Source organism: Streptomyces sp. NPDC000880, assembly GCF_053599675.1.
On the sequence record NZ_JBSFMS010000040.1, the window covers coordinates 1 to 54612 of the forward strand.

The 54612-nt window shown below is 69.6% G+C and carries 48 protein-coding genes and 6 pseudogenes; 29 read left to right on the forward strand and 25 right to left on the reverse strand.

Annotated elements, in window-relative coordinates; all coding sequences use genetic code 11:
- Nucleotides 1-91 precede the first annotated feature (91 nt).
- A complete protein-coding gene (locus ACWDO5_RS15765; protein ID WP_450530843.1) occupies nucleotides 92-610 on the reverse strand; it encodes a hypothetical protein in 519 nt (172 codons plus the stop codon).
- Between the two features lie 273 nt (nucleotides 611-883).
- Between ACWDO5_RS15765 and pip the strand changes: the two genes are divergently transcribed.
- The 4 genes from pip to ACWDO5_RS15785 all read left to right on the forward strand — a co-directional run bounded on the left by pip (nucleotide 884) and on the right by ACWDO5_RS15785 (nucleotide 6235).
- Nucleotides 884-1849 (forward strand): prolyl aminopeptidase, encoded by a 966-nt coding sequence (pip, locus tag ACWDO5_RS15770; protein WP_450530844.1) that lies wholly within the window; start codon nucleotides 884-886, stop codon nucleotides 1847-1849.
- 202 nt (nucleotides 1850-2051) lie between these two features.
- Nucleotides 2052-3047 carry an SCO0930 family lipoprotein gene (locus ACWDO5_RS15775; RefSeq protein ID WP_450530845.1) on the forward strand — a complete coding sequence of 332 codons (996 nt, stop codon included), beginning with the start codon at nucleotides 2052-2054 and terminating at the stop codon, nucleotides 3045-3047.
- A 210-nt stretch (nucleotides 3048-3257) separates the two neighbouring features.
- Nucleotides 3258-4070: an SAM-dependent methyltransferase gene (locus ACWDO5_RS15780; protein ID WP_450530846.1), complete on the forward strand. Its 813-nt coding sequence runs from the start codon at nucleotides 3258-3260 to the stop codon at nucleotides 4068-4070.
- The gene (locus ACWDO5_RS15785; RefSeq protein ID WP_450530847.1) at nucleotides 4070-6235 is read left to right on the forward strand and encodes a putative bifunctional diguanylate cyclase/phosphodiesterase; all 2166 of its coding nucleotides are present in this window, start codon (nucleotides 4070-4072) and stop codon (nucleotides 6233-6235) included. Before ACWDO5_RS15780 ends, ACWDO5_RS15785 begins: the two co-directional genes overlap by 1 nt.
- Before the next feature lie 41 nt (nucleotides 6236-6276).
- Here ACWDO5_RS15785 and ACWDO5_RS15790 read toward each other — a convergent pair whose 3' ends face one another.
- A complete protein-coding gene (locus ACWDO5_RS15790; RefSeq protein ID WP_450530848.1) occupies nucleotides 6277-7188 on the reverse strand; it encodes a LysR family transcriptional regulator in 912 nt (303 codons plus the stop codon).
- Nucleotides 7189-7271: 83 nt separating this feature from the next.
- On the opposite strand from ACWDO5_RS15790, the gene ACWDO5_RS15795 reads away from it, so the two are divergent.
- The 3 genes from ACWDO5_RS15795 to ACWDO5_RS15805 are packed head-to-tail and all read left to right on the forward strand — an operon-like array spanning nucleotide 7272 to nucleotide 10679.
- Nucleotides 7272-7976 carry a succinate dehydrogenase gene (locus ACWDO5_RS15795; protein ID WP_450530849.1) on the forward strand — a complete coding sequence of 235 codons (705 nt, stop codon included), beginning with the start codon at nucleotides 7272-7274 and terminating at the stop codon, nucleotides 7974-7976.
- 1 nt (nucleotide 7977) lies between these two features.
- Entirely contained in the window at nucleotides 7978-9936 is a 1959-nt protein-coding gene (locus ACWDO5_RS15800) for a fumarate reductase/succinate dehydrogenase flavoprotein subunit (protein WP_450530850.1), read from the forward strand.
- Nucleotides 9933-10679, forward strand: coding sequence for a succinate dehydrogenase/fumarate reductase iron-sulfur subunit (locus ACWDO5_RS15805; RefSeq protein ID WP_450530851.1), 747 nt, complete (start codon nucleotides 9933-9935; stop codon nucleotides 10677-10679). The genes ACWDO5_RS15800 and ACWDO5_RS15805 overlap by 4 nt, the downstream gene beginning before the upstream one ends.
- Nucleotides 10680-10789: 110 nt before the next feature.
- Here ACWDO5_RS15805 and ACWDO5_RS15810 read toward each other — a convergent pair.
- Nucleotides 10790-10954 (reverse strand): annotated as a pseudogene (locus ACWDO5_RS15810) (LLM class flavin-dependent oxidoreductase); the annotation flags it as partial.
- Between the two features lie 123 nt (nucleotides 10955-11077).
- Here ACWDO5_RS15810 and ACWDO5_RS15815 point away from each other — a divergent pair.
- Nucleotides 11078-11569 carry a phosphatase domain-containing protein gene (locus ACWDO5_RS15815; RefSeq protein ID WP_450530852.1) on the forward strand — a complete coding sequence of 164 codons (492 nt, stop codon included), beginning with the start codon at nucleotides 11078-11080 and terminating at the stop codon, nucleotides 11567-11569.
- 59 nt (nucleotides 11570-11628) lie between these two features.
- Here the strand turns inward: ACWDO5_RS15815 and ACWDO5_RS15820 are convergent, their stop codons facing one another.
- From ACWDO5_RS15820 to ACWDO5_RS15840, 5 genes and pseudogenes are all read right to left on the reverse strand, one after another.
- The gene (locus ACWDO5_RS15820) at nucleotides 11629-11844 is read right to left on the reverse strand and encodes a dodecin (protein ID WP_450530853.1); all 216 of its coding nucleotides are present in this window, start codon (nucleotides 11842-11844) and stop codon (nucleotides 11629-11631) included.
- A gap of 25 nt (nucleotides 11845-11869) precedes the next feature.
- Nucleotides 11870-12086 (reverse strand): annotated as a pseudogene (locus ACWDO5_RS15825) (GntR family transcriptional regulator); the annotation flags it as partial.
- A gap of 64 nt (nucleotides 12087-12150) precedes the next feature.
- Complete coding sequence (locus tag ACWDO5_RS15830; RefSeq protein ID WP_450530854.1) at nucleotides 12151-13134, reverse strand: aldo/keto reductase; 984 nt, start codon at nucleotides 13132-13134, stop codon at nucleotides 12151-12153.
- Nucleotides 13131-13964: an amidohydrolase family protein gene (locus ACWDO5_RS15835; RefSeq protein ID WP_450530855.1), complete on the reverse strand. Its 834-nt coding sequence runs from the start codon at nucleotides 13962-13964 to the stop codon at nucleotides 13131-13133. The genes ACWDO5_RS15830 and ACWDO5_RS15835 overlap by 4 nt, the downstream gene beginning before the upstream one ends.
- A gap of 126 nt (nucleotides 13965-14090) precedes the next feature.
- Nucleotides 14091-14414: an L-rhamnose mutarotase gene (locus ACWDO5_RS15840; protein WP_450530856.1), complete on the reverse strand. Its 324-nt coding sequence runs from the start codon at nucleotides 14412-14414 to the stop codon at nucleotides 14091-14093.
- Nucleotides 14415-14923: 509 nt separating this feature from the next.
- Here ACWDO5_RS15840 and ACWDO5_RS15845 point away from each other — a divergent pair.
- From ACWDO5_RS15845 to ACWDO5_RS15875, 7 genes are all read left to right on the forward strand, one after another.
- The gene (locus ACWDO5_RS15845; protein WP_450530857.1) at nucleotides 14924-15772 is read left to right on the forward strand and encodes a FadR/GntR family transcriptional regulator; all 849 of its coding nucleotides are present in this window, start codon (nucleotides 14924-14926) and stop codon (nucleotides 15770-15772) included.
- A 111-nt stretch (nucleotides 15773-15883) separates the two neighbouring features.
- Nucleotides 15884-19177: a discoidin domain-containing protein gene (locus ACWDO5_RS15850; protein WP_450530858.1), complete on the forward strand. Its 3294-nt coding sequence runs from the start codon at nucleotides 15884-15886 to the stop codon at nucleotides 19175-19177.
- A 49-nt stretch (nucleotides 19178-19226) separates the two neighbouring features.
- Nucleotides 19227-20324 (forward strand): enolase C-terminal domain-like protein, encoded by a 1098-nt coding sequence (locus tag ACWDO5_RS15855; RefSeq protein WP_450530859.1) that lies wholly within the window; start codon nucleotides 19227-19229, stop codon nucleotides 20322-20324.
- A gap of 94 nt (nucleotides 20325-20418) precedes the next feature.
- Nucleotides 20419-21804, forward strand: coding sequence for an ABC transporter substrate-binding protein (locus tag ACWDO5_RS15860; protein WP_450530860.1), 1386 nt, complete (start codon nucleotides 20419-20421; stop codon nucleotides 21802-21804).
- The gene (locus ACWDO5_RS15865; protein WP_450530861.1) at nucleotides 21801-22733 is read left to right on the forward strand and encodes a carbohydrate ABC transporter permease; all 933 of its coding nucleotides are present in this window, start codon (nucleotides 21801-21803) and stop codon (nucleotides 22731-22733) included. Before ACWDO5_RS15860 ends, ACWDO5_RS15865 begins: the two co-directional genes overlap by 4 nt.
- Nucleotides 22730-23644, forward strand: coding sequence for a carbohydrate ABC transporter permease (locus ACWDO5_RS15870; RefSeq protein WP_450530862.1), 915 nt, complete (start codon nucleotides 22730-22732; stop codon nucleotides 23642-23644). The genes ACWDO5_RS15865 and ACWDO5_RS15870 overlap by 4 nt, the downstream gene beginning before the upstream one ends.
- A 112-nt stretch (nucleotides 23645-23756) precedes the next feature.
- Complete coding sequence (locus tag ACWDO5_RS15875; RefSeq protein WP_450530863.1) at nucleotides 23757-24680, forward strand: alpha/beta hydrolase fold domain-containing protein; 924 nt, start codon at nucleotides 23757-23759, stop codon at nucleotides 24678-24680.
- A gap of 121 nt (nucleotides 24681-24801) precedes the next feature.
- On the opposite strand, the gene ACWDO5_RS15880 is transcribed toward ACWDO5_RS15875, so the two are convergent.
- The 3 genes from ACWDO5_RS15880 to ACWDO5_RS15890 all read right to left on the reverse strand — a co-directional run bounded on the left by ACWDO5_RS15880 (nucleotide 24802) and on the right by ACWDO5_RS15890 (nucleotide 28474).
- Nucleotides 24802-25533, reverse strand: a complete 732-nt coding sequence (locus tag ACWDO5_RS15880) for a serine hydrolase (RefSeq protein WP_450530864.1) — start codon at nucleotides 25531-25533, stop codon at nucleotides 24802-24804.
- Between the two features lie 822 nt (nucleotides 25534-26355).
- A complete protein-coding gene (locus tag ACWDO5_RS15885) occupies nucleotides 26356-26481 on the reverse strand; it encodes a hypothetical protein (RefSeq protein WP_450530865.1) in 126 nt (41 codons plus the stop codon).
- 130 nt (nucleotides 26482-26611) lie between these two features.
- Nucleotides 26612-28474, reverse strand: coding sequence for a calcium-binding protein (locus tag ACWDO5_RS15890; RefSeq protein ID WP_450530866.1), 1863 nt, complete (start codon nucleotides 28472-28474; stop codon nucleotides 26612-26614).
- 276 nt (nucleotides 28475-28750) lie between these two features.
- Here ACWDO5_RS15890 and ACWDO5_RS15895 point away from each other — a divergent pair.
- Nucleotides 28751-29426 (forward strand): annotated as a pseudogene (locus ACWDO5_RS15895) (IS256 family transposase); the annotation flags it as partial.
- Nucleotides 29427-29570: 144 nt separating this feature from the next.
- On the opposite strand, the pseudogene ACWDO5_RS15900 reads toward ACWDO5_RS15895, so the two are convergent.
- Both ACWDO5_RS15900 and ACWDO5_RS15905 read right to left on the reverse strand, forming a co-directional pair.
- A pseudogene (locus tag ACWDO5_RS15900) lies at nucleotides 29571-30092 on the reverse strand (carboxylesterase family protein); the annotation flags it as partial.
- Nucleotides 30053-31291 (reverse strand): TetR/AcrR family transcriptional regulator, encoded by a 1239-nt coding sequence (locus ACWDO5_RS15905; protein WP_450530867.1) that lies wholly within the window; start codon nucleotides 31289-31291, stop codon nucleotides 30053-30055. The pseudogene ACWDO5_RS15900 and the gene ACWDO5_RS15905, both read right to left, overlap by 40 nt.
- A gap of 119 nt (nucleotides 31292-31410) precedes the next feature.
- Between ACWDO5_RS15905 and clpX the strand changes: the two genes are divergently transcribed.
- A complete protein-coding gene (gene clpX / locus ACWDO5_RS15910) occupies nucleotides 31411-32706 on the forward strand; it encodes an ATP-dependent Clp protease ATP-binding subunit ClpX (RefSeq protein ID WP_450530868.1) in 1296 nt (431 codons plus the stop codon).
- Between the two features lie 27 nt (nucleotides 32707-32733).
- Here clpX and hemC read toward each other — a convergent pair whose 3' ends face one another.
- Nucleotides 32734-33669 carry a hydroxymethylbilane synthase gene (hemC, locus tag ACWDO5_RS15915; RefSeq protein ID WP_450530869.1) on the reverse strand — a complete coding sequence of 312 codons (936 nt, stop codon included), beginning with the start codon at nucleotides 33667-33669 and terminating at the stop codon, nucleotides 32734-32736.
- 349 nt (nucleotides 33670-34018) lie between these two features.
- Here hemC and ACWDO5_RS15920 point away from each other — a divergent pair, with 349 nt between their 5' ends.
- The 4 genes from ACWDO5_RS15920 (at nucleotide 34019) to ACWDO5_RS15935 (ending at nucleotide 37880) form a co-directional block, all read left to right on the forward strand.
- Entirely contained in the window at nucleotides 34019-35020 is a 1002-nt protein-coding gene (locus ACWDO5_RS15920) for an acetamidase/formamidase family protein (RefSeq protein WP_450530870.1), read from the forward strand.
- A 109-nt stretch (nucleotides 35021-35129) separates the two neighbouring features.
- A complete protein-coding gene (locus ACWDO5_RS15925) occupies nucleotides 35130-35891 on the forward strand; it encodes an SDR family NAD(P)-dependent oxidoreductase (protein WP_450530871.1) in 762 nt (253 codons plus the stop codon).
- A gap of 289 nt (nucleotides 35892-36180) precedes the next feature.
- Nucleotides 36181-37014, forward strand: coding sequence for a GNAT family N-acetyltransferase (locus tag ACWDO5_RS15930; RefSeq protein ID WP_450530872.1), 834 nt, complete (start codon nucleotides 36181-36183; stop codon nucleotides 37012-37014).
- A complete protein-coding gene (locus ACWDO5_RS15935) occupies nucleotides 37011-37880 on the forward strand; it encodes a lysophospholipid acyltransferase family protein (RefSeq protein WP_450530873.1) in 870 nt (289 codons plus the stop codon). The genes ACWDO5_RS15930 and ACWDO5_RS15935 overlap by 4 nt, the downstream gene beginning before the upstream one ends.
- On the opposite strand, the gene egtD is transcribed toward ACWDO5_RS15935, so the two are convergent.
- The 4 genes from egtD to egtA are packed head-to-tail and all read right to left on the reverse strand — an operon-like array spanning nucleotide 37775 to nucleotide 42129.
- Nucleotides 37775-38737, reverse strand: coding sequence for an L-histidine N(alpha)-methyltransferase (gene egtD, locus ACWDO5_RS15940; RefSeq protein ID WP_450530874.1), 963 nt, complete (start codon nucleotides 38735-38737; stop codon nucleotides 37775-37777). The genes ACWDO5_RS15935 and egtD overlap by 106 nt on opposite strands.
- Nucleotides 38734-39489: an ergothioneine biosynthesis protein EgtC gene (egtC, locus tag ACWDO5_RS15945; RefSeq protein WP_450530875.1), complete on the reverse strand. Its 756-nt coding sequence runs from the start codon at nucleotides 39487-39489 to the stop codon at nucleotides 38734-38736. Before egtC ends, egtD begins: the two co-directional genes overlap by 4 nt.
- 58 nt (nucleotides 39490-39547) lie before the next feature.
- The gene (gene egtB, locus ACWDO5_RS15950) at nucleotides 39548-40858 is read right to left on the reverse strand and encodes an ergothioneine biosynthesis protein EgtB (RefSeq protein ID WP_450530876.1); all 1311 of its coding nucleotides are present in this window, start codon (nucleotides 40856-40858) and stop codon (nucleotides 39548-39550) included.
- Nucleotides 40855-42129, reverse strand: coding sequence for an ergothioneine biosynthesis glutamate--cysteine ligase EgtA (gene egtA / locus ACWDO5_RS15955; protein ID WP_450530877.1), 1275 nt, complete (start codon nucleotides 42127-42129; stop codon nucleotides 40855-40857). The genes egtB and egtA overlap by 4 nt, the downstream gene beginning before the upstream one ends.
- Nucleotides 42130-42266: 137 nt before the next feature.
- Between egtA and ACWDO5_RS15960 the strand changes: the two genes are divergently transcribed.
- Complete coding sequence (locus ACWDO5_RS15960) at nucleotides 42267-43118, forward strand: TIGR02452 family protein (RefSeq protein ID WP_450530878.1); 852 nt, start codon at nucleotides 42267-42269, stop codon at nucleotides 43116-43118.
- Here the strand turns inward: ACWDO5_RS15960 and ACWDO5_RS15965 are convergent.
- Nucleotides 43103-43576 (reverse strand): type II toxin-antitoxin system PemK/MazF family toxin, encoded by a 474-nt coding sequence (locus ACWDO5_RS15965; protein ID WP_450530889.1) that lies wholly within the window; start codon nucleotides 43574-43576, stop codon nucleotides 43103-43105. The two genes, ACWDO5_RS15960 and ACWDO5_RS15965, sit on opposite strands and share 16 nt — an antisense overlap.
- A gap of 217 nt (nucleotides 43577-43793) precedes the next feature.
- Between ACWDO5_RS15965 and ACWDO5_RS15970 the strand changes: the two are divergent.
- The 3 genes and pseudogenes from ACWDO5_RS15970 to ACWDO5_RS15980 all read left to right on the forward strand — a co-directional run.
- Nucleotides 43794-44255 (forward strand): annotated as a pseudogene (locus ACWDO5_RS15970) (substrate-binding domain-containing protein); the annotation flags it as partial.
- 112 nt (nucleotides 44256-44367) lie between these two features.
- Nucleotides 44368-44637: a hypothetical protein gene (locus tag ACWDO5_RS15975; protein ID WP_450530879.1), complete on the forward strand. Its 270-nt coding sequence runs from the start codon at nucleotides 44368-44370 to the stop codon at nucleotides 44635-44637.
- A gap of 186 nt (nucleotides 44638-44823) precedes the next feature.
- Complete coding sequence (locus tag ACWDO5_RS15980; protein ID WP_450530880.1) at nucleotides 44824-46008, forward strand: thiolase family protein; 1185 nt, start codon at nucleotides 44824-44826, stop codon at nucleotides 46006-46008.
- A gap of 97 nt (nucleotides 46009-46105) precedes the next feature.
- Here ACWDO5_RS15980 and trxA read toward each other — a convergent pair whose 3' ends face one another.
- Nucleotides 46106-46498 (reverse strand): thioredoxin, encoded by a 393-nt coding sequence (gene trxA / locus ACWDO5_RS15985; RefSeq protein ID WP_450530881.1) that lies wholly within the window; start codon nucleotides 46496-46498, stop codon nucleotides 46106-46108.
- A 118-nt stretch (nucleotides 46499-46616) separates the two neighbouring features.
- Here trxA and ACWDO5_RS15990 point away from each other — a divergent pair, with 118 nt between their 5' ends.
- Nucleotides 46617-48047 carry a dihydrolipoyl dehydrogenase family protein gene (locus tag ACWDO5_RS15990; RefSeq protein ID WP_450530882.1) on the forward strand — a complete coding sequence of 477 codons (1431 nt, stop codon included), beginning with the start codon at nucleotides 46617-46619 and terminating at the stop codon, nucleotides 48045-48047.
- A 263-nt stretch (nucleotides 48048-48310) separates the two neighbouring features.
- Here ACWDO5_RS15990 and ACWDO5_RS15995 read toward each other — a convergent pair whose 3' ends face one another.
- The 5 genes from ACWDO5_RS15995 to ACWDO5_RS16015 all read right to left on the reverse strand — a co-directional run bounded on the left by ACWDO5_RS15995 (nucleotide 48311) and on the right by ACWDO5_RS16015 (nucleotide 51538).
- Nucleotides 48311-49111 carry a VOC family protein gene (locus tag ACWDO5_RS15995; RefSeq protein WP_450530883.1) on the reverse strand — a complete coding sequence of 267 codons (801 nt, stop codon included), beginning with the start codon at nucleotides 49109-49111 and terminating at the stop codon, nucleotides 48311-48313.
- 117 nt (nucleotides 49112-49228) lie between these two features.
- Nucleotides 49229-50371, reverse strand: a complete 1143-nt coding sequence (locus ACWDO5_RS16000; RefSeq protein ID WP_450530884.1) for a baeRF2 domain-containing protein — start codon at nucleotides 50369-50371, stop codon at nucleotides 49229-49231.
- 148 nt (nucleotides 50372-50519) lie between these two features.
- Nucleotides 50520-50753: a hypothetical protein gene (locus ACWDO5_RS16005; protein WP_450530890.1), complete on the reverse strand. Its 234-nt coding sequence runs from the start codon at nucleotides 50751-50753 to the stop codon at nucleotides 50520-50522.
- Entirely contained in the window at nucleotides 50642-50989 is a 348-nt protein-coding gene (locus ACWDO5_RS16010) for a hypothetical protein (RefSeq protein WP_450530885.1), read from the reverse strand. Before ACWDO5_RS16010 ends, ACWDO5_RS16005 begins: the two co-directional genes overlap by 112 nt.
- A gap of 177 nt (nucleotides 50990-51166) precedes the next feature.
- Complete coding sequence (locus ACWDO5_RS16015; RefSeq protein ID WP_450530886.1) at nucleotides 51167-51538, reverse strand: tetratricopeptide repeat protein; 372 nt, start codon at nucleotides 51536-51538, stop codon at nucleotides 51167-51169.
- A gap of 131 nt (nucleotides 51539-51669) precedes the next feature.
- On the opposite strand from ACWDO5_RS16015, the gene ACWDO5_RS16020 reads away from it, so the two are divergent.
- From ACWDO5_RS16020 to ACWDO5_RS16030, 3 genes and pseudogenes are all read left to right on the forward strand, one after another.
- Nucleotides 51670-52635 (forward strand): pirin family protein, encoded by a 966-nt coding sequence (locus ACWDO5_RS16020; RefSeq protein ID WP_450530887.1) that lies wholly within the window; start codon nucleotides 51670-51672, stop codon nucleotides 52633-52635.
- A gap of 296 nt (nucleotides 52636-52931) precedes the next feature.
- Nucleotides 52932-53297, forward strand: a pseudogene (locus ACWDO5_RS16025) (IS3 family transposase); the annotation flags it as partial.
- A 414-nt stretch (nucleotides 53298-53711) separates the two neighbouring features.
- Nucleotides 53712-54612: ABC transporter permease (locus ACWDO5_RS16030; RefSeq protein ID WP_450530888.1), on the forward strand; the 901-nt coding region annotated here is incomplete at its 3' end.

The window sequence follows — 54612 nt, forward strand, 5'->3', positions numbered from 1 at the left end:
GTGGAAATTCTTCCCGGCCTCGAGCGTGAACGTGTAGTGGCGTCCCTTGGGGCGACGGGCGTATCAAGGGGGGCGCGGTACGGGCAAGCCCTCAGTGCCGGCGGCCCTCCACCCGCCTGCGGACGACGAAGATGGTGGCGGTGGCCGCGGCCACTACCAGTGCGGTGCCGGCCGCGAGCTGCCCGGCGTTGAGCCCTCCGATGCTGCCACCGAGCCCGCCCCTGACGGCCCCGGGCGCGGTGGCGGTGCTGCCGATGGTCGGAGTGGACCTTCCGCCCGCGATCGTGATGTTGAACGATCCGGTCCCCTGCCCGGGGCAGTTGAACTGGACCGAGTACTGCCCGCCGACTCTGGCGTCCGAGTCGACAACGGCCGTCGTGGAGGAGCCCGGGCGGATGGTGACGGTGTCGAAGACCCCGGAAGTGGCGGTGGCCATCGTGTTGCATCCGCTGGCGGACAGAGTGACGCGCCCGCCCGGCGCGACGGTCGAGGGGCTGACGCTGAAGACGGGCGACGTCGCCTGGTTGTCGGCTGCCGCCGAGGTGGGGGCGGTCAGCGTAAGTGAGGCCACTCCCAGCAGAGCGGCGGATGCGACACGTATCGCACGCATGGACATTCCTCCGGGTCTCCGAGGGGCAGCTGCGGAACCGATTTCCACAAAATGCAGAGAATGCACCTCGATGACCGAAACGCTAAGAGGTGCTGTTACCCCCCGCGATCGCTGTCGCGCGAATGGGGTATCGATGTCCCCCGTGCGGCGCATCGCCGGGGCGTGTCACGGTGTCATTTCCGGTGCCGGGTGAGGGAGCGGCTGCGTGCAGGCGAGCGTAGGACCGGGGTGTACTGGGGACGGAAGCCGTCCGGGCAGACAGGGAGCGCAGGCATGTCCGAGCTGTATCGGCCGATCGAGCCGCACGACCAGGGGATGCTCGATGCCGGTGACGGCCACCTCGTCCACTGGGAGGTCTGCGGCAACCCTGGCGGTAAACCGGCCCTCGTCGTCCACGGCGGGCCGGGCTCGGGATGCTCCACCGGCGTACGCAGCTACTTCGACCCGGACCGCTACCGCGTCGTCCTCTTCGACCAGCGCGGCTGCGGCCGCAGTACGCCGCACGCCGCCGATCCGGCGGCTGACCTGACCCACAACACCACCGGCCATCTCCTCGCCGACATGGAACGGCTGCGGGAGCACCTCGGCATCGAGCGGTGGCTACTCTTCGGCGGATCCTGGGGCTCGACACTGCTCCTCGCGTACGCCGAGCGGCATCCGCGGCGGGTGTCCCAGATCGTCGTCAATGGGGTCACCACGACCCGGCGGTCGGAGATCGACTGGCTCTACGGCGGCGTCGGACGGTTCTTCCCCGAGGAGCACGAGCGCTTCAGGTCCGGCGTCCCCGAGGCCGACCGGGAGGGCGGTCTCGTCGCCGCCTACGCGCGCCTGATGGCGGACCCCGACAGCGGCGTACGGGAGCGGGCCGCCACCGAATGGTGCCGCTGGGAGGACGCCGTACTGTCCCTGGAACCCGAGGGCGGGCCGAGTCCCTACAGCGGCCGTCCCTCGGCCGCGCGACTGGCGCTCGTACGGATCGCCTCCCACTACTTCGCGCACGGCGCCTGGCTGGAAGAAGGCGCCCTGCTGCGCGACGCGGGTCGGCTCAAGGGAATTCCCGGCGTCCTTTTCCACGGCCGGCTGGATCTGAGCAGCCCGCTCGACACCCCCTGGGAACTGATCCGTGCCTGGCCCGACGCCGAACTCGTCGTGGTCGACGACTCGGGGCACAAGGGCAGCGCGTCGATGCGGGCACAGGTACGCGGCGCACTCGACCGGTTCAGTTCCCTGAGTGACTGACGGAGCCAGTGGTGCGGTTGAGATCAAGCCATTCCGTCTTAGGGCGAATTCCCCTGGTGGAAGAGGGATTTCGACGATTCGCGACTGCGACTGAGAAGATTTTTTAAGACGCGTTGAACACACCGCTCCCCGCTGTCCGTACCTAGGGCCATGAACGGCGCACCCAGGCGCCGAGGCAAGCTCGATGGACTCGGGAGTGGACATGAACACCTGGCGGAACGCCTCGCTCGCGGCGACTGCGGCGGCCGTACTCGCGCTGACGACGGCGTGCGGTCAGGACAAAGGCACTGAGAATCCCAATGGTCAGGCGGTAGGCGCGGCCAACCCGGCGCAGCCCGCTGACGGCGGCTATGGCTCGGACTACGGCTCCGGCGCCGCGGACCAGGCGGCCGCGAAGCCGGCCGGTCAACTGGCCGTGTGGGACAGCAAGGAGCTCGGCAAGGTCGTCACCGACAGCGCCGGCTTCACGCTCTACCGCTTCGACAAGGACACGGCCAGCCCGCCGAAGTCCAATTGCGAAGGCGAGTGCGCGAAGGCATGGCCCGTCGTGGCCGCCGGCGGCGCCTCGGCCGCCCCCGGCACCGACGCCTCACTGATCGGCGAGGTCACCAGGGCCGATGGCTCCAAGCAGCTCACCATCGACGGCTGGCCGATGTACCGCTTCGCCAAGGATGCCAAGCCCGGCGACGCCAAGGGCCAGGGCGTGGGCGGCACTTGGTACGCCGCCGCCCCCGACGGCAAGAAGGCCGCGGGTGGCGCGGGTGCCGGGGCGGGCTCCGGCGGGGACTACGGCGACGGCGCGGGCGCCGGTGAGGAAGCGGGCGGCGCTGCCGACCTGGCCGGGCTCTCGGTCCGCAAGGACCCCAAGCTCGGCGAGATCGTTGTCGACAAGAACGGTATGACGGTCTACCGGTTCGAGAAGGACTCCGCCTGGCCCATGAAGACGGCCTGCACCGGCGATTGCCTCAAGAAGTGGCCGGTTGTCGACCCCGTAGCCAAAAATGACACAGAGGGAATCCTCAAGAAGGGCTTCGTCACCTTCAACCGTCCAGACGGAATCAAGCAGCAGACCATCGACTGCTGGCCGATCTACACCTTCTCGGGCGACACCAAGCCCGGTGACACCAACGGTCAGGGCGTTGGCGGCACCTGGTACGCGGTATCTCCCCAGGGCAAGCTGGTCGGAGCGCCCAAGTAGTCCCCCACGCCGCGCGTCCGGCCCGGGCCGGCCCGTCTCACGCCCCCGCGTGATGACGGGCCGGTTGCTGTGTAACGTCGGCGTGTGACCAAGAACGGACCGCTAATTTCCATTTGGGCTGGCTCAGTTGGCGGGCGATCAGTAGCCTCGGCTCGAACACTGGCCATGGACATGGCCGAACTCCCCCGTGGCGACTTGTTGGAGACATCGATGGAGCGTCCCGCCTGGGCCCCGCAGGGCATCGACATATCGGTGCCGAGCGTGTCCCGCATTTACGACTACTACCTGGGCGGGTCGCACAATTTCGAAGTCGACCGGGAAGCCGCCCGCAAGGCTATGGAGTTCATGCCGGGCCTCCCCAAGGTCATGCAGGCGAACCGCGCGTTCATGCGCCGGGCCGTGAATTACGCGGTGAGCGAAGGTGTCACCCAGTTCCTCGACATCGGTTCCGGCATTCCGACCTTCGGCAATGTCCATGAAGTGGCACAGCAGGCCGGCGCCGAATCCCGGGTCGTGTACGTCGACCATGACCCGGTCGCCGTCTCACACAGCCGAGCCGTGCTGGACGGCAACGAGCAGGCCGTCGTCGTCTCCGCCGACCTGCGCAAGCCGCAGCAGATACTCGAAAGTCCCGAGGCGACCGGACTGCTCGACCTGGAGCGCCCGGTGGCGCTGCTTCTCGTCGCCGTACTGCACTTCCTCGAGGACGAGGACGACCCGCAGAGCGCCGTCGCGGAGCTGCGGGACGCGCTCGCGCCCGGCAGTCTCGTCATCGTCACCCACGCCTCGTACGAAGGCATCCCGGTGCCCGAGGAGCAGGCGGGCGGCGCCGTCGGCGTCTACCGGAACATACGCAACCCGCTGGTCATGCGCTCGCGCGAAGAGATCGCGCGGTTCTTCGAGGGGTACGAGATGGTCGAGCCCGGTCTGGTGTCCATGCCGCTGTGGCGGCCCGACACCCCTGCTGAGCAGGAGGACCCATATGCCTTCGCCGGCTTCGCCGGGGTGGGGCGCAAGGCGTGATGGCGCCGTCGCAGGCGGCGGGTTCCGCGGCGGACCCGGACGGCCTGGAGGACAGACTCCGCAGGTTCGCGACGATCTGGAGCCGGGCCATCTTCCCGGTGACGGCCACATCGCTGACCCGGCCTGAGGTCGAGGAGCATCTGCTGCCGCTGGCCCGGGAGTTGAGCCTCTCGCTGCACGCGCTCCCCTTCGACCCACAGGTCGCGCAGCGGGTCGGAGCCGCTCTCGTCGAGGCACACTGCACGGACCCCGAGGCGCTCAGCCGCACGCTCGGCGTCATCGACGCGTATCTGGTGCTGTACTGCGGAAGCGGTGATCCCGAGCAGACGGCCGAAGAGAGCCGGGCCCGCTGCGCGAGGCTGCAGCACGCGCTGGCCGCAGGCTTCGCCCAGGGACTGCGCGAGCGCACGCTGGCCGAGCAGGAGGCCATCGCCCGCTCCTCGCTGCTGGCCCGCAGCGACGCGATGCAGGCGCTGCACGCCACCGAGGCGCGCTTCAGCGCGGTGTTCGAGGGGGCCGCGATCGGCATCGGGATCGCCGACCTCGAGGGCAATGTGCTCGAGGTCAACGACACCCTGACGCGCATGTTCGGCGGCCTTGAGCACCATGTGCGCGGCAGGAAGGTGACCGACTGGGCGCACCCCGAAGACCGGCCGCACGTCTGGCAGTTGTACCGGGAGCTGGTGCGCGGCGAGCGCGAAGACTTCCGGGTGGAGAAGCCGTTCTTCCGCAACGACGGCACCGTCCTCTGGACCAATCTGACGGTCTTTCTGCTGCGGGACGCCGACGGTCAGCCGGAGTACCAGCTGGCGCTGATGGAGGACACCACCGAGCGTCGGCTGCTCAATCTGCGGCTGCGCTACGAGGCCACGCACGACGCGCTGACCGGACTGCCCAACCGCACGCTGTTCTTCGAACGCCTGGAGAAGGCGCTCTCCGCCGGCGACGGCGCCCGCTTCGGCCTGTGCTACCTCGACCTCGACGGATTCAAGGCGATCAACGACAGCCTCGGCCATGCGGCGGGGGACCGGTTGCTGGTGGAGGTCGCCGACCGGCTGCAGAGCTGCGCCACCGCGCCGGGCGAGATGGTTGCCCGCCTCGGCGGCGACGAGTTCGTGGCGCTGACGACCGGCCCCGACACACAGCGCGAGGTCGAGGAACTGGCCACCCGTATCCTCGCCGTACTCGCCTCGCCCATCTGTGTCGACGGCCGGGAACTCACCGTCCGCGGGAGCATCGGCATCGTCGAGGGTCCGGCCGGCGAGTGCACCACAGCCGAGGTGCTGCGCAGCGCCGACATCACCATGTACCGGGCCAAGTCCGCGGGTGGCAACCGCTTCGAGCTCGCCGACCCGGAGGCGGACGCCCGCGCCATCACCCGGCACGGCCTGACCACCGCGCTGCCCGCGGCGCTGGAGCGCGGTGAGTTCTTCATCGAGTACCAGCCGCTGGTGCACCTGGGCGACGGGAGCGTGCACGGCGCGGAGGCACTGGTGCGCTGGTGCCATCCGCAGCACGGCGTGCTCGGGCCGGACCAGTTCATTCCGCTCGCCGAGCACACCGGGCTGATCGTGCCGCTGGGCCGCTGGGTGCTCCAGGAGGCCGTACGCCAGGCCAGGTACTGGCAGGAGCGCCACTCCGACGGCGGCCCGCTGAGGATCAATGTGAACCTCTCGCCCGCCCAGCTGCACCACCCGGGTCTGGTCGCCGACACGGTCGACGTCCTGGAGCGCTCCGGCCTCGAACCGGGCGCGCTCTGCCTGGAGGTCACCGAGTCCGCGCTGATCGGCGCGGACGAGGATCTGCTCAAGCCGCTGCGGCAACTCGCCGAGATGGGCGTGGACATAGCGCTGGACGACTTCGGCACTGGCTACTCCAACCTCGCCAATCTGCGCCGGCTGCCGGTCAGCGTGCTCAAGCTGGACCGGTCCTTCACCCAGGGAATGCAGCGCCACCCGGCCGACCCCGTCGATCTGAAGATCGTCGAAGGGATCGTCTCGCTGGCGCACAGCCTTCAGCTGGCCGTCACGGTCGAGGGGGTGGAGACGGGCGCGCAGGCGCACCAGCTGCGGGAGCTCGGCTGCGACACCGCGCAGGGCTGGTACTACGCCCGGCCGGGCCCGCCGGACAAACTGCACACCCTGTCGCTGGCCGACGCGGTGTAGCGGTTCGGGCTTCACCGGGGTTCCGCCACGGACTCCCGTCCTCAATCGCCGGACGGGCTTGATTTCCGCCCCGTCGCCCGTGTGTCCAGCAGCACCCGCTGCAGCTCTCGCGCGGCGCGCGGCGGGGCGACGTCGCTGCGGTGCGCGAGCGCGATCGTACGCCGCAACCCCGGCCGGGCCAGCCGCGTGACCCGGAGACCGCGGCCCGCCCGCTCGGCCACCATGCTCGGCACCACGGCGACGCCGAGCCCCGCCCGTACGAAACCGAGCACCGCGTCCATCTCGCCGCCCTCGACGGTGAAGCTCGGCTCGAAGCCCTCCGCGCGGCACGCGGCGACCGTCAGCTCGCGCAGGTCGTAGCCGTGCCGGAACATCACCAGCGGCTGGTCGCGCAGATCGGCGATCCGCACCGGCCGGCGCGGCGCCGCGGCCGCGGCCGAAGACACCACGACCAGATCCTCCCGCAGCAGCTCCACGGTCGTCAGCGCCGGCGATGCGGGCGGCAGCGGCAGCACGATCAGAGCCAGGTCGAGGGAGCCGCGCGCCAGCTCCCGTACAAGATCGTGCGAAGCGCTCTCCTCGATCAGCAGCTGGATACCCGGATGCAGATCGTGGAAGACGCGCAGCACATCCGGCAGCAGGCCGGTGCAGAGACTGGGCGTCGCGCCGAGCCTTACCCGGCCGCGGCGCAGCTGGACCAGTTCCTCCACCTCGTGCCGGGCGGTGTTGGCGTCGGCGAGGATGCGCCGGGCCAGCGGCAGCAGCGCCTCGCCCGCGTCCGTGAGCGCGATATTGCCGCGGGCCCGGCTGAACAGCTCGGCGCCGAGCTCCTTCTCCAGTGCCCGGACCTGCTGGGAGAGCGAGGGCTGGGAGACATGGACACGCTCGGCGGCATGCGTGAAGTGCCGGGTCTCGGCCACCGCCACGAAGTAGTGGAGCTGCTGGAACTGCATGGGTTCACGATAGGGCATGCCTATGGAGATGAGCTGGATCATGTCTTGGACCTCTGGAGCCCTTCGGCCCTAGCGTTCCTCGTATGGCTCTGGCAACGCGGACGGATCGAAAACCGCCCCCCACGCGCACCTTCTGGGGATCGACGGTCGGCAAGAAGACGGTCATGGCCGTGAGCGGACTGATCATGCTCGGCTATCTGGTCGCGCATGTGATGGGCAACCTCAAGGTCTTCTTCGGCCCGGGGGAGTTCAACGCCTACGGCCACTGGCTGCGCACCATGGGCGAGCCCGTCCTGCACTATGAGTGGGCGCTCTGGATCGTCCGCGTGGTGCTGCTCGCGGCCGTCGTGGGGCACGCGGTGTCGGCGTACCAGCTCAGCCGCCGGGATCTCAAAGCCCGGCCCACTCCGTACGCGCACAAGAGGCGGCGAGCGAGCTACGCCACCCGCACCATGCGATGGGGCGGCATCATCGTCGCGCTGTTCATCGTCTGGCATCTGCTCGACCTGACAACTCTCACCGTCAATGAGAACGCCCAGCCCGGCCATCCGTACGAGAACGTCGTCGCGACCTTCTCCACCTGGTACGGCAACGTCATCTACATCGTCGCGATGCTCGCCGTCGGTCTGCACGTCCGGCACGGATTCTTCAGCGCCGCCCAGACCCTCGGCGTCGGCAACGCCACCCGCGACCGCGCGCTCAAGGCGCTCGCCAACGTCCTCGCGCTGGTGTTGACCGCGGGCTTCATCTCCGTACCCGTCGCCGTCATGACCGGAGTGGTGAGCTGAAATGAACGAGTACACCGACTACACGGCCTACGAGACCGGCGCACCGATCGCCGACGCCAAGGCCCCCGAAGGACCCATCGCAGAGCGCTGGGACCGCCGGCGCTTCGAGGCCAGGCTGGTCAACCCGGCCAACCGCCGCAAGCACACCGTCATCGTCGTCGGCACCGGCCTCGCGGGCGGGGCAGCCGGCGCGACACTCGCCGAACAGGGCTACCACGTCGAGCAGTTCTGCTACCAGGACTCGCCGCGCCGCGCGCACTCCATCGCCGCCCAGGGCGGGATCAACGCCGCGAAGAACTACCGAAACGACGGCGACTCGATCCACCGCCTCTTCTACGACACCGTCAAGGGCGGTGACTTCCGCGCCCGCGAGTCGAACGTCCACCGGCTCGCCCAGATCTCTGTGGAGATCATCGACCAGTGCGTCGCGCAGGGCGTGCCCTTCGCCCGCGAGTACGGCGGCCTGCTCGACACCCGCTCCTTCGGCGGCGTCCAGGTTTCCCGTACCTTCTACGCCCGCGGCCAGACGGGACAGCAGCTCCTGCTCGGGGCCTACCAGGCGCTGTCGAGGCAGATCGCGGCCGGCTCAGTGAATCTGCACGACCGCACCGAAATGCTCGATCTGATCGTCGTCGACGGGCGGGCCCGCGGCATCGTCGTCCGTGATCTGATCACCGGGGAGATCTCCAGCTACTTCGCGGACGCCGTGGTGCTGGCATCCGGCGGTTACAGCAACGTCTTCTATCTGTCGACGAACGCCATGAACTCCAACGCCAGCGCCATCTGGCGCGCACACCGGCGCGGCGCGTACTTCGCCAACCCCTGCTTCACCCAGATCCACCCCACCTGTATCCCGCGCACCGGCGACCACCAGTCCAAGCTGACCCTGATGAGCGAGTCGCTGCGCAACGACGGCCGTATCTGGGTGCCGAAGACGCGTGGCGATGAGCGGCCGCCCAACGAGATCCCCGAGGACGAGCGCGACTACTACCTGGAGCGGATCTACCCCTCCTTCGGCAACCTCGTCCCGCGCGACATCGCGTCGCGGGCCGCGAAGAACGTCTGCGACGAGGGCCGCGGCGTCGGCCCCGGCGGGCAGGGCGTCTACCTGGACTTCGCCGACGCGATCCGGCGGATGGGCCGGGAGAAGGTCGAGGAGCAGTACGGCAACCTCTTCGAGATGTACGAGCGGATCACTGCCGAGAACCCGTACGAAGTGCCGATGCGGATCTACCCCGCCGTGCACTACACGATGGGCGGGCTGTGGGTCGACTACGACCTCCAGACCACCGTTCCGGGTCTCTTCGCGATCGGCGAGGCCAACTTCTCGGACCACGGCGCGAACCGGCTCGGCGCGTCCGCGCTGATGCAGGGACTGGCGGACGGGTACTTCGTACTGCCGTCCACGATCAGCGACTATCTTGCCCGCAACCCCACCCCGCAGAGCGTCGACGCCTCGCACCCGGCGGTGACACAGGTGCTTGCCGAGACAGAGGACCGGCTGAGGCGGCTGCTCGCGGTGGACGGCGACCGCACCCCCGACTCCTTCCACCGCGAACTGGGCGAACTCATGTGGGAGTTCTGCGGAATGGCGCGCACGGACGAGGGCCTGCGCAAGGCGCTCGACCGCATCCCGCAGATCCGTGAGGAGTTCTGGCGCCGCATCAAGGTGCCGGGCATTGGCGAGGAGTTCAACCAGTCGCTGGAGAAGGCCAACCGCATCGTCGACTATCTGGAGCTGGCCGAGCTGATGTGCCTCGACGCACTGCACCGCGCCGAGTCCTGCGGCGGCCACTTCCGTGAGGAGTCCCAGACGCCGGACGGCGAAGCCGCCCGCAGGGACGAGGAGTTCGGCTACGCCGCGGCATGGCAGTTCGAGGGAACGGGCGCGGCGCCCGTCCTGCACAAGGAAGACCTCGTCTTCGAGTACGTCCACCCCACTCAGCGGAGCTATGCATGAAGCTCACCCTGCGCGTCTGGCGTCAGCAGAACCCCGACGCCCCCGGCGCCATGGCCACTTACGAGGTCGACGGCATCTCGAGGGACATGTCGTTCCTCGAGATGCTCGACACCCTCAACGAGGAGCTCATCCTCAAGGGCGACGAGCCGGTCGCCTTCGACCACGACTGCCGCGAGGGCATCTGCGGAGCGTGCAGCCTGGTCATCAACGGCGACGCCCACGGCCCGGAGCGCACCACCACCTGCCAGCTCCATATGCGGTCCTTCCGGGACGGCGACACCATTGACATCGAGCCGTGGCGGGCCGCCGCCTTCCCGGTCGTCAAGGACCTGGTCGTCGACCGCTCCGCCTTCGACCGCATCATCCAGGCCGGCGGCTACATCAGCGCCCCCACCGGCTCCGCCCCCGAGGCCCACGCCACGCCGGTGTCCAAGCCCGACGCCGACTTCGCCTTCGAGCACGCCGAGTGCATCGGCTGCGGCGCCTGCGTCGCGGCCTGCCCCAACGGCTCGGCGATGCTGTTCACCTCCGCGAAGATCAACCATCTCAATGTGCTGCCGCAGGGCGCGCCCGAGCGTGAGACGCGGGTGCTCGACATGGTGGCGACGATGGACGAGGAGGGCTTCGGCGGCTGCACGCTGACCGGCGAATGCGCGACGGCCTGTCCGAAGGGCATTCCGCTGTCGTCGATCGCGGCCATGAACAAGGAGTGGCTGCGCGCCACCCGGAAGGTGCGCCGCTAAGGCCTTGCGCGTATCCGGCCGCCTTCCAAAGCACGCCCCAGCTGTGTTGCCCTGCGCCACACCTCCCCGGCGCAGGGCTTCGGGCAGCTCCTCCAGCCGCCCGGCGAGGCCTCGGCGGCCTTCTTGTCCCGGCCCAGCGCCCTGCGTATCCCGTCCGTGAAGCCCACCGAACGGCCGAGCCCCATGCCGATCCGGCCGGGGAAGAGCGATTCGAGCACCCCGAACTGCTCGGCGCCGACCAGAGGTTGATGGTTCGGCAGCGGCGGGCCCGTCGTATCCCTCGGGGGTGCGGGAACGGCCGAGTACGGACCGCCGGGTGGACGCGATCACTGAGCTCGCACCCAGTTCAACGCGCTCACCGCAGCAGGATGCCCCCGGCCTTGCCTAGGGTGGGGGCTGTGACGCGAAACAGCAGGCCACTGGCCATATTCGACCTGGACGGGACGCTCGCTGACTCCGGGCACCGGCAGCGCTTCCTGGAGCGCAAACCGCGCGACTGGGACGCCTTCTTCGCGGCGGCCCCCGACGACCCGCCGCTGGCGAAGGGCATCGAGATGTGCCTGCAGGCGGCCGAGGAGTGCGAGGTCATGTACCTCACGGGCAGGCCGGAGCGGTGCCGCAGGGACACCCTGACCTGGCTGGCGGAGCAGGGACTGCCCGAGGGCAGGGTGTTCATGCGGCGCAACGACGACCGCCGGCCCGCCCGGACGACCAAGCTGGAGATCCTGCGGCGGCTGGGCCGCGACCGGGAGGTCCGGATGCTGGTGGACGACGACCAGTTGGTGTGCGACGACGCGGAGCGGGCCGGTTTCCGGGTTGTACGGGCCGGATGGGCGGCAGGTACGACTGAGGCGATGAAGGACGCGCAGGAACGGGAGGGCCGCACCTGATCCGTCGTACGTGCCGGGCCGGGCGGTCGTACGGTCCCGGTGGTCTACGCGTCCGCCGGTCAGTCGCCCTCGTCGAGACGGAAGCCGACCTTGAGACCGACCTGGTAGTGCTCGATCTCCCCGTCGAGGATATTTCCGCGGACCTGCGTCACCTCGAACCAGTCCAGTCCCCGCAGAGTCTGGGACGCACGGCTGATGCCGTTGCGGATGGCGTCGTCGACGCCCTCGTGGGAGGTGCCGACGATCTCGGTGACCCGGTAGGTGTGATGTGACATGTGTGTCGCACTCCTCTCGACGCGTTCACTCCACCGTGCCCCACCAGGAGTCAGTCCGCGAGGCGTCGGGGGCCGGACGGTCGTCCGCGGCCGGGCCGAGCGCCGGCCGCGAAACGACGCGGTACCGGTCGCCGCGGTAGAGGGACCGCACGGTCGAGCACCAGAGCGGGGGAGAGGACCGGGACGCCGAGCAGCTCGTCCTCGTCCTCGCTGAGAACGGTCGGCTCGATCGACCGCACGGCCCGGGCGGCGCATGAGGTCAGGTGGCGCATGGTCCCGGCGCGTCGACGGTGTCGCGACCGGGTACTACCAGGCTCCGTCATCGGCCTCTTCGGCGGCTGCGTCGAGGTCCGACCACGTGGCGTCGGTCAGGTCGTTGCCGGCCCAGCGGGCGGCGGACCTGACCTCGTGGGAGGAACGGAACCCCGCGACCACGCCGGCCACGGCAGGGTCGCACAGCGGGAAGCGGACGGCGGCGTGGGGGAGGACGGTGCCGTGCCGGGCGCAGACGTCGGCAAGGCGCCGGGCACGGCGCAGCACCGCGTCGGAGGCGGGACCGTAGTCGAAGGCAGCGTTGTCGGGAGGGCAGGGCCGGCTGAGCAGACCGGAGTTGAACGGCGCTGCGGCGACCACCGAGACACCTCGCTCAGCACACGCCGCCAGCAGCGGGCGAGCGGTGCGGTCGATCAGAGTCCACCGGCCGGCCACCATCAGGGCGTCCACGTCCGCTTCGGCGACGACCCGCAGCAGTGGGGCGACGGTGTTCATGCCGACGCCGACGGCGCCGATGACGCCTTGGTCGCGGAGGGCTACCAGGGCGGGCAGTGCCTGGTTGATGGCGGCGTCCAGGTGATCGTCGGGGTCGTGGACGTAGACGATGTCCACCCGGTCCAGGCCCAGGCGGGTCAGGCTGCCCTCCAGGCTCCGCAGGACGCCGTCACGCGAGTAGTCGGGGCGGCGGATCAGCGTGTCCGGTACGGCGAAGCCCCCCGCGGCCAGGTCGGATCCGGTGGGTGCGGGGTGGGGTTCCAGCAGGCGACCGACCTTGGTGGAGACAGTGAACTCCGCCCGTGGCCGGTGGGCGAGGGCCGCGCCGAGCCGCCGTTCGGACAGTCCGAGGCCGTAGTGCGGGGCGGTGTCGTAGTAGCGCACACCGACGTCCCAGGCGGCGTCGACCGCGGCACGCGCCTGGTCGTCGTCGAGCGGGGTGTAGAGATTGCCGATGGGGGCGCCGCCGAACCCCAGGGAAGTGACGCGGACACTCGTACGGCCGAGCCGGCGGGCCGTCACGCGGCGATCCCGTACCAGCGCGCGGCCGTCGTGCCGAAGACCGCCTCGCGCTCGTCGGCGCTCAACTGGTCGGTGAGCGTCTCGGCGAGGGCCAGGACGTCGTCGTAGCCGGCCGCGAGCAGGCAGACCGGCCAGTCCGAGCCGTACATGAGGCGGTCCGGGCCCACCGTCGCGAGCAGTACGTCCGCGTAGGGGCGCAGAGCACGGGCGGGGGCGGCCTCGGTCCGGGTGACCAGGCCGGACAGTTTTACGGCGACGTTGGGGCAGTCGGCCAGATCGGTCAGCAGCGAGGTCCACGGCTCCAGGCTGTCCGTGCCGACGATCGGATTGCCGGCGTGGTCCAGAACAAAGCGGACGTCCGGCAGTTTTCGTACGGTCCGGACGGCAGCGGCCAGTTGGTCGGGGCGGACGAGCAGGTCGTATACGAGGCCCGCGGCTCCGACCGCCTCGATGCCGCGGCGGACCTCGGGACGCGCCGTCCAGTCCGGATCGGCCTCGTCCTGGATGCCGTGCCGGATGCCGACGAGTGCGGAGCCACCGGGCAGCTCGCGCAGTTCCGCGAGGCGGTCGGCGATTTCGGGGTCGGTCAGGCTCGTCCAGCCGACGACCGCCCGGACGTGCGGGTCCTTGGACGCCAGGGCGAGCAGTTCCGGTGTCTCTTCCGGCACGGCGATGGTCTGTACGACGACCGTGGTGTCGATGGCGTTCCCGTCGAGCGCCGGCCGCAGTGCGGCGGCGGTGAAGGTCCGGCGCAGGGCAGGCACGCCGCGGGTCCACGGCTGGTCGCGCACTTTGAGGTCCCACAGATGGTGATGAGCGTCGATGCGCACCGTTCGATCCTTTGAGTTGGTGGACGGATTTTCGGACGGGAGCCCGCGCCCACCGCCCGGGTGGGGCGCGGGTCCTGATCTCTGCGGGCGGCGGCGCGGGCGCGGCCCCGGGCGGGGTACGTGCGCTCAGTCGAGGTGGAAGATCTCCTCGGCGGAGGCCCACCACTGCCCCTCGGACACGCTGTCCAGCGGCTGCTGGCACGGGTCGGTCAACGCCCACCACTCGCGGGAGACCGGGTCGGCGGCGATCACCGCGGTGTCGGCGCTGTAGTCGGTCCCCGTGTACTCCAGGTAGCTGAACAGCAGGCCGTCCCGCAGGAAGATGGAGTAGTTGCCGATGTTGGCCCGCTTGAGGGCCGCGAGCACGCCCGGCCACGCGGCGGTGTGCAGTTCGCGGTACTCCGACTCCTTCTCGGGCCGCAATCGGATCACGGCGGCGAAGCGCTGCACCCGCTCAGCCCTCCTTCCGTAGCCGTAGCCGCATTCCGTCCATGCCGACGACGGGGCGCAGGTCGTGCCACGCCCCGTCGGCTCCGGATGTCAGGGGGTGTTCGGCTCCTGTCGTGCCGTGCCGTGCCAGTCTCATAGCGGTCTCTCCCACGGGTGTGCGCTCACAAATCCCGCCGCGTGGGGCACCGGCGGGCCGCACGGCCCCGCGCTCCGATCGCGGCTGGCGCCGGACTGCGGGTCCTGGTGGCAGCCGCACTGAACGCCCGTCCCGGCGCCGCCGTGCTCTCCATGGAAAAGGATCTGCTTCATCCGACATGCAGGACCATAAGGATCAGATCCCTTCCGGGCAATAGGTCCGGCTGGATATCCCTTTTGGTGTGATAAGTAGGGGTTATGAAGGGTGGTTGGAGGAAGTTGTCCTGGGACTCTTTCCAACCTGTAACGCAGATGTCATAGTTGCCCCGCCGATGAACCTGATTAATCTGAATCTGTAAGAGGAGGGTTACGCCTTGGCAGCCCCATCACAGGCCCCTGGCGAAGGGGATGACGACGCGTCGCGTCGCTACCGGCCGGGTTACGAACTGGTCGCCGAGCAACTGCTGAACTACATCGCCGAGCAGAACCTGCGGTCCGGGGACCGGCTGCCCACTGAACAGGGCCTGGCTGAGATCCTGGGCGCCTCCCGCAACGTCACCCGCGAGGCGGTGAAGGTCCTGGCCGCCATCGGCCGGCTGAGTGTGCGGCGTGGCGCGGGTATCTTCGTCGCCGACTCGACCGGCGGGCTGGCGGACGACCAGCTCACGCACTTCCGGCCGACGAGCATGGAAGACGTCCTGATGCTTCTGGACTACCGGACGGTGATCGAGTCGGAGACGGCGCGCCGTGCCGCCTCCCTCGCCACGCCGATCGAGGTCCGGACCATCCGGGAGTGCGCCGAGACATCACTGCTGGCGGCGCGGGCGGCCGACGGGTACGCCTTCGCCAGGGCCGACACGGCGTTCCACGACTCGGTGGGTGCCGCCGCACACAATGTGTTTCTGAGATCGAGCGTCGCCAACGTGCGGCGTTTCGCGTCACAGTCCGATGTGCTGCTCTTCCACGGCGACGTTCCCGGGTCGCTGGAAGTGGCCGCGCAACAACACCTCGCCATAGCTGAGGCGGTCGCCGCGGGGGAGGCCGGTCTCGCCGCGGAGCTGATGGTGGAGCACATCGCCACCACTCAGAGCCAGTTCGAACGAAAGATCCGCGACCGGCTGTTCAACCTTGACGGCCGCGGCGCCTCCGGGGCGCCAGTGCAGCCGTCGAGGAGCACCGGTGCCGCGGACGAGCCACCGTCCCCGGAGACGTCCGCCTCGTAAACCGGCATCACGCCGGTGCCACGGGCCCGCGGACCGAGCCACCCAACGCCAGAGGAACCCGGAGGACGACCGGGTTCCCAGACGTCACTTCATTCAGGCGATTGGATTTCCGTGTCTGTACCGTCTGCTCGTAAACGCATATCCGTACCGCTCCGAAGAGCGCTGGTAGCCGCTCTGTCCCTGGCCACGGTGGCGGCGCCGCTGGCCGCCGTGCCGGCCCAGGCGTCCCCGTCGAAGGTGTCGGGCCTGAACATCTATGTCTCGCCGACCGGCCGGGACTCCGGCTCCGGTACCGCCGCGCATCCGTTCAAGACGCTGGAACACGCGCGGGACTACGTGCGTAAGGCCAAGACGAAGGTCTCCGGCGATGTCCATGTGCGGCTGATGTCCGGTACGTACCAGCTGAGCCGTACCTTCAGCCTCACCGCCCAGGACTCGGGCAGTGACGGGTCCCGGGTCATCTATGAGGCCGCCCCCGGTGCGAAACCGGTGATCAGTGGCGGCAAGCAGATCACCGGATGGACCCCGGCCGACTCGTCGGGGCAGGTCTACAAGGCCAAGGTGGGCGACCTCGACACCCGCCAGCTCTACGTGAACGGCGAGCTGGAGACCCGGGCGCGCAGCGAGAAGAACCCGTCCGGCTTCAACAAGACTTCCACCGGCTACACCTTCACCGACACCGGCATCAGCGACTACCAGCGTCCCTCGGACCTGGAGGTCGCCAGCGCCTGGGGCTGGAAGCTCATGCGCTGCGGTGTGGAGTCGATCTCCGGCAACGCGATGACGATGGAACAGCCCTGCTGGGACAACGCCCATCTCCAGCAGGGCCAGGAGATCCAGAATCCGACATGGCTGGAGAACGCCCGCGAGCTGCTGGACACCCCGGGCGAGTGGTATTTGGACCAGGGCGCGGGCGAGATGTACTACATGCCCAAGGCCGGTCAGGACCTGTCCACCGCGACCGTCACGGTGCCGCTCGTGCAGGACTTGGTCGACCTGAACGGCACCAGGGCCGATCCGGTCACCGATGTGTCCTTCGAGGGCATCACCTTCTCCTACTCCACCTGGCTCGCCCCCAGTTCGCCCGACGGCCTCATCGAGGGCCAGGCGGGCTTCCGGATGGTCGGCGAGGACAACCCTGACTTCGACTCCACGCGTCTGGAGTGGCAGAAGACGCCCGGAGCCGTCAACGTGAGCTACGGCCACGACGTCAGCTTCGAGGGCAACACCTTCACCCACCTCGGCGCTGTCGGCCTGAACCTGAACACCGGCACCCAGGGCACCGACATCACGGGCAACGTCTTCCGCCAGATCGCCGCCACCGGCATCCAGATCGGCGGCACCGACGTGGTGGACCACCACCCCGACGACCCGCGCGACATCACCAAGAACACCACGGTCGACAACAACGTCGTCACCAAGGTCGCCGACCAGTACAACGGCTCCCTGGGCATCCTGGCCGCCTACACCGACCACACGGTGATCACCCACAACAAGGTCTACGACCTGCCCTACAGCGGCATCTCCGTCGGCTGGGGCTGGGGCCTGACCGACAAGGGCGGCGACACCAACTACCCGGGCAACTCCGGCGTACCGATCTGGGACACCGACACCACCAGCCGGGACAACATCGTCACCAACAACGAGATCTACGACATCATGAAGTCGCAGGCCGATGGCGGCGCCATCTACACTCTCAGCACCAACCCCGGCGGCGTGGTCTCCGGCAACTACATCCACGGCGTCCCGACGCACGCCTACGGTGCCGTCTACCACGACGAGGGCAGCCGCTACTGGCAGAACACGGGCAACGCCTTTTGTGACGTGGCGTACCAGTGGCTGCTGATGAACCACGGCATGGACATCACTGCCACCGGCAACTTCACCACCCAGCCCGCGTTCACCACGCAGGCCAACAGCACGGGCAACAACGTCAGCGGCAACATCACCGTCGGCTCCTGCCACCAGCTCCCGGCCTCGATCGTGAACAACGCCGGCCTCCAGCCGGACTACCGTCACCTCGACCCGGGCCCGGACGTCACCGACAGCACGGCGCCCACCGCGCCCGGCACCCCGGCCGCGGTCGCCGGCTTCCCGACGGTGGTGGACCTCAACTGGTCGGCGTCCACCGACAACACGGGCGTCACGGGCTACTCCGTCTACCGTGACGGCAAGCTCGTCAGCGCCTCCGGAAAGACCTCGGTGCGCCTCTCCGGCCTGACGGCGGGCGAGACGTACAGCTTCCAGGTCACCGCCCGTGACGCGGCCGGCAACGAGTCCCCGAAGGGCGGGGCAGTTGAGGTCACCATGCCCTCCAACTCCGACCTGGCGCTGAAGAAGCCGGTCACCGCCTCGTCGGATTCGGAGGGAAACATCCCCGAGAAGGCCGTGGACGGTGACCTGTCCACCCGCTGGGCGCAGGGCCTCGGCCTGCCCGACCCGTCCTGGATCCAGGTGGACCTCGGTGCCCAGTACGACGTGAACGGCGCGATCACCACCTTCGAGAAGAGCAGCGGTTACAAGTACCGCATCGAGGTGTCGGCGGACGGGGTCAACTGGGAGACGCTGGAGGACCACACCTCCGCGAACACCACGGCGTCGACCAACTACGCCCACACCGCCGAGCCGGTCCCCGGTCGCTTCGTGCGGCTGACGGTCACCGGAACCAGCGGGAACGGCGGCAGCGTCTACGACTTCCAGGTCTACGACACCCCCGCGGCACCCAGCTCGGACAACACGGCCCCCTCGGTCCCCGAACAGCCCGACGTCAAGCCGCTGTTGCCCAGCCTGGTGGAGCTTGACTGGCCGGCTGCGACCGATGACACCGGCGTGACCAGCTACGTCGTCTACCAGGACGGCGAGCGGATCGCCGTCACCGACGCCACGACTCTGCAGGTCTCCGGCCTGACCCCGGAGACGGAGTACTCCTTCACCGTCGTGGCCCGCGACGCCGCGCTGAACGCCTCCGAGCCCAGCGAGGCGGCCGTCGTCACCACGCCGGCCGACAACGACCTGGCGCTGAGGAAGCCGGTCACCGCCTCGTCGTACTCGGAGGACAACACCCCTGAGAAGGCGGTGGACGGCGACCTGTCCACCCGCTGGGCCCAGGGCCTGGGCCTGCCCGACCCGTCCTGGATCCAGGTGGACCTGGGCAGGGACACCGCGGTCTCCAGCGTGGTGACCACCTTCGAGCTGCCCAGCGGCTACAAGTACCGCCTGGAGTACTCGACCGACGGGACGACGTGGTCCATGCTCGACGACCACACCTCCGAGAACACCATTTCGAAGGCCAACTACTCGTTCGCCGACGAGCCCGTCACCGCTCGCTATCTGCGGCTGACCGTCACCGGTTCGAGCTGGAACGGCGGCAGCATCTGGGGGCTCCAGGTGTACGGCGACTTCTAAGCCGTACGCACCCCCGCCCCGGCACGCTCTCACAGAAACGAAAGCCAGGATGAAGATCACCCACGTCGAAGTACACCGGATCGATGTTCCGGCGGCCAGCCCGCCCTTCAGCTGGAGGGACGGACTGAGCGGAAGCGCTCCGGTGGGCGACGGCGCGGTCCTGCGCATCGGCACCGACGAGGGAGCCGAAGGGGTGGCCCTGTTCGCCAGACCGGGAGCCTTCACCACCCTGCAGGACCTGGTGGAGCGGGTCTTCCGTGAGGAACTGGTCGGAGCCGACCCGTTCCAGCGGGAATGGCTGTGGCACAGGGTGTGGGAGCTGGACCGCATCCACGAACTCCCGCTCCCCACCCTGGGCCTCATCGACACCGCGCTGTGGGACCTGGCCGGCCGGTACTACGGCGAGCCGGTCTGGCGCCTGCTCGGCGGCTTCCGGGAGTCGATCCCCGCGTACGCCTCCACCTCGACGTTCTCCAGTATCCCGGAGTTCCTCGACGTGGCGGACCAGTGCCTGGAACTGGGCTACCGCGGAATCAAGCTGCACGCCTGGGGCGACGCCCGCCGTGACGCCGAGCTGTGTCTGGCGCTGCGCGACCACGTCGGCCCGTCGATCCCCCTCATGTACGACGGATCGGCCGGCTTCGACCTGCCCGATGCGATCCGCCTGGGGCGGGCGCTGTCGGAGGCGGACTACCTCTGGTACGAGGAGCCGATGCGCGAGTTCAGCATCTCCGCGTACCAGCGGCTGGCAGCGGCGGTCGACATACCGCTGCTGGTGGCCGAGACCTCCGACGGAGCGCACATGAACTCCGCGGACTTCATCACGTCCGGCGCCGCCACCTTCGGGGTGCGGGCCGGCACCACGCTCCGGGGCGGGATCACCGGCGCCATGCGCACAGCACACCTCGCCGACGCCTACCGGCTGCGTGCCGAGGTGCACGGTTCGGACATCCCGAACCACCACCTCTGCATGGCCATCTCCAACACCACCTACTACGAGTCCCTGGTGACCGCGGCGAAGGTCGTCCGCGAGCGCCATGTGGACGACCAGGGCCTGGTGCACGCCCCCACGGGGCCAGGCATAGCCCTCCCACTCGACTTCGGCTACGGCAGCGAACTGCAGCCCTTCGTCGAGCACCCGCGCTGACCGGGCGGTGGCCGTCCGCCCCGACGGCCACCGCACCCGGTGCCCCCACCGGGCGCGTTACCTGTCCCACGCAAGAAACAAGAAAGGCAAGACGATGAGGTCTTCCGGATCTCCGAGAGCCGGCCGACGCCGCACAGTGCTGCGCACTGCGGCGGCCGCGCTCTCCCTGGCCACGGCCGCTGTGCTGGCCGGTTGTGCCAGCGCCGACACCTCCACCGATTCCTCCTCCTCGGGTTCGGCGTTCAAGCCGGTCACGCAGAAGGACGGCTCGCAGATCACGGTGTGGGCCGACTCGACCCGGCTGCCGTCGGTGCAGGCGTACCAGAAGTCGCACCCGGACGTGAAGATGAAGATCGTCACGTACGACGGCGGCGCCGACGGCTCCACATATCTCCAGTCGAAGGTGCAGCTGTTCGACCGGACCGGCAGCGGCTGGCCGGACGTGGTGTTCGGCCCACCCACCGACATGACCTGGGCGTCCGAGCCCACAAAGCCCGGCGCGCAGCCGTTCGCCGCGCCCCTGGACGACAAGCTCGTACCGCAGAGCACGCTGGGCGGCTTCGCCAAGGGCTCCCTCGCGCCCTGCCAGTTCAACGGCCACACCTACTGTCTGCGCAACGACATCGCGCAGGTGGTCCTCTGGTACAACAAGAACCTCATGGACAAGTGGGGATACAAGGCCCCCACCACCTGGGAGGAGTACGCGGCCCTGGGCAAGCAGGTCGCCAAGGAGCACCCCGGCTACCTCGTCGGCTCGGTCGGCGACACCAACTCCCACGAGTCGTACTTCTGGGCCGGCCAGTGCCCGGCGTTCAACCTGGTGAAGCCGGACACCCTGCGCAGCGACCTGCAGGACCCGAAGTGCACCCGGATGGCGAAGCTGCTGGACGGGCTGATCTCCGCCAAGGCCGTCACCACCAAGGGCTTCTTCAGCCAGGGCTTCGCAGAGGACAGCGGCGACAAGGTCCTGATGGCGTACGGCCCGTCCTGGTACGGCCAATACCTCTTCAAGACCGCGTTCAAGACCCCGGCCAAGCAGATAGCCGCGGCGTCCCCGCTTACCTGGAAGGGTGAGACCACGGCCGCCACCGGCAACGTCGGCGGCGGCCTGTGGATGGTGTCCTCGCACAGCGCCAACCTCAAGGCGTCCACGGACCTGGCCACCTGGCTGACCACCTCCAACGAGAACCAGGCGTCCGCGCCCACCTACCCGGCCTACACCAAGGCCGCCGAAGCCTGGCTGGCCAACCCGGCCAACAGCGAGTACTTCGCCAACGACGTGAGCAAGCCCTTCCAGGAGGCCGCCAACGAGGTGTGGACCGGCTGGTCGAACACCAAGTTCTCCGACGCCACCGCCTGGTCCAGCGTCGTACTGCCCGCCCTGACCTCGGGCAAGAGCCTTACTTCCACCCTGCCGGCCTGGCAGGGGGAGATCAGCAACCAGGCAAAGGCCGAGGGATACCAGGTGGTCAACGAATGACATTGCTGGAGACCGAGCGTGTCGCCGTCTCCCCCCTCCGCCGCGGCACCGAGCCGCGGCGGAGGGGCCGCGGCCTCGCGGGCTACCTCTTCGTCGCCGGCTACGCGCTGCTGCTGCTCGCGTTCGGCGTCTTCCCCACCGGCTACTCGTTCTACCTGGCGCTCAGCAACGACCAGGGTCAGTTCACCGGATTCAACCAGTTCCTGAAGGTCGCCCAGGACTACCGCTTCGTCCCGGCCTTCACGAACATGCTGATCTACCTGGTCATGTGGCTGGTCGTCCTCGTCGTCCTGGTCGTTCTGGTCGCGGTGGTCCTGCGCAGCCGGGTGCGGCCGGGCACATCGGCGCTCTTCCGCTTCCTGTACTACATTCCCGGGGCCCTCGCCGGCGTCGCCAGCGTCCTGGTCTGGCTGTTCATGCTGGACCCGGACGTCAGCCCGGTGTCCTGGATGCTCAACAGCATGGGAATGTACAGCTTCGCGGCCGTGCTCGCGCCCGGCAACCTGCCGCTGATCCTCATGCTGATCGCCTTCTGGACCGGCGCCGGCGGCTGGATGGTCGTGATGTACGGGGCGCTGAACAACATCCCGGACGAGGTGCTGGAAGCCGCCCGGCTCGACGGCGCGGGGCCCTGGCGTACCGCCTGGCACGTCCAGATCCCGATGATCCGGCAGTGGATCGTATACATGACGATCATGGCCTTCGCGACCGGCACCCAGCTGTTCGTCGAGCCCCAACTGCTCCAGACCGCCAGCCTCGGCCGGGTGAGCCCCACCTGGTCGCCCAACCAGCTGGCCTACGTATACGCCTTCCAGCAGGGCGACTTCAACGGCGCCGCCGCCATCTCCGTCTTTCTGCTGGCGCTGGGACTCGTGGCCGCCGGGCTGCTGGTCGCCCGATCGAACCTGTTCAAGTTGGACGAGAAATGACACAAACCATTCTCCCCTCGGCAGCGGCGGGCCGGCGTGTCCGGCCTTCCCGGGCCGTCTCCTTCCTGGTTGTGGGCCTCCTGCTGGCCGTGCTGCTGGTGTTCTTCGTGCTGCCGGTGATCTGGCTGCTGCTCGCGCCGTCGAAGACCGCCGGCCAAGTGGTGCAGGACAACCCGTTCTCCTTCGGCTCGTTCCAGCAGATCGGCACCGCCTGGCAGCACCTGTTCGACTTCCAGGACGGCGCCATGGCCACGTGGCTCCAAAACTCGGCGATCTACGCCGGTGGATCGCTCATACTGACGCTGGCCGTCAGCGTGCCGGCCGGCTACGCGCTGGCCCTGACGAAGTTCCGGGGACGCAAGACCCTGCTGACCATCACCCTGGTCACGATGATCATGCCGCAGGCCACCCTGGTGCTGCCGATCTTCCTGGAGCTCAACCGCTTCCACCTGATCGGCACCGTCTGGTCCGTGATCCTGCCCTTCTCCTTCTATCCGTTCGGCGTGTACCTGGTGTACATCTACTTCGGGAGCAGCCTGCCCAGGGACCTGCTGTCCGCCGCGCGGATCGACGGCTGCACGGAATGGCAGCTGTTCTCCCGCATCGCACTACCGCTGGCGAAGCCGGTGGTCGGGCTGGTCGCGTTCTTCAGCTTCGTGGGCAACTGGAACAACTTCTTCCTGCCGTACCTCGTCCTGCCGAACAGCGAGCAGTTCCCTGTCCAGGTGGGCCTGAACCAGCTGCTGACCTCCACGCCGTCGTTCAACCCGGTGGCTGGTGCCGGTCTGAACGTCACCATTCCGGAACTGGCCCTGGCGATTCTGGTCGCCATCCTGCCCGTTCTGGTGCTCTTCCTCTTCTCGCAGCGCACGCTGGTGTCCGGGATGCTCGCCGGAGCGACCAAGGAATGAGCGCCATGCGCGTCGCACTGTTCCTCACCTCCGTCCGCGCCTGAGCCTTACCGGCGCCGTGCGCCGGTCGACGCGCGACGGGCTCCCTCACCCAACGACACCTGGAGCAGCCTTGGAATCCGAGCCCGGCCGCATCACCTGGCCGCCGCCCGAGCTTGCCGTACCGCCGGTGCAGCTACCACCGACCGCTCCCGTCACAGGCGCCGACGGCGTGCGCCGATACGACGGGCTGAGCTACGCCACCAACTCCGGTTACCGGCCGCGCCTGCTCGACCTGTCCGTGCCCGCGGCGGCCGAACCCGCCGCCGTGGTGGTGTGGATTCACGGTGGCGCCTGGATGGAAGGCGACCGGCGCTACCCACCGCCGACCGTGAGCGCAGACCTCCTGTTCGGCTCTCTGCTGCGGGCCGGACTGGCCGTCGCCACCATTGACTACCGCCACGCCCGCGAAGCCCCGTTCCCCGCTCAGCTGCACGATGTCAAGGCGGCCATCCGCTACCTGCGCCACTACGCCGGGCCGCTCGGGATCGAAGGGACGCGGATCGGCGTGTGGGGCGAGTCGGCGGGCGGTCACCTGGCCGCGCTGGCCGGGCTGACCGGCGCGGCTCACCCCTCGCTCGAAGGCACGGAGGGGATCGCGGAGGGCGACACGACGGTCGCGGCTGTCGTGGACTGGTACGGGATCGCCGATCTGGGGGCGCTGCTGCCGGACAGACCCGGCCCCGACGACCCCTTCGTGACCTTTCTGGGCGGCGACCCGGCCGACCGGCCGCGCCTCGCGGCGGCGGCCAGCCCTGTCAGCTACGCGCGGTCACCGGCGCCGCCCTTCCTTCTGGTCCACGGGACCCACGACACGCTCGTCCCCTTCGAGCACAGCGAGCGCCTGGCCGGAGTCCTGCGGGCCGCCGGCAACCACGCGGAGGTCGTCGCCGTACCGGGTGCCGAGCACATCTTCCTCAACGCCGATGTCGCACCAGTCGTCGCCCACAGCGTCGCCTTCCTGGCCCACCACCTGCGCCGTCCCGCGACCGAATGAGCCGCGGGTGCCAGGAGCGCTGGGTTTCAGCCCCTGCCGCAACGACCGGTGGTCGAGCGGACTTTCGGCCGGCTCAAGCGGCACCGCCGCCCGGCCGCGACTATGAAGCCCTGCGCAACCTTCAAAGGCGGCCGGGATGGCCGGTAGCCGGGGGAGTCTGGTCCGCGTGCAGGTCATGGTGGACGGCCTTTGCCACGCCCTCAACCGTATCCATGCCATAGTCCCACCCCACCCCGGGCGACTCGCCTTCAGGGACCCTGTTGTTCTCGGTGAGGACCACGAGGCCATAGTCGTAGGCACGGCCGGTGAACACACTCATGCTGTTGACCTTCCAATCCCCGTGGTCCCAGGGGTCCTTGAGCCTGGTTTTGGAGCGCTGAAGCCACCCGTTCTTGACCTGTACGGCAGCGTCCGAGGGAGCCCCGGCGGGCGTTCCCCACCGCTGATCCTTCTGCACGTCACGCATGAGACGCAGGATGTAGGTGCGCTCTTCGGCGTTCAGGACCGAGTCGTCCTTAGCGGTGAGCAGCTCAAGCAGTTTGGCCTGGTCTCTTGCAGTGACCTGAGTCAGACCCATGAAGCCTGCTTCGTCGAGGACGGTGTTCTTCATTCCGGCCTTGTCCAGGAAATTCTGGATCCTTTTGGGCCCCAGGCTGTCCCACAGGGTGTACGTCGCGTCGTTGTCCGAGCTCACGATCATCTGCCTGGCCAGGTCCTGCTCATCATTGGACAGTTGGACGCCTCTGTCCAGGAGTAGAGCCCCCAATATTATTGGCTTGACTGTGCTCGCAGAGTCGTAGTGCTTGTCCGCGCCGTACGTGCAGGAGGTATGGCTGGTTCGGTCATACAGCACCACCGAGGCCTGACTGGCGCGATTCTCCAGAGACTTCGCTATGTTTCGAGTAAGAGAACTGGCCAGTCCGGGGTATTCGGACGCGCATTCAATTGGCCCGCCCTTGAGTCGCTGGGATGTGAATTTTATGTTCCGCGTCTCATGGGGGACTGTTCCAGTGGAAGCAGGAGCGACGGCCGAAGCGGAGACCGCGACGACAACTACTCCTAAAGTCACCTTTGAAGCCATCTCGCTGAGCGCCAATTCCTTCCCTTTCTGTATTCTCTGGCCCATTCAGTGTGGACGCGGCAGCAGACCCGGCCCGATTTGATCCGCAGTAAGGTTTGGTAAGTATCGGTTTGGCAATTCGCTGCTCGGTGCCTGTGGACTGACATTACGAGCTTGGGATGGGCGTGGCCTGTCGGGTAAGCCGGTAGGCCTATCCATGGCAGCCGATGAGGTGAGAGTAGGTCCTCCGAGTGGCCCTCTCGTTCGTGTGGCAACCGGCCAGGCTGAGGTGGTTTGGCGGTGGTGTCCAGCAGTCACCGGGCAGCGGCTGGACTGCTTCTTGGCCGCCTCTCACGAAAATCGACCACCGCAGCCTCAACCGTGGCTGATGCGACCGCCCCAGCCACAGCGTGACCACAGCTCCCTGAGAAGACCTGCACCCTTGGGAGTTCGGCCCGGTCTGCCTGGCCGCCCTGGGCGGCGGCGTCAGACGGGCGATGGCGGCCCCGGGTTAAGGCTCCCGCCCCACTGCGGCTGCGGTGGCGCAGGGCAATGGGGCGGGCACACAGCGGACGGCCACCCAGGCCGCCCCGGTATGTGGTGTCTTCGCTACGGTCAGCCGGTGACGGTGTTGCCCGGGTCGGGGGTGCAGGTATCGGGGTCGGGCCCGCCGTTGGCCGCGTCGTTGCCGGAGACGTTGTCGACGGTGTTGAGTGCCCGTAGGCCAGGCGGGCGTTTCATCGGCTCCTCCGCGTTCACGCCAATGCTGCTAGCCCGCTCCGGCACGCGTCCGTACCGTCCCTGGGGCGGTACGCGCGGCCCGGGACGCTGCCACCGCCGGAGCTAGTGCCCAGGGCTCAAAGCTTCAAGATCATCCCTGGGCTTGGGGCTTACCCGGCTTTTCACACCCCTTGTGCTTACCCGGCCTTTCACACCACTTGTGTTTACCCGGCTTTTGATGCTCCTTGGGCTTACACGGGGGACACCCCTTTTGGTTCACGGTGGTGGTCGCGTTGGCGGTGTTGTTGTCCGGCACGGGGTCGGGTTCCGCAGCGTCGGCCGTGGCGGTGTCGGAGATGGTGCCGGTGGCCGTGGGTTTGACGACGACGGTCACGGTGGCGCTGGCGCCGGGGGTGAGGGTGCCCAGGGTGCAGGTGGCGCTGGTGGATGTGGTGGTGCAGGTGCCCTGGCTGGGAGTGGCGGACCGCAGTCGACCGGGTCCGGTGAGGGTGTCGTCCATCGTGAGGGCGGTGGCCGAGTTGGTGGTGCTGGTGTTGGTCACGGTCACGGTGTAGGAGATGTGATGGCCCAGCTTGACGGTGGTCGGCCCGGTCTTGGTGACGGACACGTCCACGCCGACAGGGGCACTGCCGCCGTCCTGGTAGCGGGCCAGCGCGAAGTCGCTGTTGCCGCTCGAGTCGCTAAAGCCGGCGGCGACGATCTTGCCGTCGGTCTGCAGCGCCACCCCGAAAGCCGCGTCGTCGCTGCCGCTGCCGAAGTCGGTGGTGACCTTGCCGTCGGTGTCGAAGGTGGTGTCCAGGCTGCCGTCGGTGTTGTAGCGGGCCAGCGCGAAGTCGTCGATGCCGCCCGAACCGCTCTGGCCGGCGGCGACGATCTTGCCGTCGGTCTGCAGCGCCACCCCGAAAGCCCCGTCGTCACTGCCGGCGAAGTTGGTGGTGACCTTGCCGTCGGTGTCGAAGGTGGTGTCCAGGCTGCCGTTGGTGTTGTAGCGGGCCAGCGCGAAGTCGCTGATGCCGCCCGGGTCGCTCTGGCCGGCGGCGACGATCTTGCCGTCGGTCTGCAGCGCCACCCCGTAAGCCTGGTCGTCACTGGTGCCGAAGTCGGTGGTGACCTTGCCGTCGGTGTCGAAGGTGGTGTCCAGGCTGCCGTTGGTGTTGTAGCGGGCCAGCGCGAAGTCGTAGTCGCCGGCCGAGTTGCTAAGGCCGGCGGCGACGATCTTGCCGTCGGTCTGCAGCGCCACCCCGCGAGCCTCGTCGTCGGTGCCGCTGCCGAAGTCGGTGGTGACCTTGCCGTCGGTGTCGAAGGTGGTGTCCAGGCTGCCGTCGGTGTTGTAGCGGGCCAGCGCGAAGTCCTCGACGCCGCCCGAACCGCTCTGGCCGACGGCGACGATCCTGCCGTCGGTCTGCAGCGCCACCCCGTGAGCCTCGTCGCCACTGCCGCCGAAGTCGGTGGTGACCTTGCCGTCGGTGTCGAAGGTGGTGTCCAGGCTGCCGTCGGTGTTGTAGCGGGCCAGCGCGAAGTCGTAGCTGCCGCCCGAGTTGCTAAGGCCGGCGGCGACGATCTTGCCGTCGGCCTGCACCGCCACCCCGAGAGCCACGTCGTCGCTGCCGCTGCCGAAGTCGGTGGTGACCTTGCCGTCGGTGTCGAAGGTGGTGTCCAGGCTGCCGTCGGTGTTGTAGCGGGCCAGCGCGAAGTCGCGGCTGCCGCTCGAGTCGCTGCCGCCGGCGGCGATGATCTTGCCGTCGGCCTGCACCGCGTCAGCAAAGTCGCTGCCGCTGCCGAAGTCAGTGGTGACCTTGCCGCCGGTGCCGAAGGTGGGATCCAGGTCGCCCGGGGCGGCCAGCGCGACCCCGGGGCAGAACAGCACGAGCGCCGCGCCCAGGGCCGCTGCCGCCCCGGCCCGGCTGTTCCTCGACCGCTGCCGGCCTGTGGCACGTCTGGTACGTCGTCTGAACGCGAAGAGCAGATCAGGAAAGAACGTGGACATGGCCATGCAGACTGCCTTTCATGGTCGTGCCGCCACGCGCCACCGCAGCCAACGGTTATGCCAGTGACGGCATTTCTCGCGGGTGCCTCGTGCACCCGCTCAGCGGGCAGACTGCAGGAGGACGGCGCACCGACCCGGGACGCTCGCAACCACAGCTTTCCTTGTCACCCTGATGGCGCTTCATGCATTCGGCCAAGCGGTGCCTGGCAGCGCCTGATCAGCCCAGTCACCTCCACGTGAGGTCGGTGGAACGGCTTTGGCCGGTGTCCTGACCGGTTTGAGGTGGACGCGTTGATGTCCGCGGAGGCCGATGCCGTCTGCGGGGCCGAGTACGGGCAGGTCAGCGAGGATCGCGTCAACCACCGCAACGGCTACCGGAGTCGGGAGTGGGACACCCGCGCCGGAACGGTCGAGCTCGCCATCCCCAAGCTGTGGGCCGGGAGTTATTTCCCGACCTGGCTGCTGGAGCGTCGCCGCAGGGCCGAGCAGGCCCTGATCTCGGTGGTCGCCACCGCCTACCTGCTAGGTGTCAGCACCAGGCGGGTGGAGAAGCTCGCCGAGTCCCTCGGAGTGACCCAGCTGTCGAAGTCCCAGGTCAGTGCGATGGCCAAGCACCTCGATGAACAGGTGGCCGCCTTCCGTAACCGGCCGCTGGACGCCGACCCCTATTCGTTCGTCTGGGTCGACGCGCTGACCCAGAAGGTCCGCGAGGGCGGCCGCATCATCAACGTGCACGCGCTGATCGCGGTCGGTGTGAACGCCGATGGGCACCGTGAAATCCCCGGCATCGACGTCGCCACCGCCGAGGACGTCGCCACCGCCGAGGACGGCGCCGGCTGGCTCGCCTTCCTGCGCTCGCTCATCGCCCGCGGCCTGGGTGGTGTCCAACTGGTGGTTTCCGACGCGCACACCGGGCTGGGTGAACGCGATCGGCGCCCGTCTTGCCGGGCGCGCCTACCTCTTCCAGGCGGGCGTGGTAGTCGGCCTGGTCGATCTGCGCGTCCGGGTCGCCGGTGGCGGCTTTCCTGGCCAGCTCCAGTCCGTAGATCCTGGCCCGCTCTTCGTCGCGGTTGATGCCCTGCAGCACCGGGACCTTGTTGTACTGCCCGGTGGCGAACGCCTCCTGCGGGGTGCGGGGCAGTAGCTTGCCGCCGTAGAGGGGCGTGTATTCGGGGCCCATGCCGAAGGGATTCACCAGTTGCTCGGGGGAGGCGGTGCGCCGGTCGTCCAGACTGTGCTCCTTCTCGATCCCGGCGGCGGTCGCCTCGCCCTCCGCCAGGGCGTCCTCGCGGTCCCGTTGGCCCATGGTGGCCATGCACGGGGCGCTTTGCTGGATGACCCTGTCGAAGAGGCCGGCCGATGACGGGGCGACCAGATGGGCGCAGGTGCTGTAGCCGCCGGCGGACTGGCCGAAGAGCGTGACATTGTCCGGGTCGCCGCCGAAGGCGGTGGCGTTGCGCTGCACCCAGCGCAGGGCCGCCTGCTGGTCGAGGAAGCCGTAGTTGCCGGACTCACCGCGCTTTTCCAGGTAAGGGTGGGCGAGGTAACCCAGGGCGGCAAGACGGTAGTTTACTGTCACGACGATCACATCACCCTGGGCGGCCAGCCGCTGGGCACCGTGCATGAGGGAACTCCCGCCCCGGGAAGACCGCTGCTCCGCGACGCCCTGGCCTGGGCGGCGCGGGCGGACGCCGCCGCGTGGCACGCGCCGCGGCCGTCCGCGCGGGCGACGATCCGGCCGGCCTCGATACGGACGGCGGCCTCGGTCGCGTCGCTCACGGCGGGCACGCCGGCCGTCGCAGCGAGGGCGCCCGCCTCGTCGCACACCACCTGAAGGCGCGGCCATGCCGACGGCGGGAATGCCCGGTGCAGGCAGCCGCGGAGGTCGGCGACGGTCAGCCGCGCCAGGGGTGCCAGCTCGCCGGGGTTGGCAGTGACCAGGACGGCGGTGACCGTCGCGCCGGGCGGCGCGGCCCGCACCAACTCCTCGGCGGCTTCGAGGCGGTGCAGCCCAAGGATGCCCACCACGCCGTCGTTGGCGAGCCGCGCGGGCTCGCCGCGCACCGCGTCCACCGCGCGCGGCGGGTCCCACGGCTCGTCGGCCGGGCGCGCGCGCGGGATGTAGGGGAGGTACGGCGGGGGCCACGCGTCGTTGAGATCGAGGCCCGCCAGCTGCTCGCAGGCCCTGACGACGTTGAAGGGCTCGATGAACCCGGGTGCGGCGTCGGCCAGTTGGGTCGCGCCGTACAGGGTCGTGAGTGCGGCCTCCGCAACGCGCACCAGGCGGCCTTGCCGCGCGTCGGCCCCGCGCAGCCGCTCCAGGGCCAGCCCGAGGAGTATCGCGTCCAGCTTCAGCAGCTGCCCGAACGGGCGCCGTATCGATTCGTCGGCGAGGATCTCGGGCATCAGGTGCATACCGGGCCGGGCCGGGCCGCGCTTCCCGTCGGCGTCAGTGTCAGTGTCGGCGAACGGCAGCCGGGCGAGCCAGGCTCGGGCGAACGCGCCGAGCGCCTCAAAGGCGGTGCGGTCCGGCTCCGGATGCGGCGGCTCGGGCGCCGCATCAAAAGCTGCCCCATCAAAAGCCGCCGCATTCGTGGCCGGCGACTCGGGTATGCGCTCGGCGAGGTCGGCCAGCACCGCGAAGTAAAGGGCCCTCTTGCCGGGGAAGTTGGAGTAGACCGCACCGCGAGTCAGCCCGGCGCGCTCGGCGATGCCGTCCACCTTGGCGTCGCGGAAGCCCCGCCCGGTGAACTCGTCCCTGGCGGCGGCGAGCACCTTGGCGCGGTTGAGCTGCTGCAGCTCCGCTCTGCTGAGCCGGCCCATTGCCCCTCACTCATCGCCGTGTTGCCGTCTGTCGCGGTTCAAGATACCGTCGCCATTCAGATGGTGACGTCATATGGTCCGGACATTGCAACTCGTAACCTGCGAGGGGACGCTTCCGAGTGACACGCATCGGTGACGGCGGCTCCGTGCTGGCATGCACGTTCTGCGGGAAGAGCCAGAAGCAGGTCAACAGACTCATCGCGGGCCCGGACCAGCTGTGCATCTGCGACGAGTGCGTCGGGCTCTGCAAGGAGCTCATCGACGAGGAGCGGAGCGAGCCCTCGCAGGTGTGGTGGGAGGAACTGCCCAAGCCGCGCGAGATCTTCGAGTTCCTCGAGCAGTACGTCATCGGCCAGGAGAGCGCCAAGAAGACGCTCTCGGTAGCGGTCTACAACCACTACAAACGCATCAGGTCCGAAGGCGGCGGCAAGTCGCGGCTGGCGCAGGAAGGGCCGGTCGAACTCGGCAAGTCCAACATCCTGCTGATCGGCCCGACCGGCTGCGGCAAGACCTACCTCGTCCAGACGCTCGCCCGGATGCTCGACGTACCGTTCGCGATCGTCGACGCAACCGCGCTCACCGAGGCGGGCTACGTCGGCGAGGACGTCGAGACCATCCTGCTGAAGCTGATCCAGGCGGCCGACCACGACGTTGCGAAGGCCGAGACCGGCATCGTCTACATCGACGAGATCGACAAGGTCGCCCGAAAGAGCGAGAACCCCTCGATCACCCGGGACGTCTCCGGCGAGGGCGTCCAGCAGGCGCTGCTGAAGATACTGGAGGGCACGACGGCCTCAGTACCGCCGCAGGGCGGACGCAAGCACCCGCAGCAGGAGCTCATCCAGATCGACACGGGCAATGTGCTGTTCATCGTCGGCGGAGCGTTCGCCGGTCTTGAGCGGATCATCGAGCAGCGGGCCGCGCGCAAGGGCATCGGGTTCGCGGCCGCGATCCCCACCGCGCAGGAGCGGCCGGACCGGGACGCCTTCGCCGAGGTGATGCCCGAGGACCTGTTGAAGTTCGGGCTGATCCCGGAGTTCGTCGGCCGGCTTCCGATGGTGTCGACCGTCCGGCCGCTCGACCGTACGGCGCTGACGCGGATCCTCACCGAGCCGCGCAACGCGCTGATCAAGCAGTACCAGAGGCTCTTCGAACTCGACGGCGTCGAGCTGGAGTTCACCGATGAAGCCGTCGGTGCGATCGCCGAACAGGCCCTGCTCCGCCGTACCGGCGCCCGGGCGGCCCGCGCGATCCTCGAAGAGGTTCTGCTCAACGTGATGTACGAGGTGCCGAGCCGGGACGACGTGGCCCGCGTCGTGGTCGACCGCGACACCGTGCTCGACAACGTCAACCCGACCCTGGTGCCGCGCGAGCAGCCTGGCGAGGCCGGGGAGCGCCGGGAGAAGTCCGCCTGAGGGATGGGCCCCGCTCGGCCTCGGTGTTCAGTGCGCGATGGAGTCGATCAATTCTCGTGCGCCCTGGCGGAGGAGGGTGACGGCGACGGAGGTGCCGAGGGTCGCCGGGTCGAGGGGGCCGGCCCATTCGTGCGCGTTGAGGACCGTCTTGCCGTCGGGCGTGAACACGCAGGCGCGCAGGGAGAGATCGCCGCTGCGCTCGGACTTGGCGTAACCGGCGATCGGGCTGTTGCAGTGACCCTGGAGAACGTGGAGGAACATGCGTTCCGCCGTGGCCTCGCGGTGGGCGTCGGGGTCACCGAGTCCGCTGACGATGTCGATCACGTCGGTGTCGCCTTCGCGGCACTGGAGGGCCAGGATGCCCGCGCCGATCGGCGGGCACATCACCTCGGGCGCCAGGACCTCGGCGACCACATCCGTGCGGCCGATGCGCTCCAGGCCGGAGACGGCCAGCAGTAGCGCGTCGGCCTCGCCGTGCGCGAGCTTCTCCAGACGGCGGTTGGCGTTGCCGCGCATCGGTACGCACTCGAGTTGCGGGTGGGATGCGGCGAGCTGGGCCCTGCGGCGTACGGAGGATGTGCCGATCCGCGTCCCGGCCGGGAGCTCGTCGAGAGTGAGCCCTGCGGGATGGATGAGAGCGTCGCGGATGTCGTCGCGCTTGAGGAATGCGGCGAAGACCGTGCCGGCGGGCAGCGGCCGGTCGGCGGGCACGTCCTTGACGCAGTGCACGGCGAGGTCCGCCTCGCCGGCGAGCAGGGCGGCGTCCACCTCCTTGGTGAACGCGCCTTTCCCCTCGACCAGGGAGAGGTCACCCATCCACTTGTCGCCGGTCGTCTTGACCGGGACGACCTCGGTGCGGATGCCGGGGTGGAGCGCGGCCAGTTCGGTGCGCACACGATCCACCTGGGCGAGCGCCATGGGCGAGTCGCGGGAGACGATGCGGATCAGCTCAGGGGTGGACATGGCACCCACCATAGAGGCTCGGACTCGCAACTCCCTCCACCGGACCCGGTGCCCATCTCGGCGCTGCGGCAAGGAGATTGGGCCATTCGGGCAGGTGCGCGGATGACGGGCGGGCCGGCCCCGGGCACCTGCTGCGCCCGGCCCCGCCGCTTGCCGACGTAGCGCTTCGTTGGACGAATGCCAGGTGACCAGCGTGGCGTCGATGTCCAGGACCAGGCCGGGAAGTTGGGTTCATCGCCCCAGATCAGGAGGTACTTTCGCGCTCCCAGCCACCAACTGGCCCCGGCCCGAACAGCGAGGCCAGGTTGTGATTTACTTTCCGGGGAAAACAAAGAAAGGTTCCCCGCAGATGGAAATCCTGGAGTTCACCCCGACGCCGGAGCAGTACGCGTGGACGTTCGGCGGGGCCGAGCCCACGCACCGGATCAAGCCAGGAACCCTTCTGCGGCTGTGGAGCGACGACGCCTTCTGCGGCCGGCTGCGTGATGTCACCGATATGCCCAGCTCCTCGCTGGACTCCCGCTACCTCAACCCGCAGACCGGTCCGTTCTACGTCGAGGGCGCGGAACCGGGGGACACCCTGGTGCTGCACTTCGTGGACATGACGCCTGCCCGGTCCTGGGGAGCCTCGGCGACCATCCCCTTCTTCGGCGGGCTGACCAGCACGGACCGCACGGTCACGCTGCAGCCTCCGCTGCCCGAGCGCACCTGGATCTACCAGGTGGATTCGGACCGCAACACCGTCACGTTCGAGGCGCAGGGCAGCGAACTCAGCCTGGAACTGCCGATTGCGCCGATGCTCGGGACGGTCGGTGTCGCTCCGGCCCTGGGCGAGGTACGGACGTCACTGGTGCCGGACCGCTTCGGCGGGAACATGGACACGCCGGAGATGCGTCCTGGCTCCACCTGCTACCTCGGGGTCAATGTCGAGGGAGCGCTGTTCTCCGTCGGTGACGGCCACTACCGCCAGGGCGAGGGTGAGTCCTGCGGCACGGCGGTCGAAGGCGCGATGAACACCACGATGGTGGTCGAACTGATCAAGGGCGGGGCGCCGGTCTGGCCGCGCATCGAGGACGACGAGCACCTGATGGTGGTCGGCTCCAGCCGGCCGCTCGAGGACGCCTGGCGGGCCAGCCAGGCGGACATGGTGATCTGGTTCGGCGAACTGTTCGGCCTGGACCACCTGGACGCCTACCAACTGCTGACCCAGATCAGCCAGGTGCCGATCGCGAACGTCGTGGACGCCAACTACAGCGCCGTGACCAAGGTCGCGAAGTCGCTGCTCCCCTCGGCTCAGGTCTACGGCGGGATGCACCGCCATCTGCGGGAACTGGGCGCGGCCGGTCGCTGAGCCGGCCGCCGACCGGCACTTTTCACCGTACTGGCCGGTGCCGCGGGGCCGATGGCACCAACGGGAAGTCCAGGTGGCTGTTCGTACGACGTATGAGAGGTTGACAATCGTGGATCTGCAACTGGCCGGGCTGCGCGCTCTGGTGACGGGTGGGACCAAGGGCATTGGCCGCGCGATCGTGGAGTCGCTTGTCGCGGAGGGCGCGTCGGTGGCCCTGTGCGCCCGCACTGAATCCGAGGTGGACGCCACGGTGGAACAGCTGCGGGGCCAGGACGCCAAGGTCATCGGCAGGTCACTGGACGTGGGCGACGGCCCGATGCTGACCGAATGGGTGCGGGACAGTGCCGAAGGGCTCGGCGGCCTGGACATCGTGGTCGCCAACGTCAGCGCGCTGGCCATTCCCAACGAGGAAGAGAACTGGCGCAAGAGCTTCGACGTGGACATGATGGGCACGGTCCGGCTCGTCGACGCCGCGATGCCGCTGCTGGAGAAGAGCTCCGCACCTGCCATCGTGACGGTCTCCAGCGTGTCCGGCCGGGAGATCGACTTCGCCGCCGGTCCGTACGGCACGTTCAAGGCCGCACTGATCCACTACACCCAGGGCCTGGCCCATCAACTGGCGGCCAAGGGAATTCGCGCCAACACGATATCCCCGGGCAACACATATTTCCCGGGCGGGGTGTGGGCGAGCATCGAGCGGGACAACCCGGAGTTGTTCAGTGAGGCCCTCGCGCTGAACCCGACGGGCCGGATGGCCGCACCGGAGGAGATCGCCCGCGCCGCGGTGTTCCTGGCCAGCCCGGCGGCCAGCTTCATCACCGGCACCAACCTGGTGGTCGACGGTGCGCTGACCCGCGGCGTGCAACTCTGAGGCCGTCTCGCCGAAAGCGCGACTATGACGGCCGTCCTGCAGGGCAAGGAGCCCCGGCGCGCGGCGCGGATCGCGTCCGCGCGCCTCAGTGAGGCACTCGCGCCTCACTGAGGCGCTGCTCTCACTACCCTCCGTGCTCTGTTCACGGCACCGCATTCCCCGGCATTCAGCGTTCGCACATCCACTCTCCGCCGGGCGGTCATGTCGAATCCAGCCGACCACGGAAGAAGTAAGGAGCCGGGCCGCCGCACCCGCGGTCCGCCCCCTTCGTCCGGCACAGGAGACCGTCATGCCCGCATCGCCAGCAGTAGTCCCCGCCCCAGTCACCGCTTCCGTTCCCGCGCAGTTCTCGGCGCCCGCGCCCGCCCCCACGCCGCTCGCCGAGGGCGACCAGCCCCGCTACGTCGTCTCCCTCGCCCGGGATCAGGACGACGTACGGGCCGCGCAGCGCCTGCGCCACCAGGTGTTCGCCGGTGAGATGGGCGCCAGGCTCGACGGCCCGGAACCGGGTCTGGACATCGACGCCTTCGACGCGTACTGCGACCACATCCTTGTGCGCGAGGCGGAGACCGGCGATGTCGTCGGCACCTACCGGGTACTGCCGCCCGAGCGCGCCGCGGTAGCGGGCCGGCTCTACTCCGAGACCGAGTTCGACCTGACCCGCCTGGCCCCGATCCGCGACGACCTCGTCGAGGTCGGCCGCTCCTGCGTCCACCCGCTGCACCGCAACGGCGCCGTCATCGCCCTCATCTGGGCCGGGCTCGCCCGCTACATGACCGGCACCGGCCACACCTGGCTGGCCGGCTGCTGCTCCATCCCGCTCGCGGACGGCGGCACACTCGCGGCCGCCACCTGGGACACCGTAAAGGCCAAGAACCTCGCCCCCGAGGAGTACTGGGTCACCCCCCACAAGCTCTGGAACCCCGACTCCGTCAGCCGCCCCGAAGGCCGCACCGAGCTGCCCGCCCTGCTGCGCGGCTATCTGCGGCTCGGTGCCTGGGTCTGCGGCGCGCCCGCCCACGACCCCGACTTCGGCGTCGCGGACCTGTACGTGCTTCTCTCGCTGCGCCGCACCAACCCCCGCTACCTGCGGCACTTCCTCTCACTCGCCCCCGTGCGATGAGCGTCTGGCTGCCCAGTGCGCCCTGCACTCCGCGGGGCTGCGCGACACACCACGGGCCGGCGGCCGGCGCGTTCACGGCCGCCGCCCGGCTGCTGGCCGGGACGCTTGCCGTGCTCGCCGGCCTGCTCCTCGCACCGGCGGCCGCACTGCTCGGCGCCGTCCTCGGTACCCGGGTGCGGGACGCCATGACCCGCTGCTGGGCGCGTGCGGTGGTACGCGCCTTCGGCGTAAGGATTCGGGTCGTCGGCCGGCCGCACGGTCCCCGTGGGTCCCTCGTCGTCGCCAACCACATCTCCTGGCTGGACATACCGCTGATCGCAGCGGCCCTGCCCGGACGGATGCTGGCCAAGAGCGAGGTCCGGCGCTGGCCGGTGCTCGGGCCGCTCGCCGCCCGTGGCGGCACGCTCTTCCTGGAGCGCGACCGGCTCAGTACGCTGCCCGCCACCGTCCGCGAGATGGCGTCCGCGCTGGACAGCGGCGCCCGCGTCATAGCCTTCCCCGAGGGCTCCACCTGGTGCGGCCGCGCCCAGGGCCGCTTCCGGCACGCCGTCTTCCAGGCCGCGCTGGACGCGGACGCCGCCGTCCAGCCCGTACGCATCAGCTATCTGCCCGCCGGGGCGGCCGCGTTCGTCGGGGAGGACTCGCTGGCCGCGTCCCTGTGGCGGGTCGTGGTGGCCGGCGGGCTCACCGCGGAGATCCGGCTGCTGCCGCCCATCCCCGCGGGGAGCCACCCCGACCGCCGCTCACTGGCCCGCGCCGCTCAGCTGGCCGTCGAGAGGGACAGCGCGAATCTGCCCTCCGTGTCCGTCCACCACTTCGTCAACTCGAGCCCAGCGGCCGCCAGTTCCGTGCGCACGCCTTCCTGACGGAACTTTGCCGACACCTCCGTACGCATCTCCTCGCCCGCTTCGAAGGACACCGCCAGATCCAGCTCGGGGATCTTCACGGTCAGCGCGGAGCGCGCCCGCAGCCGCATCTCGATCCACTCCTGCTCCCGGTCCCACACCGCCACATGATCGAAGTCGCCGGGGTCGACGTCCGCGCCCAGCTCCCGGGCAATGACGGACAGCACGTTCTTGTTGAACGCGGCCGTCACCCCCGACGCGTCGTCGTACGCCCTGACCAGGACCGCCTCGTCCTTCACCAGATCCGTCCCCAGCAGCAGCGCGTCGCCGGGGTCCAGCAGCGACCGCACGGAACGCAGGAACGTCGCGCGCCCGGCGGGCAGCAGATTGCCGATGGTGCCGCCGAGGAACGCGACCAGCCGCGGCCCCGGCGTGCCGGGCAGCGCGAGACCGCGGGTGAAGTCGGCGATCAGTGCGTGGACATTCAGCCCGGGACGCTCGGCGAGCAGCCCCTCGGCCGCACCGGTCAGCGCGCTCTCGCTCACGTCGACCGGCACATAGCTGTGCAGTGCGGGCAGTGCGTCCAGCAGATGCCGGGTCTTCTCAGAGGATCCCGAGCCCAGCTCCACCAGGGTGCGCGCACCGGTCGCGGCGGCGATCTCGGGAGCGCGGGCGGCGAGAATCTCCCGCTCGGCACGGGTCGGGTAGTACTCGGGCAGCCGGGTGATCTCCTCGAAGAGCTCGCTGCCTCGGGCGTCGTAGAACCACTTCGGCGGCAGTTCTTTGGGCGTACGGGTCAGCCCGTGCAGTACATCGGCGCGCAGAGAGGCGTCCGTGGCGTCCTCGGGCAGGGTGCAGGTCAGCAGGAACGGGCTCACGCGGTGGGCTCCTTGAGCGGGGTCAGCAGGACATCGGTGCGGGTCGCGGCCAGCAGAGTGCGGTCGGGAACCTCGCGCCAATGGGGATCGTCGTCGTACGGCTCGGAGGCCACGACCGTGCGGCGGCCGGGCTCGGCGAGATACCAGAGGGTGTCGCCCCAGGCCGTCGCCACGATCGTCTCGCCGTCGGTGAGGAGCAGATTGAGCCGGGATCCCGGCGCCGCATCGGCGGCCTCGCGGACCGTGTCGGCCAGCGCCTGGCCCAGCTCGTCGCCGTCGCGCAGCCGGTGCAGCACCAGCGCCCACAGCAGCGCGGAGTCGCAGCGCGCCTCCAGCGACAGCAACTCGGCGGCGGGCAGCGACAGCGCGAGCGGCGCCAGCGTGCCGGGCCAGCCACTGACCGCGCCGTTGTGGCTGAACAGCCAGGGCCCCGCGGCATACGGCGCGGCCGCCGCCTCACCGTCCGCGCCGGCCACGGTGGCGTCGCGGACGGCCGCGAGCACGGCCCCGCTGCGGACCACCCGGGCGAGATCGGCGAAGGAGAGATCCGCCCAGATGGGGCCCGGCCGCCGGTATCTGGCGGGCACCGGATCGCCGTCGGCGTACCAGCCGACGCCGAATCCGTCGGCGTTGACGGTTCCGTGCCGCTGGTGACGCGGCGCCCAGGACTGCCGGAACAGGCTGTGGGCGGGCTCGACCAGCAGCTGCCCGAGCGGCAGTTCGGGTCCGAGGAAGGCGATATGACGGCACATCAGCGCCCACCCCCTCGGAAGAGCCGGCGTCCCGGTGAGCGGCGCGCCGTTGGCGCGTTCACGACGCCTCTCCGGGCGCCGCGTCCCGCGCCGTGCGGAACCCGGCGAAGATCTGCCGGCGTACCGGCAGGTCCCAATTGCGGAACGTGCCGCGGCAGGCCACCGCGTCGACGGCGAACGAACCGCCGCGCAGCACCTTGTGCGCACTGCCGAAGAACACCTCGGAGTACTCCCGGTAGGGGAAGGCGGCGAAGCCCGGGTAGGGCAGGAAGTCGCTCGACGTCCACTCCCACACATCGCCGATCAACTGCCGTACGCCGAGCGGTGATTCACCCTCCGGATAGCTGCCCACCGGGGCGGGCCGCAGATGGCGCTGGCCGAGGTTGGCGTGCGTCGGCGCCGGATCGTCGTCGCCCCACGGGAAGCGGCGGGAGCGGCCCGAGTCGGGATCGTGGCGGGCGGCCTTCTCCCATTCGACCTCGGTGGGCAGCCGCCGCCCCGCCCAGCGGGCGTACGCATCGGCTTCGTGCCAGCTCACATGCAGCACCGGCTCGTCCGAGGGCACCGGCTCTCTCACCCCGAAGCGGCGGCGCAGCCACTGCCCGCCCTCGCGCCGCCAGAACAGAGGTGCGCCGAGGTCGTGTTGGCGGATCTGGTCCCAGCCCTCAAGCGTCCACCAGCGGCGGTCCATATAGCCGCCGTCCTCGATGAAAGCCTGGTACGCGCCGCAGGTCACCGGCACCGTGTCGATGAAGAACGGCGGCACGACGCGCTGGTGAGCGGGCCGTTCGTTGTCCAGCGCCCATGGCTCGGTCGACGTGCCCATGGTGAACGGGCCGCCCGGGACCAGGACCTCGGCAGGCAGGCCTTGTGTGCTGCCGGCCGGCGGCTCGGGCGCGGTGAGCGCGGCCGGGCCCTTGCGCAGTTGGTGGGTGATGAGCATCGTCTCGTCGTGCTGCTGCTCGTGCTGGGCGATCATCCCGAAGGCGAAGGCGGCGTCGACCAGCGGCCCGCCCTCCAGCGGGGTGCGGTCGAGGACGTCGAGGACCCGGCCACGTACGTCGGATGCGTACACGCGTGCCTCGGCGGGGGCGAGCAGCGGCAGCGTGGGCCGCAGGGCACGCGGATGCTCGAAGGCGTCGTAGACGGAGTCGATCTCGGGCCGCAGCGCCTCACGCCCGGCGACGGTGCGCCACAGCCACTGCTCCTCCTGGTTGCCGATGTGGGCCAGGTCCCAGACCAGCGGGGACATCAGGGGAGAGTGCTGGGTGGTCAGCTCATGGTCGTCGACGCACGAGGTGAGCGTGGCCGTACGGGCTCGGGCGGCGGTCAGCGCATCGATGGCGCGGCGCCGGAGGTCTTCGGTCATGTGCTCAGTTCCTTCCCGAGGGAGGGGATGCGCAGATCGTCGGCGGGACATCGGCCCCGCAGGACATGGCGCTCATTGAATGCGGCGACGGCCTCCAGCACGGCGTCGGACGCGCCGATGCGGGGGAGTGCTTCCAGTGCGACGGCGAAACAGGTCACGGCCGACGCGTGCAGCTCGGGATCGGCCAGCCCGTGCCGGGCGGCGTTGACCCAGAGCGGATTGCGCGGCGCGGCCAGCGAACCGGCGTACTCCGCCAGCGGTTTGACGGTGCGATAGACCGTCTCCGCCGCCTCGGCGTCGTCGAAAAGTGCCGTGGTGACGGCGAGCGGCACCAGCCAGCCGTCCTCGCCGGACTGGGCGTCGATCATGCGCAGTTCGAGATGGCCGCGCGGCCTTACGGGCGGAAAGAGGGTGGTCAGGTGGTAGTCGAGGTCCTCCCGGGTCGGCCGGCGCGCATTCCCCGAGCGCAGCCACTGGCGGAAGGTGAGGCCGTCGGGCAGCTCCCACGGCCCCTCGCCCGTCCGGACGCACATCACAGGGGCGTCCAGCGCATGGGCGGTCCAGGCGGAGCGCGGCTCCTGGTCCAGCGGGGGCGACACGGGACGTACGTCGTCGAGCGCGGCCCAAACGGCCTGCCGGGTCGACCGCCAGCCGGTGTAACGCCCTTCCTGCGCAGGCGAGTTGGCGAACGCCGCCATCAGCACCGCGCCCAGCAGATGCGCGAGCTGCCAGCGCCTGCCGTACCCGAGGGGGCCCGGCTCCGCGTCGCCCGCGTCCAGGCACACCTGGATGGAGGCGGAGCTGCACATCATGGCCCGGCCGGCCGGACCCGTCCGGTCCAGATACGCCTCCATGGCGTCGTAGCGGGGTTCGTGCAGCAGCCGGCGCGGCGGATTGAAGGGATCGAGGCCGAGTCCGGCGAGAGTGAGGCCTGCCGGGCGGAGCGCGGTGCGTACGGCGTCCAGATCGGCGGCGGTGGAGTCGATGCACTCCATCAGGGAGGCGGCGGGGGGAGAGCTGAGCTCCAGCTGGCCGCCTGGCTCGAAAGTGAGGGCCGATTTCAGTTGTAGCGAACGTACCTGGTTATGGGCCGCGGTGAGGCGGTCGGGGGGGACGGGGCGCTCGGGACGCTCCAGCTCATGAATGAGCCATTCGACCTCCACGCCGACGGCGCGGGGTGGGCCGTTCTTGAAGCAAATACATCGGAGCAGGTCCTCCGCTTCATCCAGGTCGATCGGCCGGCCGAAATCACCGGTATCGGGTGGGTGCATGATCTGCTCCTCCAGTCGCGAAGGCACTCTGCCAACCTAAGGCCACGCCCGCTGGTTCGCACAAGAGTGCTTGTGATGTCGGTGGGACGTAAGAAATTCGATTGCCGTGGCCGGGGCCGGTCAGGACGATGTCCGGCATGAGTGCACGACTGCGGGGGATCGCGAAGCAGACCGAAGACATCGTTGAAACGGGCCACTACCTGGCCGTCGACGGTCGGAAGGTGGAGATCGGGCGGGAGCTGGCCGCCGCGCTGGCGGGCACGAGGATGTACGGACCCGAGGCCGTGGAGGTCACTGCGGACACGGACCGTACGACGTCCTTCGAGGTCACCGGGGAGAGCAGCACGAAAGCCGCCCGCCGGCTCACCTCCGCGGACGCGGCACCGGTCGCCGTCCTGAATTTCGCATCCGCACGCAACCCCGGCGGCGGCTATCTGAACGGCGCACAGGCCCAGGAGGAGGCGCTCTGCCGGGCCTCGGCGCTGTACGCCACGCTGCTGCGCGCCCCCGAGTTCTACGATCACCACCGCGCCGACCGCAACCCGTTCTACACCGATCGGGTCATCCACTCTCCCGGCGTCCCGGTCTTCCGCGACGACCGCGGACGGCTCCTGGACGCTCCGTACACCGTGGGATTCCTGACCTCGTCCGCGCCGAACGCCGGAGTGATCACCAGCCGCACCCCCGACCAGGCGCACCGCATCCCGGGCGCCATCGCCGTCCGGGCCGAGAGAGTGCTGGAGACGGCGGCCGAGCGCGGCTACCGCCGCCTCGTGCTGGGGGCCTGGGGCTGCGGGGTCTTCCGTAACGACCCCGCAGCGGTCGCGGGCGCCTTCCACGCCCTGCTCACCGACGGTGGCCGGTTCGCGGGGCACTTCGAGCAGATCGTCTTCGCGGTCCTCGACCGCACGGCCGGGGCGGCCACGCTGGGGGCCTTCCGGCGGACCTTCGCGGGTCAGCTCCAGCCGTTCGGTCAGCTCCAGCCGTAGCGTTCCTGCAGCCGCTGCACGACCAAGTCGAAGCGGGGCCGGTCGAGCGCGCAGGCCTCGCGGCGCATGCCGTCCTCGTGCACCCGCAGCACCCGGTCGAGGTCGACCCATGATTCGCGTCCGGCCCGGTCCCACGGCCCGACGCCGATCGGCACCCACTCGCGGTCCCGGTCGTGACGCTTGCTGGAGAGCTGCACGGCGAGCAGCGTGCCCGCCTCCTCGCGGGCCACCACCAGGACCGGACGGTCCTTGCCCCGCCCGTCGTTCTCCTCGAACGGCACCCACGTCCAGACGATCTCGCCGGGGTCGGGATCGCCGTCGCGGTCCGGGGCGTACGAGGTGCGGACCGGGCCCACGTCGACAGCATCGGCCTCGGTAGTGGCCGCGGGGCCGCTGCTGCCGGGCAGGTCGGAGGGTCCGTCGAAGGCGCTTGGTGCACCGAATGCACGGGGAGAGATCGTCACCGCCTCACGGTAGGGCCCGGGAGCCCCTCAGATCCAGCCGTCCAGCGCGGTCAGGAGCCTGTCTGAAGTGGCACGTGTCAGTCACGCGTGAGCAATGGGCGGCACTCGTTTCAGGCCATCGTCCAGACCCCGTACGGAACTGGTCTGGAAGGACGCCGAGAGCAATGAGCCAGACACCCAAGCAGTCCGCAGAGCGCCCAGTTCCGACCAGCGCCGACGTCGCCCGGCTGGCGTGGTCATGCCGCAGGAGTCGGGCCTGGAGCTCTTCTCCGCCCCGCGCCTGGAGGGCGCCCGGCGGGCCGCGTCGGGCACCGGAGCCCGGATCGAGCCGATTGCGCTGTCGTATGACGAGGAGCCGGCGGCCGAGCTCGCCGCCCGCTGGCGCCGACTCGGCCTCGACGCGGTCTACGCGTACAACGACGAGTACGCCATGTTGCTCATGCGCGCTCTCCAGGACGCGGGCATCCAAGTCCCGGGCGAGACCGCAGTGGTAGGCGCCGACAATCTGCTGCTCGGCAGACTGCTGAGGCCCCGGCTGAGCACCGTGCGGATCGACATGGTGACCGGTCAGCGGCTGGCCGAACTGGTCGACCGCGCCGTACGCGACCCGGGGGCCGAGCTGGAGCGGCGCGGCCTGGTGGGGGCGCGGGCCCTCCAGCGCGAGTCAAGCTGACCCGGCGCGTCTCGGCGTCCGGCGGCCCCGGTGTGCCGCGAAAAAGGCATGCGGCCCCGGGGCGACGCAGGACGACATGCGGGCCGGGCGGTGCGTGTCTAGCGTCACTTGCATGAGTACTGACCCGCAGCGCTTCGAGATCCTGGTGGTGCCCGCGCACGTCGAGGGCCGCGATGCCGCTTCCCTGGCCAAGAGCGCCATCCGCTCCGCCGTCGTGGAGGCCACGGGCCGACGCGGGTCCTCCGGCTATCCGCGCTATGCGGGCGAGGGCGTGGAGGCCGACATCGACCCTGCGACGCGTACGGTCGAGGCGCTGCTCGTCGACGGGTCGGAGCTGGACTACGGACTCTCCGTGCGGGTCGTCGACGTGGCAGACCGCTGACGGCGACTTTCCCACCGGGCGGGCGGCGACGCCCTGACACCGCGCTTCGGTGGTGCCTCCATGGGCCGTCGACAGTGTCCGTTGACACGGGCCGACGCCCGGCAGAGACTCGGGCTGGGCCAATGGTGAACGTTGGTTCACCAAGTGAACAACGCTGTACGCACGGCCAAGCCCGGGAGAGTTCCGATGAGCATCCGCGACGTCTACATCGTCGACGCCGTCCGCACCCCGATCGGCAAGTTCGGGGGCGCGCTCTCCTCCGTACGTCCGGACGACCTTGCCGCGCATGTCGTCAAGGTGCTCGTGGCCCGTTCCCCTGAACTCGACCCGGCCCGTATCGACGACGTCGTCCTCGGTGACGCCAACGGCGCGGGCGAGGACAACCGCAACGTCGCCCGCATGGCTGTCCTTCTCGCCGGTCTGCCCGTTACCGTCCCCGGCGTCACTGTCAACCGCCTGTGCGGCTCGGGACTTGAGGCCGTCATCCAGGCGTCCCGCGCCATCGCCCTGGGCGACGCGTCGATCGCGATCGCGGGCGGCGTCGAGTCGATGTCCCGCGCACCCTGGGTGCTGCAGAAACCCGAACGGGCCTTTCCCGCGGGCCACCAGCAGCTCCACTCGACGACGCTGGGCTGGCGTATGACGAACCCGCGCATGCCCGCCGAGTGGACCGTCCAGCTCGGCGAGAGCGCCGAACTCATCGCCGAGAAGCACGACATCACCCGCGAGCAGCAGGACGCCTTCGCGCTCGCCAGCCATCAGAAGGCCGCCGAGGCTTGGGGCAAAGGGCTGTACGACGGTGAGGTCGTCGCGTACGAGGGCGTGGAGCTGCCGCGCGACGAATGCATCCGCGACTCGACGTCCATGGAGGCGCTCACCAAACTGAAGCCGTCGTTCCGCAAGGACGGCACGGTGACGGCCGGCAGCTCCTCACCGCTCAACGACGGGGCGGCGGCGCTCCTTCTCGTCGACGAGGAAGGGCTGCGGGCGACGGGCCGCGAGCCCCTCGCCCGGATCCGCACCTCCGCCGTCACCGGCATCGAACCGCAGCTCTTCGGCCTCGGCCCGGTTGAGGCGGTGCGGCGGGCGCTCACCAAGGCGGGCCGGACCTTCGCCGACCTGACCACCTTCGAGCTGAACGAGGCCTTTGCCGCCCAGTCGCTCGGCTGTCTCGCCGAATGGCCGGACCTGGACCCGTCCCTGGTCAACCCGCGCGGCGGCGCCATCGCGATCGGCCACCCGCTCGGTGCGTCAGGGGCCAGGCTGGCCGGCTCGGTCGCTCACCAGCTGGCAGCGGCCGGTTCGGGAACCGGCGTCGCCGCCCTCTGTATCGGTGTGGGCCAAGGCATAGCCCTGGTCCTGGAGCGCTGAGCCGGACAGCCTTCGAGTCTGCGTCAGGCCCCGGTCTCCCGCGTCAGGCCCCGGTCTCCCGCGTCAGGCCTCAGGCGTCACGCCTCGGCGGCCTGCGTCAGGCATCCGTCGACGTCTCCGCCTGGGCGGCGCCCTGCGCGTCGTCGATCGACTTGCGGACGTCGTCCATGTCCAGCGCGCGCGCCTGACCGATCACGTCCTCCAGGGCAGCCTCGGGCAGCGCGCCGGGCTGGGCGAAGACCGCGACGTTGTCACGGACGATCATCAGCGTGGGGATGGAGCGGATCTCGAACGCGGCAGCGAGTTCCTGCTGAGCCTCCGTGTCGACCTTCGCGAAGACCAGGTCGGGGTGGCGCTCGGCGGCACCCTCGTAGACCGGGGCGAACTGCCGGCACGGACCGCACCAGGAAGCCCAGAAGTCGATCAGGATGAAGTCGTTGTCGGTCACAACCTGATCGAAGTTTTCCTTGGTGAGCTCAACAGTGCTCATGACGTGCTACCTCTTCCTGATGTCCGGCGGACTCGCCCCCGACAACGGTGCCTGGGGCCGTGCTATTCCTGCCCCTGCCCATGTGGCCGGGACGCACACCCAGGACCAGACTGGCTCTATGACAGAACCTGTGGAGTACGACGTCGTGGTGGTGGGCGCGGGCCCTGTCGGCGAGAATCTGGCGGACCGTGCGAGAGCGGCGGGTCTGAGCACGGCGGTCGTGGAGAGTGAACTGGTCGGCGGCGAGTGTTCGTACTGGGCGTGCATGCCCAGCAAGGCCCTGCTGCGCCCGGCGATCGCCCATGCCGACGCCCGCCGCACGCCGGGCCTGAGCCAGTCGGTGCAAGGGCTGCTCGACGCCGATGCCGTCCTTGCCCGTCGAGACGAACACGCCGCCCATTGGAAGGACGACGGCCAGGTCGCCTGGCTGGACTCGATCGGCGCCCGCCTCTACCGCGGACGGGGCAAGCTGCACGGCTCGAAGAAGGTCGTCGTCGAAGGCCCCGAGGGGGAGCACCAGGTCCTGACCGCCCGGCACGCCGTGGCCGTGTGCACCGGCAGCCGCGCCGTCCTGCCCGACATCCCGGGCATCGCCGGCGCGAAGGCCTGGACCAGCCGCGAGGCCACCAGCTCTCCTCGTGTGCCAGGGAGGCTCGCGGTCGTCGGCGGCGGTGTGGTCGGTGTGGAGATGGCGACCGCATGGCAGGCCCTCGGCTCGCAGGTCACCATGCTGGTCCGCGGCGGGGGACTGCTGCCCCGGATGGAATCCTTCGTCGGTGAGCACGTCGCCGAGGCCCTGGCCGAGGGCGGCGCACAGATCCGTATGAACACCTCCGTGACGTCCGTCGAGCGCTCCGACGGCGCCGGCCCCGTCACTCTCGTACTGGACAGTGGCGAGAGTATCGAGGCCGACGAGGTCCTCTTTGCCACCGGCCGCGCCCCCCGGACCGACGACATCGGCCTTGAGACGGTGGGACTGGAGCCGGGCGCCTGGCTGCCCGTCGACGACAGCTGCCGTGTCGAGGGCAGCGACTGGCTCTACGCGGTAGGCGATGTGAACCACCGCGCGCTGCTCACTCATCAGGGCAAGTACCAGGCCCGCATCGCCGGGGCCGCCATCGAGGCGAGGGCGCAGCACGTCCCGTTGCTGGAGAGCGACCGCTGGGGCGCCCACGCGGCGACCGCCGACCACGCGGCCGTCCCACAGGTCGTCTTCACCGACCCCGAGGCAGCGGCGGTGGGCCTCTCCCTCGCCCAGGCAGAGGCGGCGGGCCACCGCGTCCGCGCGGTCGACTATGACCTGTCCTCGGTCGCGGGAGCGACCCTGTACGGCGATGGCTACCGAGGCCGCGCGCGGATGGTCGTCGACCTCGACCGCGAAATCCTGCTGGGCGTCACCTTCGTGGGCCCGGGCGTCGGCGAGCTGCTGCACTCGGCCACGGTGGCGGTTGCGGGCGAGGTGCCGGTCGAAAGGCTGTGGCATGCGGTGCCCGCGTATCCCACCATCAGCGAGGTGTGGCTGCGCCTGTTGGAGTCGTATCGAGGCTGACGCATCGACCGAAGTCGCAGGCGGCACCGCCACGTACGGTGCCGTCATGTTTCGGCGACGGACGGCCCGAGCGTAGTACCCGACAGCCTTGACGATGTATCAGCTCTGGATGGTGTCGCTGGGCGCACCGGTGAGCCGGGCGGAGATGCGTCGCGGATGACGCTGTATCCGTACCGGCTCATCGATCACGACAGGGCCGGGAACGGCCGGCCGGAAAGTCGGGGATCACTTCACGCGCGTTTGACGCTCTCGCGCCGGGCGGCTCAGGACACGCTCGACGTCTTGGGCATGTCGCCCTTGGTCGTGTTGATGTCGATCACCGAGAACGCCGCACCCTGCGGATCGCTCAGCGCCGCGAACCGGCCGAACGGGCTGTCCATCGGCCCGAACCGCAGCACTCCGCCGCGCTCTGTCGCTTTCGCCACCGCCGCGTCGCAGTTCTCGACGGTGAAGTACACGTTGAGGTACGGCGGTACCTGGGGCGGGAAGTTGTCGTCGTCCATCTTCATGCGCCCGAGGACTGTTTGGTCGCCGAGGTTGTAGAGCCTGAAGTCGATCGCGTCGTCCTCCACCCGCTGCATGCTGTACGGGAAGACGGCGGGGAAGAAGGCGTCCGCCTTCTCCGGCTCCCGGGTGAAGACCTCACCCCAGCAGTACGCGCCGGGCACGGCCTTCGCCTCGAAACCCTCGTGCGTACCCGCCTGCCACACCCCGAAAACGACGCCGCCGGGATCGCGGGCGAGCAGCATCGAACCGAATTCGCCGACCTGCATCGGCTCCATCAGCAGCTCGCCCCCGTTGTCACGGATCTTCGCGGCGGTGGCGGCGACGTCCGGCGAGGCCAGATACAGACACCACGCCGACTGGCCTTCCTGGCCCGGCATCGGGGGCACAACGGCGGCGACTGCCTTGCCGTCCGCGTACGCCTGTGTGTAGTTGCCGTACTCCGACGAAGCCTCGCCGAAGGTCCAGCCCAGCACGTCACCGTAAAAGCTCTTCGCGCCCTCCACGTCGGTGAACATCGCATCAGCCCAGCACGGCATGCCCTCAGGATGTACGGCCATGGCTCTGCCTCCCGCTCGGTGGTGTCCCGTTTGCCACGCTAGCCAGCCGTCGGCCAACCCGCCCGCCGAGCGGGTGACGCAGCCCCTCTGTCCCGGGACCCGATGCGGCCGGTCACCTCACAGGCTCCAGCGCAGCACCGCCCCCAGCCCGCCCGCCGGGCCCTGCATCCCCTCGGGGACCAGCAGCACCTCGGCGTCGGATGCCGCGGCGGACCGCAGCAGGGCGTCGTCCGCGCGTGCCTGTACGGGCTTGGCGACGCCCATCGCCTGTGCCTGGCCGCGCTGCACGGCGACTTCGTCGACGCCGGGTCCGATCCACACATCGCGGCCCGCGTCGGACGCGTCCTGCGCGAGCAGCAGCGTGGCCACCTGGTGGCTCCGGGCAGCGTCCACGACGGCGGGTACCCCTTCAGCGGCTTCTCCGCGACCGGTGTCGACAGAGGCCGCGCGGTGCTCGCCCGGCTTGCCGCGTCCGATGCGGAAGCGTTCGAGGGCGCTCTGGAGCCGGTCGCGCGTGTACTCCTCGCGGGCCTGGGCGATCTGCCGGTCGAGCACGCTCTTCGAGGCACCGGGGGACCTGCTGCCGTTCTCGGCCTCGACGGTGACGGCCCGGATGCGCATGGGCAGCCGGTTGTACACCGCCCGGCGTTCGCGGGAGTCGCCGGTCAGGACCAGCAACTGCGCGCCGCTCCCGGGCCACTGCTTGGCGAGCTCGCCCGCGATGATGTCGGCGGTCTCGTTCCAGTTGTTCTCCACCTTGTTCCGGTAGTGCCACTCGCCCGTGGGGATGCTGCGCTGTCCTCGGCCCGGTCCCTCCTTGCCGTTCGCCTGCCCCACGGTCTCGCTTCGATGCGTGTCGCGCAGCTCCAGGTCGGCGCCGGTGCGGTCGATGTACGCAACCAGGCACGACGGCTCGTCGCCCCGCAGGCCGGCCAGTGGCGCGACGTGCGGCAGGACCGACCAAGTCGCCTCGATCCTGGGCGGGGTCGCCGCGAGCGGTACGTCGAGCACGACCTCGGCGCCCGCTGCGAACAGCGCCCGGCCGGGTGGTGCCCCGGAGACCGGCTCGTGGGCGAGCCTGTCTATCAGCGCCCTGACGGTGTAGGCGTCGGCGCCCGCGTCGATGAGCTGCGACGCGACGGAGCGCTCACGGAGCTTCTGCAGCCTCGCAGCGTCCTCGGTAGCACGCGTGGTGTCGATGTAAACAGAGGCCCAGGGGCCTGGACGGTCGAAGAGCGGCTTCAGAAAACCAAGTTCCATGATCTCCCCCAGGCTCGTGGAGGGTGAGTACTACCAGATTACGACGATGTGCCGGTAGGGCCCTCCTTATGGGGGAATCAAGGCAATCGCGGCAGTGGCGGATCCGGCATGGGCGGGCCAGCAGCCGCGCCCGGGCCCCGGTATCTGGCTACGCCATTCGATCGTCGCCGGCGGTGGCCCGGTGCGCGTTGATCATCCTGTGCAGCTCTTCGGACGCGGCCCGGCCGAAGGCCGGATCGTTGATGTGGGTGTCGAATTCGAGAAGTTCGGTCATGCTGTCCCGCGGCCCGTCACGGAGCGCGGTGAATAACGCGTCGTCGGCGGGCGGATCGTGATAGGGGCCTCCCGGGCCGCCGAGCGTGGAGAGCCCGCGCCGGGGCAGGCACACGGTCGTCGGCCCGCAGCCGGTCGGTTCCGGCGGTCAGGATGCCGCCCACCCAGGTCGTCGGCGAGCCAACTGGGCGTCAGGTCCAGGATGCCGGCGAACAGTTCCTGCTCGGCAAGTGACTCCAGGTTCCGTCCGCCGGAGCCGCTGGTGTGGAAGACCAGGGCCTCGTAACCGAGTTCGGTGAGCCGGTGCCGGGCGGCCTCGACGCCGGGTGTGGTTACGCCGGCCATCGCCGCGGCCACCAGTGGCCTGCCGCCGGCCCGAGACCGCCGCCCGTACAGCCCGTGACGCCGCGGCGAATCCCTTGGCCGTCGCGGCGATCGCGTCCACCGCGTTGGCGAGGATCGGTGTGCTGTCGGTGGGGTCGCTGTCGCTGGTCGCCCGGCTCCTGGCCTGACGGACAGCGACTAGCGAGCACCGGCTTCCGGGACGCTTTGCGGGAGGGGATCCCCGGACATCGCCGCGGCCATCCGCAGATGCGGCACGGCGTCCTCGGTCCGCCCCTGCCGCTCCAGCGTGCGGCCCAGCATCAGCCGCGCGTAGTGCTCCACCGGGCTGAGCTCCAGCACGGCGCGCAGCTCGGCCTCGGCCTTGCTCAGCCGCGCCGAGTGGTAGTAGGCGCGGGCCAGCAGCAGACGCGGCGCGATCTGCTCCGGCGCCTCCTCGACGAGACCACCCAGAATGCGTGCTGCCGTCATGTACTCCTTGGCGTCGAAGAACATCTGCGCGCGGTCCCACCGATCGGCCGCGGTGCCGAACTCGTAGTAGGTGTCGTTCATTCGCCCTCCTCCTCAAGGACTCGGCCTGCTGCGTGCACCCCCGTCAACACACGGCGATGGTTGAACATTCCACTATCCTTTGGGGCGTGGGGCCTGCCGGCTCGTACCCGTACAGGAATAGGTTGAGCGCCATGAGCAATCTCGATCGTCAGGCCGCCCTCTCAGTCTGCGGCGGTCGTGGCTTCGTCGTCGCCGAGCCCGTCCGCGAACTTCTCAGCCCCCGCCGAGTCCGGCTCGGCGAGTCCACCGAGGTCCGCCGACTGCTGCCCAACCTCGGCCGGCGCATGGTCGGCGCCTGGGCCTTCGTTGATCACTACGGGCCCGACGACATCGCCGACGAGCCCGGAATGCAGGTCCCGCCCCACCCGCACATGGGCCTCCAGACCGTCAGCTGGCTGCACGACGGCGAGGTGCTGCACCGCGACAGCACCGGCAGCCTGGCGACCATCCGCCCCCGGGAACTCGGCCTGATGACCTCCGGGCGCGCGATCAGCCACTCCGAGGAGAGCCCCAAGCCGCATGCGCGCTTCCTTCACGGTGCCCAGCTCTGGGTCGCGCTCCCCGACGCGCACCGCGGCGTCGAGCCGCAGTTCCAGCACCACACCGAGCTGCCGACCGTCACCGCGCCAGGCCTGACCGCCACCGTCATCCTCGGCGCCCTCGACGGCGCCGCCTCGCCCGGGACGACATACACCCCGATCGTCGGCGCCGATCTGGCGCTCGCCAGGGGGACCGAGACGAGCCTCCCGCTCGACCCCGACTTCGAGTACGCCGTGCTCGCCATGTCCGGCGAGGCCCATGTCGACGGCGTGCCCGTACTGCCAGGCTCGATGCTCTACCTCGGCTGCGGCCGTACGGAACTCCCGCTGCGGGCCGGATCCGACGCCGGCCTGATGCTCCTCGGCGGCGAGCCGTTCGAGGAGGAGATCGTCATGTGGTGGAACTTCATCGGGCGGTCGCATCAGGAAATCGATGAGGCTCGGAAGGCGTGGATGGAGGGGGCCCGGTTCGGTGAGGTGAAGGGGTACGACGGTGCTCCGCTGCCCGCTCCCGAACTCCCGCCGGTGGCGCTGAAACCGCGCGGGCGAGTACGTTGACCTGGGGTTATGCGCACCGGTCTCGTTGTCGAGAGGTGCGGGCGTCGGCCCCCTTCGCCTGCTATGCGGCACGGGGTGCCCGCGCCTCGAAGTGATCCACTCTGGCGTGGGGAACGAGTTGTAGGTGTTGGCTTCTGTGACCAGGTCTGATCAGACCCCTTGCTGACCTTGCTGACGAGTAATCAGGTTGCTGGTCCTACTGGGGCGGGTGAGGGGGCTTGAGCGCTCGGAAAACTCGCGGATGTCCGCGGCAACGTGATCGGGCTTTTCCATGGCTACGAAATGATGGCCGCTGGTACCACGGGGCCTTGCGTGTGCACGCCGACCTGCGGGGATTCGGTCATCACGTGAACCGCAAGCGGGTGGCGCGTCTGATGCGGGAGCACGGCATCATCGGCCGTCACCTGCGCAGAAAGAAGCGGACCACCGGCCCCGACTTCCACGCGCCGCCGGTGGAGGACCTGGTGCAGCGGGACTTCACCGCCTCCCGGCTGGATGAGCGATGGTGTGGCGGCATCACCTGCATCCAGGCCGGCGGGCAGTGGCTGTTCCTCGCGGGCGTGACCGACATCTGCTCACGGCGGGTGCTCGGCTGGTCGATGGCCTCGCACATGCGCGCGGAGCTGGTCATCGACGCCTTGCACAGGATGGATCGCGCACAGGATCACCGATCACTCACGTGATCCTCTGAACCACCTGAGTTCGGGAACTGTCGTCACTCGTTCGGGCGGACCGAGCGCGGACGAGACATTCAACTGCCCCGAACGCATCCCGGCGCCAAGGCCATCCCTGCACTTGGACGCCGCCGTCGCACTGGTGCCGCCTGCGTCGCCTCCGGCCTCCCCTGCCCTGCTTGACCGGCCACCCCCACCGTCATATAGTTTGTTGTGCAACGAATTAAATGCAGGCTTTCCGCTTCAGGTGCCCCGGACGGTGAGATTCAGCCGGCTGACGGCCCAGACGTGACCGGACCGACTGGCTGTTGCACTGCAGCGGCCTTGCATGTCGGATGCGCCCCTCGTTGTCAACTCCCGTCCGACGCCAGAGTCTGGTTTCCACCGGCAAGGAACTGAGAAATGCCTGACATACAGCCCCGTGTGCTCCGGACCGATGAGGTCGCCGTTCCCCAGCCCGGCCACGGGCGGGACGGCTGGCCCGCGCACCGGTGGCTGGTGGGGGCCAAGCCGGTGTTCCTGCCGGTCGTGGTCGCCGTGGTGATCGGTGCGATCTTCATCAGCGTGTACCTGGCCGCGTTCCACGCCCCGGTGCCCCGGGGGCTGCCGGTCGCGGTGGTGGGCACCACGGCCGAGGTGTCGGCGGTCGCGGAAGCGCTGCCCGGACATCGGCCGGGCGCTCTGCGGGTCAAGCAGCTGCCGGATGAGGCTGCGGCCCGGTCAGCCGTCGAGCACGGCGACGTCTTCGCCGCGTTCCTGCCCGGCGGTGACCCGCGGCTGCTCTACGCCGGGGCCCGCGGCCCGGCAGTCACTACGTTGCTGATGCAGTCCTTCGGCCCTCTCGCCGAGGCGGACGGAGCGGAGCTGGAGGCCGTCGATGTCGTTCCGGCGTCCCCCCAGGACACTCGGGGGCTGGTTGTCTTCTACACCACCTTCGGTCTGGTGCTCGCGGGGTATCTGTTCGGGATCATGACGTACCAGCTCGGGCCGGGTGTGGGTATGGCGCGGCGGATGGCCGGGCTCGCCGCGTTCAGCGGCGTCGGCGGAGTGACGGTGGCCGCTGTCGTCTCCGGGTTCCACGCCTTGCCCGCGCCGTTCGCAGGGGTCGCCGGGCTGGTGGCGCTGGTGGCTCTGGCGGTGGGCTCGTCCACGATGCTGCTGGTCAGGGGGCTCGGGATGTGGGGGTCCAGCATGGCCGCGGTGGTGTTCATGACGGTGGGCAACGCGACCAGCGGCGGCAGTCTGCCCGCCCAGTTCCTCCCGGCCTGGCTGGAGCCGTTCTCCTCGGTGCTGCCGGTCGGTG

Bases quoted from the DNA above. Each gene is read 5' to 3' on its own strand.
- ACWDO5_RS15935 (WP_450530873.1), top strand. From the start codon at position 37,011: ATGAGCGTCTGGCTGCCCAGTGCGCCCTGCACTCCGCGGGGCTGCGCG.
- ACWDO5_RS15775 (WP_450530845.1), top strand. From the start codon at position 2,052: ATGAACACCTGGCGGAACGCCTCGCTCGCGGCGACTGCGGCGGCCGTA.
- ACWDO5_RS15855 (WP_450530859.1), top strand. From the start codon at position 19,227: ATGAAGATCACCCACGTCGAAGTACACCGGATCGATGTTCCGGCGGCC.
- ACWDO5_RS15975 (WP_450530879.1), top strand. From the start codon at position 44,368: ATGAGTACTGACCCGCAGCGCTTCGAGATCCTGGTGGTGCCCGCGCAC.
- ACWDO5_RS15865 (WP_450530861.1), top strand. From the start codon at position 21,801: ATGACATTGCTGGAGACCGAGCGTGTCGCCGTCTCCCCCCTCCGCCGC.
- hemC (WP_450530869.1), bottom strand. From the start codon at position 33,669: ATGTCCACCCCTGAGCTGATCCGCATCGTCTCCCGCGACTCGCCCATG.
- egtC (WP_450530875.1), bottom strand. From the start codon at position 39,489: ATGTGCCGTCATATCGCCTTCCTCGGACCCGAACTGCCGCTCGGGCAG.
- ACWDO5_RS15780 (WP_450530846.1), top strand. From the start codon at position 3,258: ATGGAGCGTCCCGCCTGGGCCCCGCAGGGCATCGACATATCGGTGCCG.
- pip (WP_450530844.1), top strand. From the start codon at position 884: ATGTCCGAGCTGTATCGGCCGATCGAGCCGCACGACCAGGGGATGCTC.
- ACWDO5_RS15870 (WP_450530862.1), top strand. From the start codon at position 22,730: ATGACACAAACCATTCTCCCCTCGGCAGCGGCGGGCCGGCGTGTCCGG.
- ACWDO5_RS16015 (WP_450530886.1), bottom strand. From the start codon at position 51,538: ATGAACGACACCTACTACGAGTTCGGCACCGCGGCCGATCGGTGGGAC.
- trxA (WP_450530881.1), bottom strand. From the start codon at position 46,498: ATGAGCACTGTTGAGCTCACCAAGGAAAACTTCGATCAGGTTGTGACC.
- ACWDO5_RS15960 (WP_450530878.1), top strand. From the start codon at position 42,267: ATGAGTGCACGACTGCGGGGGATCGCGAAGCAGACCGAAGACATCGTT.
- ACWDO5_RS15795 (WP_450530849.1), top strand. From the start codon at position 7,272: ATGGCTCTGGCAACGCGGACGGATCGAAAACCGCCCCCCACGCGCACC.
- ACWDO5_RS15860 (WP_450530860.1), top strand. From the start codon at position 20,419: ATGAGGTCTTCCGGATCTCCGAGAGCCGGCCGACGCCGCACAGTGCTG.
- ACWDO5_RS15930 (WP_450530872.1), top strand. From the start codon at position 36,181: ATGCCCGCATCGCCAGCAGTAGTCCCCGCCCCAGTCACCGCTTCCGTT.
- ACWDO5_RS15885 (WP_450530865.1), bottom strand. From the start codon at position 26,481: ATGAAACGCCCGCCTGGCCTACGGGCACTCAACACCGTCGACAACGTC.
- ACWDO5_RS15990 (WP_450530882.1), top strand. From the start codon at position 46,617: ATGACAGAACCTGTGGAGTACGACGTCGTGGTGGTGGGCGCGGGCCCT.
- ACWDO5_RS15980 (WP_450530880.1), top strand. From the start codon at position 44,824: ATGAGCATCCGCGACGTCTACATCGTCGACGCCGTCCGCACCCCGATC.
- ACWDO5_RS15765 (WP_450530843.1), bottom strand. From the start codon at position 610: ATGCGTGCGATACGTGTCGCATCCGCCGCTCTGCTGGGAGTGGCCTCA.
- ACWDO5_RS15800 (WP_450530850.1), top strand. From the start codon at position 7,978: ATGAACGAGTACACCGACTACACGGCCTACGAGACCGGCGCACCGATC.
- ACWDO5_RS15805 (WP_450530851.1), top strand. From the start codon at position 9,933: ATGAAGCTCACCCTGCGCGTCTGGCGTCAGCAGAACCCCGACGCCCCC.
- ACWDO5_RS15920 (WP_450530870.1), top strand. From the start codon at position 34,019: ATGGAAATCCTGGAGTTCACCCCGACGCCGGAGCAGTACGCGTGGACG.
- egtA (WP_450530877.1), bottom strand. From the start codon at position 42,129: ATGCACCCACCCGATACCGGTGATTTCGGCCGGCCGATCGACCTGGAT.
- ACWDO5_RS15820 (WP_450530853.1), bottom strand. From the start codon at position 11,844: ATGTCACATCACACCTACCGGGTCACCGAGATCGTCGGCACCTCCCAC.
- ACWDO5_RS15790 (WP_450530848.1), bottom strand. From the start codon at position 7,188: ATGCAGTTCCAGCAGCTCCACTACTTCGTGGCGGTGGCCGAGACCCGG.
- ACWDO5_RS15905 (WP_450530867.1), bottom strand. From the start codon at position 31,291: ATGGGCCGGCTCAGCAGAGCGGAGCTGCAGCAGCTCAACCGCGCCAAG.
- ACWDO5_RS15785 (WP_450530847.1), top strand. From the start codon at position 4,070: ATGGCGCCGTCGCAGGCGGCGGGTTCCGCGGCGGACCCGGACGGCCTG.
- ACWDO5_RS16020 (WP_450530887.1), top strand. From the start codon at position 51,670: ATGAGCAATCTCGATCGTCAGGCCGCCCTCTCAGTCTGCGGCGGTCGT.
- ACWDO5_RS16010 (WP_450530885.1), bottom strand. From the start codon at position 50,989: ATGGCCGGCGTAACCACACCCGGCGTCGAGGCCGCCCGGCACCGGCTC.
- ACWDO5_RS15995 (WP_450530883.1), bottom strand. From the start codon at position 49,111: ATGGCCGTACATCCTGAGGGCATGCCGTGCTGGGCTGATGCGATGTTC.
- ACWDO5_RS16000 (WP_450530884.1), bottom strand. From the start codon at position 50,371: ATGGAACTTGGTTTTCTGAAGCCGCTCTTCGACCGTCCAGGCCCCTGG.
- ACWDO5_RS15890 (WP_450530866.1), bottom strand. From the start codon at position 28,474: ATGGCCATGTCCACGTTCTTTCCTGATCTGCTCTTCGCGTTCAGACGA.
- egtB (WP_450530876.1), bottom strand. From the start codon at position 40,858: ATGACCGAAGACCTCCGGCGCCGCGCCATCGATGCGCTGACCGCCGCC.